Here is a 42,366-nt window from a genome sequence, read left to right as displayed (position 1 = left end):
CGGGCGCACACCCCGGCCTCCGCCCTGAACCCAAGCATGCCTTCCAAACCAGCACGCCAAGGCTTCGACAGGCTCAGCCCAAACGGTTGGGAGGCGTTGAACTGGTTTCGACCCACTCAGTCCGAACGGTGAGTGGAAATCAAAATGCTATAAAAATAATAGCTGCAAAGGCACAACCAGCAGGCGGTAGGGGCAAAAAAATAATCAATCCACCACCCGCCCCAACGCCCTCAGCACATTCTCCGCCGTCGCCGGAGCCGTCAACACCACCGGCGCCGCAGCGTCCACGCCACCCCGCCCCGCAGCCACCGCATTGCGCAGCGCCTCGTACACGCTGATCGCCAGCATGAACGGCGGCTCGCCCACGGCCTTGCTGCCGCCCACATTGTCCTCGCGGTTCGCCTCGGGCCAGAGGTGGACGTTAAAGTGCTCCGGGATGTCGCCCGTGGCCGGGATCTTGTATGTGCTGGGCGCGTGGGTGGCCAGGGTGCCCTTGTCGTTCCACACCAGCTGCTCGGTCGTGAGCCAGCCCATGCCTTGCACAAAACCGCCTTCGATCTGGCCGATGTCGATGGCCGGGTTGATGCTGTGGCCCACGTCGTGCAGGATGTCCACCTTCAGCACGCGGCTCTCGCCGGTGAGGGTGTCGATGGCCACCTCGGTGCAGGCCGCGCCGTAGGCGAAGTAGTAGAACGGCCGGCCCGTGAGCGTGGCCTTGTCGTAGTGGATCTTGGGCGTGCGATAAAAGCCGTCGCTCCACAGCTGGATGCGGTTGGCATAGGCGTCCTTGACCACGGCGTCGAAGCTGCGCACGGCCTTGGGCGAGATCACCTGGCCGCCCGCGAACCGGATCGCGCCTGCGCCGCAGCCGTCCAGCCCGCACACGAACGAGGCCAGGTTGTCGCGCACGTTGCGCGCGGCATATTGGGCGGCGCGGCCGTTCAGGTCGGTGCCGCTGCTGGCCGCCGTGGCGCTGGCGTTGGGCACCTTGCTGGTGTCGCTGGCCGTGACCAGCACGCGCGCGAGCGGCACGCCCAGCTCGTCGGCCACGATCTGCGCCACCTTGGTGTGCAGGCCCTGGCCCATTTCGGTGCCGCCGTGGTTCACCTGCACGCTGCCGTCGGTGTACACATGCACCAGCGCGCCGGCCTGGTTGAACAGCGTGGCCGTGAAGCTGATGCCGAACTTGACGGGCGTGATGGCGATGCCGCGCTTGATGATCGGGTTGTGCGCGTTCCAGGCCGCAATCTCGGCCTGGCGTTGGCGGTAGTGCGAGGTTTGCTCCAGCGTGGGCATCAACTCGTGCAGGATGTTGTCTTCCACGGCCATCTGGTAGTGGGTGACGTTGCGGCCGCTGCTCGCGTCCTTGCCATACAGGTTGGCCAGGCGCACGTCCTGCGCATCCAGGCCCAGCGCGCGCGCAATGTCGCCCAGGATGGCCTCGATCACGATCACGCCCTGCGGGCCGCCAAAGCCACGGAATGCCGTGTGGCTCTGGGTATTCGTCTTGCAGCGGTATGAGGCGATTTCGACATCGCTCAGGTAATAGGCGTTGTCGCTGTGGAACACGGCGCGGTCGGCCACGGGGCCCGACAGGTCGGCGCTGAAACCGCAGTTGGCCGCCATGTGCAGCTTCAGGCCCGTGATGCGGCCGGTGTCGTCAAAGCCCACGTCGTACTCGTACGCAAACGGGTGGCGCTTGCCGGTGACCATGAAGTCCTCGTCCCGGTCCAGCCGCAGCTTGATGGGGCGGCCGAACTTGTTGGCGGCCACGGCGGCCCACACGGCCAGGTGGCCGGCTTGCGTCTCCTTGCCGCCAAAGCCACCGCCCATGCGGCGGCACTCCACGCGCACCGCATGGTTGTCGATGCCCAGAGCGTGCGAGACCCAGTGCTGCACCTCGCCCGGGTGCTGGGTGCTGGAGTAGATCCACCACTGCTTTTGTTCCAGCGGCATGGCGTAGGCGATCTGGCCTTCGAGGTAGAAATGCTCCTGCCCGCCCACTTCAAACGCGCCGCTCAGGCGATGGGTGGATTGCGCCAGGCCCGCCGCCGCATCGCCCCGGCGCACAAACACGGGGGGCAGCACATAGCTTTGGGCCTTGAGTGCGTCCTGCACCGTGAGCACGGCAGGCAGGGGCTTGATGTCGAGCTGCACGGCGCGCACGGCGCGGCGCGCCTGCATCACCGAGTCGGCCACCACCAGGCCGATCACCTGGCCGACAAACTGCACGCTATCAATGGCAAACACCGGTTCGTCGTGCGCAAAGGCGGCCAGGATCTTGTCGCCGGGCACATCGGCCGTCAGCACCACGCCGCGCACGCCGGGCAGGGCCAGCGCGGCGCTGGCATCCACGCCGTTCAGGCGGCCGTGCGCCACCGTGGAGAGGATGGGCGCCGCATACAGCGTGCCCTTCACCTCGGGCAGGTCGTCGATGTAGTGCGCGGCACCGGCCACCTGGGCGCGGGCGCTTTCGTGGATGTGCGAGTGGCCCATGGCCGCCCGGGTGGGCGAGGGCAGGGCCTGGGTGGGGATGTGTTCGGGGGCGTTCATACCGTGGCCTCCAGGGGCAGGTTGTCCAGGCTGGCCGCCGGCTGGCCCTGGCTTTCGAGCCAGTAGCGTTGCAGCAGGTTGCCCAGCACTGCGCGGCGGTAGGCGCCGCTGGCGCGCATGTCCGAGATGGGGCTGAACTCGGCCTGCAATACCGTGGCGGCGCGCTGCGCGGTGGCCTCGGTCCAGGGCTGGCCCACCAGCGCAGCCTCGGTTTGGCGGGCTCGGGCCGGGGTGGCGGCCACACCGCCCGCGCCGATGCTGGCGCGCTGCACGGTGCCGTCCGCGATGTCGAGGTTGAGCACCAGGCAGACGGCGGAAATGTCGTCGTCAAAGCGCTTGGAGATCTTGTATGCCCGAAGTTGTTCTTGCGCCGAGGGGCGCGGTACGACGGTGCGCACCAGCAGTTCATCCGGCGCCATCACGTTCTGGCGGTAGCCGGTGTAGAGGTCTTCCAGCGGCAGCTGGCGCTCGCCCCGGGCCTGGCTCGCCAGCACCACCTGGGCGCGCAGCGCGATCAAGAGCGGCATGGAGTCGCCAATGGGCGAGCCGTTGGCCACGTTGCCGCCCAGCGTGCCCGCGTTGCGCACCGGCAGCCCCGCGAACCGCGTGGCAAAACGGTGCAGCTGCGGCCACTGTGCGGTGAGGGCTGCAAACGCGTCGGTCAGGCTGACGGCCGCGCCAATGTGGAGGGCATCGGCGTGCTGTGCCACCTGGCGCAGCTCGGCCGCGCGGGTCACGTCGATCACCTGCGTGTGTTGCTTGTGCAGCTTGGTCACCCACAGCCCCACGTCGGTACAGCCGGCCACGATCTGCGCGCCGGGGTGGGCGGCGCGTGCGGCCAGCAGGGTGGCCTGGCTGGTGGGGGCGATGTAAGATAAATTGGCTGTTTGCGCGCTCTGGTCTTGTGCTAGCAGCTTCAGTTTTTGTAGCACTTCGGTTTCATTGACCGCCATGCCGGGCAGCGATGCCATCTGCTGGGCGGCGTCGAGGATGGGGCGGTAGCCGGTGCAGCGGCACAGGTTGCCCGAGAGTTCTTCCTGCGCGAGTTCGCGGGTGATGGGCTCACCATGGCAGACATGGTTTTGGTACATGCCGAACAGGCTCATCACAAAGCCGGGGGTGCAGAAGCCGCACTGAGAGCCGTGGCACTGCACCATCGCCTCCTGCGCGGGGTGCAAGGTGATGGCTTGCCGCGCCGCAGCGGGCGCATCGCCCACCGGCTGGATCAGCGGGTCTTCCGCCAGGTCTTCCACTGTCCACAGCGCCATGCCATTCACCGAATGGGCCAGGCGGATGCAGCTGTTCACGGCGCTGTAGTGCAGCTGGCCGTCGCGTTCTTCGCCCAGCACCACGGTGCAGGCGCCGCAGTCGCCTTCGCCGCAGCCCTCCTTGGTGCCGGTGCAGCCCAGGTCTTCGCGCAGCACCTCCAGCAGGGTGCGGTCGGGTGGTACATTGCCCAGCGCCACGGGCTGGCCGCGGCGCAGGAATTGCAAGGGTTGGGTGGTCATGACGGATGCCGCTTCTTCGATTGCTATCAATTCTTCAATTCATCAGAGGGTAGGGCGCCCTGAGGCCTTCAGCATAAGTACAAGCTTATGACATCAATGCACGCACTGCTATGAGAGACCACGCCCTTTTCGACAAGATAGACCTCCATCTCATAAGGGTCTTGCACACCGTGCTCACTGAACGCAGCGTATCGAGGGCCGCCGTCCGCCTGGGCATGCACCAGCCGGCGGTGTCGGCTGCGCTCAAGCGGCTGCGCGACCTGTCGGGCGACCCGCTCTTGGTGCGTTCGGGCGCCAGCATGATGCCCACCGATGCCGCGCTGCGCATGGTGGAGCCCGCCGGTGCCATCCTGCGTTCGGCCGAGGCGCTGTTTTCGGATGCACGTGGGTTTGACCCACGCACCGCCACCCGCACTTTCCGCGTCGCCGCCAGCGACTACCTCGACCCGCTGTTCCTGCCGCAGCTCGTGTCCCGCATCAAGGTCGAAGCGCCCTTGTGCCCCATCGAGATCCTGCCCCTGTCGGCCGACGCGCACTACCACGCGCACCTGGCGCAGGGCGAGGTGGACGTGGTCATCGGCAACTGGCCCCAGCCGCCGGACGACCTGCACATGGGCCGCCTGTTTGGCGACGAGGTGGTCTGCCTGGTGGGCAAGGACCACCCCGCCGTGCGGCGCGGCTGGGACGTGGAGAGCTGGCTGGCGGCCGAGCACATTGCGCCCACCCCCACCCACCCCGGCGCACGCGGCGTGATCGATGTGCACCTGGACAGCCTGGGCATGCAGCGCCACATCACGGCGCGCTGCGCGCATTTCAGCCTGATCCCCAGCATCGTGGCATCCAGCTTGCTTGTGCTCACCACGGGCCGCCAGTACTGCGAACGCTATGTGGAGCAGCTGCCGCTGACCATCCTGCCCTGCCCGGTGCCGTTTCCACGGCTCATGTACTACCAGCTCTGGCATGCGCGCACCCACCATTCGGCGGCGGCGGCCTGGCTGCGCGAGTGTGTGAAGGGTGTGGCCTCTTCGCTACGAAAAGAATAGCTGCTTGGGCATGCTGAACAAGCGCAATCAGGTGTTTTCATTCCTATAACAAGTTGTAAAACTGAGAGACAATCCCCCGCATGAGCTCACCCCCTACCTCTACCGCCCCGGGCGCGTCGCCGCCGCCCCGGCTGCAGCTCGTGGGCATCACCAAGCGCTATCCGGCGGTGGTGGCCAACAGCGGCGTGTCGCTCACGGTGCAGCCTGGTGAAATCCATGCGGTGCTGGGCGAAAACGGCGCGGGCAAGTCCACGCTGATGAAGATCATCTATGGCTCGGTCAAGCCCGACGAAGGCAGCGTGTTCTTCAACGGCCAGGCCGTGCAGGTGCGCAACCCGCAAGAGGCACGCGCTTTGGGCATTGCCATGGTGTTCCAGCATTTCAGCCTGTTCGACACCCTCACGGTGGCCGAGAACGTGTGGCTGGGCCTGGACAAGAGCCTGACGCTGGCCGAGGTGACCCAGCGCATCAGCGCCAAGGCCGCCGAATACGGCCTCGACATCGACCCCCTGCGCCCCGTGCACACGCTCTCCGTGGGCGAGATGCAGCGCGTGGAAATCATCCGCGCCCTGCTCACCAACCCCAAGGTGCTGATCCTGGACGAGCCCACTTCGGTGCTCACGCCCCAGGCGGTTGAAAAGTTGTTTGTGGTGTTGCGCAAGCTGGCCAGCGAGGGCTGCAGCATCCTCTACATCAGCCACAAGCTGCACGAGATTCGCGCGCTGTGCACCGCCTGCACCGTGCTGCGCGGCGGCAAGGTCACGGGCGTGTGCAATCCGGCGGAAGAAACCAATGCATCGCTCTCGCGCCTGATGATCGGCGCTGAGCCGCCCGCGCTGGAACACCGCGCGGTGCAGACCGGGAGCACGGTGCTGCGCGTCAAGGGCCTGTCGCTGCCGCGTGCCGACCAGTTCGGCGTGGACTTGATCGACCTGCAGTTCGAAGTCAAGGCGGGCGAGGTGGTGGGCATTGCCGGTGTGTCGGGCAATGGGCAAAAAGAGCTGCTCTATGCGCTGTCGGGCGAAGACCAGCGCGCCGAGCCCGCCAGCATCCAGGTGGCCGGGCAGAACGCGGGCCGCATGGGCCCCGGCCAGCGCCGCGCTTTGGGCCTGCACTTTGTGCCCGAAGAGCGCCTGGGCCGGGGCGCCGTGCCCACCATGGGCCTGGCGCACAACCTGCTGCTCACGCGCAAGAACGCGGTGTCGGGCAGCGGCTGGATCAAGGTGGGCGCGCTCGAAGCGCATGCCCGGGACATCATCCAGCGCTTCAATGTGAAGGCCGGGGGGCCGCATTCGGCGGCCAAGTCGCTGTCGGGCGGCAACCTGCAGAAGTTCATCGTGGGCCGCGAGATCGACGCCAACCCCCAACTGCTCATCGTCTCGCAGCCCACCTGGGGTGTGGACGTGGGCGCGGCGGCGCAGATCCGTGGCTCCATCCTGGCGCTGCGCGACGCGGGCTGCGCGGTGCTGGTGGTGAGTGAGGAGCTGGACGAATTGTTTGAAATCTGCGACCGGCTGCATGTGGTGGCCAAGGGGCGCCTGTCGCCTTCCGTGCCCCGCGCCGAGGCCACGGTGGAGCGCATTGGCGAATGGATGAGCGGCCTGTGGCATGCCGACGTGCAGGCCCACCTGGCGCAGCAGCACCAGCAGCAACTCGAGCAGAACCTGGCCGGGGAGGTGCAGCATGCTTAAGCTGGAACCGCGCCCCCAGGCGTCGAAGCTCTGGACCTACGGCTCGCCCCTGCTGGCGCTGGCCTTCACGGTGTTGATTGGTGTGGCCCTGTTCATTGCGCTGGGCAAAGACCCGGTGCGTGGGCTGCAGGTGTTCTTCTGGGAGCCCGTCAAGACCCAGTACGCCATTGGCGAACTCATGGTCAAGGCCACGCCGCTGTTGCTGATTGCGCTTGGGCTGGCCGTGTGCTTCCGCTCCAACGTGTGGAACATCGGTGCGGAGGGGCAGTTTGTCATCGGCGCCGTGGTGGCGGGCGGCGTGGCGCTGCTGGCCGACAAGACCACGGGCCCCTGGATCGTGCCCGCCATCCTGCTCGCCGGGGTGCTGGGTGGCATGGCCTGGGCGGGGCTTACCGCATTGCTGCGCGACAAGTTCAATGCCAATGAAATCCTGGTGAGCCTGATGCTGGTCTATGTGGCCACGCTGGTGCTGGGCTACCTGGTCTATGGCCCGTGGAAGGACCCCATGGGCTACAACTTTCCGCAGACCAAGACCTTTGAAAAGGTCACGCAGATCCCGCGCCTGATGCAGGGTTCGCGCATGTCGATTGGCTTGCTGCTGGCCCTGGCCGGGGCGGCCGCGCTGTGGGTGTTCCTGTTCCGCACCCGCGCGGGCTTTGCCCAGCAGGTGGGCGGCCTGGCACCGGCGGCGGCACGCTATGCGGGCTTTTCGTCGCGCCGCGCGCTCTGGACGGCGCTGCTCATCTCGGGCGGCGCGGCGGGCCTGGCGGGCGCGCTGGAAGTGGCCGGGCCCATCGGCCAGCTCACGCCCTATGTGCCGGCGGGCTATGGTTTTGCGGCCATCATCGTGGCCTTTGTGGGGCGGCTGCACCCGGTGGGCATGATCCTCTCGGCCATCCTCATGAGCATGTTCTACATCGGTGGCGAGTTGGCGCAGTCGCGCCTGGGCCTGCCCAAGTCGCTCACGGGCGTGTTCCAGGGGTTGCTGCTGTTCACGCTGCTGGCGTGCGACACATTGATCGCCTACCGCGTGCGCTGGGTCGGCAGCAAGAAAGGAGGTGTCTGATGGAGTCTTACGCACTGCTCATCGGCGCCACGCTGAGCGCGGGCACCGTGCTGGCCATCGCGGCCCTGGGCCTGCTCATCAACGAGAAGGCCGGCATCGTCAACCTGGGCGCCGAGGGCATGATGCTCTGCGCCGCCATCGCGGGCTTTGCCACCGTGGTGCACACCGGCAACACCTGGCTGGGCTTTGCTGCAGGCATGGCCGCTGGTGCCGTCCTGGCCGCCATCTTTGGTGTGCTGGTGATCTGGCTCAACACCAACCAGTACGCCACGGGGCTGGCGCTCAGTCTGTTCGGCGTGGGCTTCTCCGCGTTTGCGGGCATCAGCTACGTGCAGGCCAAGCTGCCCGAGCTGCCCAAGTACGCCATCCCGGTGCTGGGCGATGTGCCGCTCCTTGGACCAGCGCTGTTCCAGCAGCACCCGCTGGTGTATCTCACCATGCTGTTGGTGGTGGGGTTGATCTGGTTCCTGTACCGCTCGCGCGCCGGCCTGGTGCTGCGCTCGGTGGGCGAGTCGCCCGAATCGGCCCACGCGCTGGGCTACCCGGTGCGCCGCATCCGGCTGGCGGCCGTGGTGGTGGGGGGCGCGCTGTGCGGGTTGGCGGGCGCCTACATCTCCACCGTCTACACGCCGCTGTGGGTGGAGGGCATGGTGGCCGGGCGCGGCTGGATCGCACTGGCACTCACCACCTTTGCCACCTGGCGCCCGGCACGGGTGTTGCTTGGTGCGTACCTGTTTGGTGGCGTGACCATGCTGCAGTTCCATTTGCAGGCCACGGGCGTGCAGGTGGCCAGCCAGTTGCTGAGCATGCTGCCCTACGTGGCCACCATCGTGGTGCTGGCGCTGATCTCGCGCAATCCGGCGTGGATCCGCATCAACATGCCGGCTTCGCTGGGCAAGCCGTTTTATCCGGGCTCCTGAAAGGGAGAGCCTGCGCGAAAATCTGGTTACCCCGCAGTAGATCACCCCATAATCACCGTTTTCGTCCCCCAACCTTTGCAAGTCTTACTTCTTCGATAAGGAAACCGACATGACTGATCTGCAGAAACGCTCCCTGCTCAAGGTGGCAGCGCTCTCCGCCGTGGCCGCTGCTGCCCTCGTGGGCTGTGGCAAGAAGGAAGAACCGGCACCGGCCCCCGCGCCTGCACCGGCCCCTGCCGCCGAGGCCCCCGCCCCCAAGCCCGAGCCTCTGAAGATCGCGTTTGCCTATGTCGGCCCGGTGGGCGACGGCGGCTGGTCGTTTGCCCACGACAACGGCCGCAAGGCCATCGAGAAGGAATTCGGCGACAAGGTCGTGACGAGCTTCGTGGAAAGCGTGCCCGAGTCCGCCGACGCCGAGCGCGTGCTGCGCGACCTGGCCGGCCAGGGCAATAAGCTGGTGTTCGGCACCACCTTTGGCTACATGGAATCCATGCTCAAGGTCGCGGAAGACAACAAGGGCATCAAGTTCGAGCATGCCACCGGCTACAAGACCGCCGAGAACATGCGCACCTACGACAGCCGCACCTACGAAGGCGCCTACATGGCCGGTGTGATCGCCGGCGCCATGACCAAGTCCAACACGCTGGGCGTGGTGGGCTCGGTGCCGATCCCTGAAGTGATCCGCAACATCAACAGCTTCACGCTGGGTGCCCAGTCGGTCAATCCCAAGATCAAGACCAAGGTGGTCTGGGTGAACGAATGGTTCAGCCCACCGAAGGAAACCGAAGCCGCCACCAGCCTGATCAACGGCGGCGCCGACGTGCTGTTCCAGAACACCGACTCGCCCGCCGTGCTCAAGACGGCACAAGAGAAGGGCAAGCGCGCCTTCGGCTGGGATTCGGACATGACCGCCTACGGCCCCAAGGCCCACCTGGCATCGGCCGTGATCAACTGGGGCCCGTACTACGTCAAGGCCACCAAGGATGCCCTGGAAGGCACCTGGAGCACCGGCCAAAGCTGGTGGGGCGTGAAGGAAGGCGCGATCGACATCGTCTCCATCGCTGAAGACGTGCCGGCCGACACCAAGGCCAAGGTCGAAGCCGTGAAGAAGGGCCTGGCCGACGGCAGCTTCGTGATCTGGAAGGGTCCGATCGTGGGCCAGGACGGCAAGCCCGTGCTGGAAAAGGACGCCGTGGCCGACGACAAGTTCCTCGGTGGCATCAACTTCTACGTCAAGGGCGTGGAAGGCAAGATCCCCGGCGGCGACAAGAAGTAAGCCTTCCTGACGTTCGCAGCAGGCGCCCTGTGGCGCCTGCCCCAGGGCCGCTTTCAGCGGCCCTTTTCGTTGCTGCCCTGCCAGGGCATGATGTGGGCCATCCCCACAGAAAAAGAGAGGCCCGGCCGCCATGTTCAAAGTCCCCCCCATCTCCACCGAGCGCCTGCCCGGGCTGCTGCGCGCCATGCCCAAGGCCGAGCTGCACATCCACATCGAAGGCTCGCTGGAGCCCGAACTGATCTTTGCCCTGGCGCAGCGCAACGGCCTGGCGCTGCCGTATGCCAGCGTGGAGGCCCTGCGCAGCGCCTATGCGTTCACCAACCTGCAGAGTTTTCTCGACATCTACTACGCGGGCGCCAGCGTGCTGCTGCACGAGCAGGACTTCTACGACATGGCGCGCGCCTACCTGGTGCGCGCTGCGGCCGACAACGTGCTGCATGCCGAACTCTTTTTTGACCCGCAGACCCACACCGCGCGCGGCGTGGCCATGGAGACCGTGATCAACGGCTTGCACCGCGCTTGCGAGGACGCGCGCGCCGAGCTGGGTATCAGCGCCACATTGATCCTGTGTTTCCTGCGCCATCTGAGCGAAGAGTCTGCGTTTGAAACCCTGGAGCAGGCAGAGCCGCTGCTTGGCAAGATCGTGGGCGTGGGGCTCGACTCCAGCGAGGTGGGCAACCCACCCGAGAAGTTCGCGCGCGTGTTTGCGCGCTGCCGCGAGCTGGGCCTGCACCTGGTGGCCCATGCGGGCGAGGAGGGTCCACCCGCCTACATCTGGAGCGCGCTCGACGTGCTCAAGGTCGAGCGCATCGACCATGGCGTACAGGCCGTGCACGATGCTGCACTGATGCAGCGCCTGGCGCAGGACCGCATTGCGCTCACCGTGTGCCCGCTGTCCAACCAGAAGCTGTGCGTGTTCCCCAACCTGGCGGACCACAACCTGGGCAAGCTGCTGGATGCAGGGCTCGCCGCCACGGTCAATTCCGACGACCCCGCCTACTTTGGCGGCTATATCAACGAGAACTTCACCCAGGTGTTTGCCGCCACCGGCATGACGGCCAAGCAGGCGTACCAACTGGCGTTCAATAGCTTCGAAGCGAGTTTTGCGGGCAATGCCGATAAGCGCTTGTGGGAGCACAAGCTCAAGGAAGTCTTCGAGCGTTGCGTGGAGCACGACTACTGAGCACGGTGCGCGGGGGCTGCTCCGCCCCGCCACGGTAAAATGCCACGAAAGGCTGCTGTCCCGGCAGCCTTTTGCTTTTTCTGTCATCGGGACCATGTAGAGGACCACCATGTACAAAAACCTCGCAGCCACGCTCGTGGCCGCCTGTTTTTTCTCCCCCGCTTTTTCGCAGACCGCGCAGCCCAAGGGCAGCGCGGCCGAGCCCGTCAAGGCCGGGTTTGTCTATGTCTCACCCATCACCGAGGCGGGCTGGACGCGCCAGCACGAAGAAGGCCGCAAGGCCGTCGAAGCGGCGCTGGGCCCGCAGGTGAAGACCACCTTTGTCGAGAACGTGGCCGAGGGCGCCGACGCCGAGCGCGTGATCCGCGACCTGGCCGCCACGGGCCACCAGATCATCTTCACGCCCAGTTTTGGCTACATGGAGCCCACGCTCAAGGTGGCGCAGGACTATCCGCATGTGAAGTTCGAGTCCATCACGGGCTACAAGGCCACTCCCAACGTGGCCACCGCCAATGCGCGCTACTACGAGGGCCGCTACCTCGCCGGCATTGCCGCGGGCCGCATGAGCAAGACGGGCGTGGCCGGGTTTGTGGCGGGTTTCCCCATCCCCGAGGTGCTGCAGGGCATCAATGCCTTCACCCTGGGCATGCGCTCGGTCAACCCCCAGGCCCGCGTGAAGGTGGTGTGGCTCAATGCGTGGTTTGACCCTCCCAAGGAGCGCGACGCCGCCATGGCGCTGTTCAACCAGGATGTGGATGTGATCGCGTTCCACACGGGCTCCACCGCCGTCATGGCGGCCGCGCAGGAGCGCGGCAAGATGGCCGTGGCCTACCACTCCGATATGCGCAAGACGGGGCCGGACGCCCAGATCGTGGCCGTGACGCACCAGTGGGGCAGCTACTACACCGAGCGCGTTCGGGCCGTGCAAAACGGCAGCTGGAAAAGCGCCAATGTGTGGGGCGGCGTGCGCGAGGGCATGATCCGCGTCGGCGATTTCGGCACCCGGGTGCCAGCGGCCGTGCAGCAGGAAGTGCTCAGGGCACAAAAGGCCGTGGGCGCGGGCCAGCTGCAGCCCTTCCGCGCGGGCCGGGCGGCCGTGCGCGACAACGAAGGGCAGGAGCGCATCGCCCCCGGCCAGGCGCTCAGCGATGCGCAGATCCTGCAGATGAACTGGCTGGTGGAGGGCGTGGTGGGCAAGCTGGCGCGCTGACTTGCCCTCCTCGCCGCCTGAAGCGGCCCCCGCCACCGGCCCCGGCGCACCGCCTTTCCTTGATCTCTTGGCCACCCCGTAGCGACTCCATAGTGACGCTGGGATGACCCCATAGCCACTATGGGGCCGGCCATATACAAGCGGCCCCCCCTGCCGCTAAGCTTGCGACCATGCCTGTATACCGTTCCGCCCTTTTGCGCTTTGCCGACGATGGCCGTGCCCTGTATGACGAAGATGGCCTGCTGGCCGTGGGCCCCGATGCCCGGGGCCGCCAGCGCGTGCTGGCCGCAGGGGCTTGGGGCACGCTGGCGCACCGGTTCATGGACCAGCCGGTCACGCACCTGCCGGGGCGCATCCTGGCGCCAGGGTTTGTGGACATGCACATCCACTTCCCCCAGACCGACGTGATTGGCTCGCCCGCCGACGGCCTGCTGCCCTGGCTCGAAAACTACACCTTTCCCCACGAAAAGCGCTTTGCGGCGCCCGATTACAGCCAGCAGGTGGCCCAGTTCTTCGTGGCCGAGCTGCTGCGCAACGGGGTGACCACGGCGCTGGCGTTCTCCACCTCGCACCCCGCGTCGGTGGATGCGCTGTTTACCGAGGCCCGGCGCCAGCACATGCGCCTCATCACCGGCAAGGTGCTGCAGGACCGCCACTCGCCCGACGGCGTGCGCGACGAGACGGAGCAAAGCCTGATCGACACCGAAGCGCTGATCCAGCGCTGGCACGGCGTGGACCGCCTGGGCTATGCCATCACGCCGCGCTTTGCGCCCACCAGCACGCCCGAGCAGCTGCGTGGCGCCGGCGAGCTGGCCGCGCGCTACCCCGACACCTGGGTCCAGTCGCATGTGGCCGAGAACCTGGACGAGATCCGCTGGGCGCGCGAGCTGTTCCCCGCCTCGCGCAGCTACCTGTCCGTGTACGACGACTTCGGCCTGATGCGCGAGCGGGCGGTGTATGCGCACTGCATCCATTTCGACGACGACGACCGTGCGCTGATGCGCGATACGGGCGCCACGGCGGCCGTCAGCCCCACCAGCAATCTGTTTTTGGGCAGCGGCTTCTTCGACTATGCCGGGGCCGACCGCGTGGGCTTTGGCTACGGCCTGGCCAGCGACGTGGGTGGGGGCACCAGCTTCAGCCCCTTCCACACCATGCTCGCGGCCTACTACGTGGGGCGGGAGGGGCAGAGCAAAAAGGGCCTGAGCCTGTCGCCCCAACAGCTGTGGTGGCAGCACACGGCGGGCGCGGCCAAGGCGCTGGGCCTCTCCGGCGTGGTGGGCAATCTGCAACCGGGCTGCGAGGCCGACTTTGTGGTGCTGAACCCCCGCGCCACCCCCCTGCTGGAGCGCAAGACCCAGCAGGCGCGCAGCCTGGACGAGCTGTTGTTTGCACTGATCGTGCTGGGGGACGACCGCCTGGTCGAGCGCACGATGGTCAGCCAAGCGCTGGGAGCCCGGGCCACGCCCTAGCTTGACCTGGCGCAACCTGGGGGGCTGGGGTTGGCGATTTCTCAAGCAAAATACGGCCCACGCGCTTGATCTTCAAGCGCAATCAGCTACGTTTTTAATAGCGCCTCGCGGCTCTTCGGCCGCCGGGGCCACAGCGCAGGGAGTTCTGCTATGAGCATCAAGAGCGACAAATGGATCCGCCGCATGGCCGCCGAGCACGGCATGATCGAGCCTTTCGAGCCCGGCCAGGTGCGCGAGGCCGAGGGCCGCAGGATCATCAGCTACGGCACCAGCAGCTACGGCTACGACATCCGCTGCGCGCCTGAATTCAAGGTGTTCACTAACATCCACAGCACCGTGGTGGACCCCAAGAACTTCGACGAGAAAAGCTTCGTCGACTTCGAGGGCGACAGCTGCATCATCCCGCCCAACAGCTTCGCGTTGGCCCGCACGGTGGAGTATTTCCGCATCCCGCGCAACGTGCTGACCGTCTGCCTGGGCAAGAGCACCTATGCGCGCTGCGGCATCATCGTCAACGTGACGCCCTTCGAGCCCGAGTGGGAAGGCTATGTGACGCTGGAGTTCTCCAACACCACGCCGCTGCCCGCGCGCATCTACGCCGGCGAAGGCTGCGCCCAGGTGCTGTTCTTCGAGAGCGACAAGGACGATGTCTGCGAGGTCAGCTACCGCGATCGGGGCGGCAAGTACCAGGGCCAGGTGGGTGTGACGCTGCCCAAGGCCTGAAACGCGGCCGCTTCTTTTCCCTGCCCAATCAATGAGCGCGGGCCGGCGTCCCGCGCTGGGGGTCAGCTCTCCACGCAGACCCGGTTGCGGCCCTGGCCCTTGGCCTCATACAGGGCCATGTCGCCACGGCGCAGCAGGGCGCTGCCGCTGTCTTGCGCACCCCGCATGCTGGCAACCCCGGCGCTCACGGTGATGGTGCCGACCACCGGGTCCTGCTGCTGGGCCGTGGCGGTGACCAGGGCCTGGGCAATGGCGCGCGCACCTTCCAGGTCGGTATCGGGCAGCAGGGCCACGAACTCCTCGCCGCCCAGCCGCGCGATCACGTCCGAGCCGCGCAGCCGCATTTCGAGCGTGCGCGCCAGGCGGCGCAGCACCTCGTCCCCGGCTTCGTGGCCGTAGGTGTCGTTCACGCGCTTGAAATGGTCCACGTCCACGGCGATCAGGCTCAGGGGGCGCGTGCTGCGCCGGGCCAGTGCCAGGGCAAACGCCATCTGCGTCTCGAAACCGCGCCGGTTGAGCAAGCCGGTGAGCGCGTCGGTGCGGGCCTGCAGGTCGAGGGCGCGGTTGGCGGCCTCCAGCTCCAGGGTGCGCAGGCGCACGGTTGCCTCCATGGCCTCGCGCGCGGCCAGCAGGCGGTGCGTCATGCGGCCCAGTGCCTGCGAGAGCTGGCGCACCTCGCGGTTGCTGTGCATGGCCGGGATGTCGCTGCCGGGCTGGCCCGCCTCCACGGCGCTGGCGGCATCGGCCAGCGCGTACAGGTCTTCGCTCAGGCGGCGTGCGGCCATCCAGGCCAGGGCCGAGGCCAGCAGGGCCGCCGTGAGCCCGATGAGCAGCGCCATGCGCACGGTGCGGTCGGCCTCGGCAAAGGCCAGCTCGACCGGCTGGCGTGCCACGATGCGCCAGCCCAGGTCGCTGGCCGCATTGCGCGGCTGCAACTGCGTGGCGGCCGTGAGGTAGCGCTTGCCGTCGAGCCAGGGCACCACGGCGGTCTGCAGGCGTCCGCCATCGCGGTTGTTGTTGATGATGGCGCCCAGGGGCAGGCGCTGGCCCGCTGCCTGCAAGGTGCTGCCATGCCGGCGCGGGGCCAGGATGAGCTGGCCCTGGCGGTCAAAAATGAACAGTTCCACCGCGCTCTCTTCCGAGGTGGGCGGCGTGAGGCCTTCCAGCACCTCGCGCGTCCATTCCCAGCTGCCATGGATGCCCAGCACGCCCACGGTGGTGGGGCCGATGCGGATGGGCGCCGCAAAATCCACAAACCGGTAGGGCTCGCCCGAGGCCGTGGGGGGCAGCAGGCTCTCCAGCAACTGGGCCGCATGGACGTCGCCCACATGCACCTCCTGCAGCCCGCGCTGGAACCAGGGCCGCTGGGCCACGCTCTGCCCCAGCAGCAGGCCGCCCGTGGCGTTGCGCACCACCCCCTGGGCATCGGCCGCCCCGATCCAGACGTTGGCAGGCTGCATCGCCTGGCTGCGGGCCAGCATGTGCTGGGCCTCGGGCGAGTCCAGCCCCTTGGACCAGACCATCTCGGCGCTGGCCAGCACCTCGGCCTCCAGGCTGCTCCTCTTCAACCCGGTAGCGAGGAGCGTGCCCGCGTTCTCGGCCACGGCCTGCAGCGAATCCCCCGCGTCGCGCTGGATGCGGTGCTTGAGCAGTTCGCCAAATGCCAGCGACAGCAGCACGGCCAGCGCGATGACCAGCGCACCGAACACCAGTGCGATCTGCATGCGCAGGCCGTGGTCCGAGAAGCGCGTGAACAGGGCCATGGGGTGCCTTGGCGGTGACCGGGGTTACCGGGGCCCTGCCGCGCCCTGGTGCAGGGCCAGCCGCGCGGCGGCCAGGTCCCAGCCGGCCCAGCCGCAACTCTTGAACAGCACCGGCCCGGCCGGTGTGTGGGGCGTCCACGGGCCGCACACCACGTCCCACAGCACGGGCAGGGCCGCCACGTCCAGGCCAGCCTGCAGCAGGTCGCCGGCCTCGTGGCCGGCGTCTTCGGTGTCCACCACGATGGTGCCGTGCTGTGCCGTGGCATCCAGTGTGCCGGCCGTGGGGGAAAAAGGTGCGAGAGACATGCCAGAACTGTACACAGCGACTGGCACCTTGGGGCCGTCCGGTGGATGCGGCCCCCTTCATTTCGGGGCGTTTCGGCCACCGGCCGGCGGGGCCGGGATCAGTGCGTGGCGCCGGCCTGCAGCGCGATGTCCTGCGGCGCCAGCATGGCCGCCCACAGGGCGGCATGCACGCCGCGCACCATGTCGCGCAGCGGCAGGTGGGGTGCCCCTTGCCCGGTCAGCCAGGGCACATGCACGAAGCCGCCACGCGCCCCGGCCGGGCCCGCGCCCTGGGCCAGCAGGTGCATCAGGCCATAGAGCACGTGGTTGCAGACGAAGGTGCCCGCCGTCTGCGAGACCTCGCCGGGCAGGCCCGCACGCTGCACGGCGCGCAACATGGCCTTGATGGGCAGGCTGGCGAAGTAGGCGGCAGGCCCGTCGGGCGCCACGGGGGTGTCGATGGGCTGGGCGCCAGTGTTGTCGGGGATGCGGGCGTCGTTGATGTTGATGCCGATGCGCTCCAGCGACAGCGCGCCGCGCCCGCCCGCCAGGCCCAGGCACACCGTCAGTGCAGGCTGGTGCATGTGCACCAGCGCCGCCAGCCGCTGCAGCGACTGCCCGAACACCGTGGGCAGCTGCGCGGCCACCACCCGGTGGCCGCCGATGCGCTGGCCGTGCAGCGCCTGGGCAATCAGCCAGCTCGGGTTGAGCGGATCGCCGCCGAAGGGGTCGAACCCCGTGAGCAGGATCACTTTGTCGGGCGGGGGCGTGAGGTGGCGGGTGTCGTTGATCATGGCAAGGCAGGCTCCTGGGGGCATGCTCCGGCAGGGGCATGGGCGCACATCGTAATTCGGCCGTGGTCCACTCTGCACGGCGCGTAATATCCAGCCTTGGCCTTCCACCTGCCGGAGGGCACTGGAGAACCGGAATGAAATGGGAAGGCAATCGCGAATCCGACAACGTGGAAGACCGCCGTGACGACGATGGCGGCGGCGGGGGCGGGTCGCCGGTGTTCGGGGGGCGCAGCATTGGCATTGGCACCATCGTGATCGCCCTGCTCGGGGGCTGGGTGCTGGGCATCAATCCGTTGACGATTCTGGGGCTGCTCAGCGGGGGCGGCCCGCCGGCCCAGGTGCAGCAGCAACAACAGCACCCGGGGCCCGCGCACCGCCCGCCGGCGGACGACACCATGGCCCGCTTTGTGGCCACGGTGCTGGCCGACACCGAGGACGTGTGGGGCCAGGTGTTCCGCGAAGGGGGCGGCCGCTACCAGGACCCGCGCCTGGTGCTGTTCCGGGGCGCGACGCCCACGGCCTGCGGCACCGGGCAGGCGGCCATGGGCCCGTTCTACTGCCCTGCCGACCAGAAGGTCTACATCGACCTGGGTTTTTATGAAACCCTCAAGAACCGCCTGGGGGCGCCCGGCGACTTTGCCCAGGCCTATGTGATCGCCCACGAGGTGGGCCACCATGTGCAGAACCAGCTGGGCATCAGCGCCAAGGTGGACCAGATGCGCGGCCGGGTGAGCAAGGCCGAATACAACGCGCTGTCGGTACGGCTGGAGCTGCAGGCCGATTGCTTTGCGGGCGTCTGGGCCCACCATGCGCAGAACGCGCGCCAGATCCTGGAGCAGGGTGATGTGGAAGAGGCCATGAACGCCGCCGCCAAGATTGGCGACGATGCCCTGCAGCGCGCCCAGGGCGGCGCCGTGGTGCCCGAGAGCTTCACCCACGGCACCAGCGCCCAGCGCCAACGCTGGTTCCACAACGGCCTGCAGAACGGCAGTGTGAAGGCCTGCGACACCTTCGCCGCACGCAGCCTGTAGGCCCCGGGGCCTGTGCCCGGGCCGTTGCCTCCCTCTTTTTGATTGGCCAGCGCGAAAAAGACACCCAAGAAGGCCCTGCCCATGCCCCCCGCTGCCCCCCTGGCGGCCGCGCCCCACCGTGCGGCCGATCCCGCACCCCCGCCCTCGGGCGCGGTGGCGGCGTGGTCGGCGGCGGCGGTCACCGTGCCCCATGCCGTGGGCCTGGGGCTGCTGGCCTTTGCGCCCCTGGCGGGCGACTATTCCCTGGCGGCGCTGGCCCTGTGGTCGGCCGCGCTGCCCGGCCTGCTGCTCACGCTGCTGGCGCCCCGTGCGGGCGTGGTGTATGCCCCCACCACGGTGGTGGCGCTGCTGTTTGCGGCAGTGCTGGCCACGGCCCACGGCGCGGCGCCCGCGTTGGGCCTGAGCGCGCGGCAGGTGCTGGCCGTGAGCGGGGCCACGGTGGCCCTGGCCTTTGTGTTCCAGTGGCTGCTGGGCGTGCTGCGGCTGGCGTCGGTGGCGCGGTTTTTGCCGATTTCGGTCACCCATGGTTTTGCAGCGGGCGTGGGCCTGTCCATGGTGCTGGGCCAGGTGCGCAACGGGTTGGGCGCCGGGGCCGCCGCGCCCTGGGATGCCCACCTGGGCTGGCATGCACTGGCGGCCGGGGCCGTGGTGGGCCTGGCCTGGTGGCTGCGTGGCCGCTGGCCGCGCGTGCCGGGGCTGCTGACGGCGGTGGCCGTGGTGGCGCTGGCCGTGGCCGTGGCGGGCTTGTGGGGCGTCGGGCTGGGGGCCGTGTTTGTGCCCGCCGTGCAGCCCAGCGCATTTGCCTGGCCGCCGCTGCCCGACTGGACCGGCATCCCCTGGATGGCCCTGGCCCGGCAGCAGGGCTCGGCCCTGGTGGTGCTGGCGCTCTTGATGGCGCTGGTCAACAGCCTGGAGATCCTGGTGTTCAACCAGGAGCTGGAGCTGGACCACGGCCTGCGCGGCAACCCGAACCTGGCCCTGCGCCGCGAGAGCCTGCTGGGCGCGCTGTGCGGCCTGGCGGGCATGATCCCGGCGTCGACCAGCGCATCGCGCTCGCGCATCGTGCTGGCGCAGGCGGGTGCTTCGCGCGATGCACCGCGCTGGCATGCGGCCATCATGCTGGGCGTGGCCGTCACGGGGGCGTGGTGGCTGCACTGGGTGCCCATGGCCTGCCTGGCGGGCGGGCTGGTGCTGGCAGGGTTGATGCAGGTGCCGGGGCTGATGTGGTCCCTGGGCTATGCCCGCCGCTCGCGCGTGACCTGGGCGCAAAGCTGGCTGGTAGCGCTGGTGTTTGCGGTGATGGGGGGCGTGGGCGCACTGGTGGCCGGCCTGGTGGTGGCCACCTTTGTGCTGCTGCACGACTCGGCGGCCACGGTGCTGCGCCATGTGCGGCTGGATGGCGAGCTGCGCTCGCGGCGCCTGCGCCGGGCGGGCTCGGACGGCTGGCTGTCGCCGCGCATGCACCAGGTGGCGGTGTTCGAGCTGCAGGGCGTGATGTCGTTTGGCGTGGCGGCCCACCTGGCCGAGCAGGTGCGCATGCTGCTGCAGCCGCGCCACCGCTGGGTGATCCTGGATGCGGGCCGCGTGCCCGCCTGGGACAGCACGGCGCTGGCCCAGCTGCGGGCCTTGGTGCGCGACCTGGGCCAGCAGGGCATTGCCGCCGCCGTGGCCGCGCTCGACCCGCTGGCCGCCGAACACGCGGGGGAGTCTGTGCGCGCCTTTGCCGACCTGGACCGCGCGCTGGAATGGGCCGAGGCCGGCATCCTGTCGCAGCGCCCGGTGGAGCAGCGCCCCGCACATCCCGAGCGGGATCTGCTGGGCGAGATCGGCGAAGGGGTGCCGCGCGGGGCCGCCGAGGCCCTGCTGGCGCTGCTGGAGCCGCTGGCCGTGCCTGCCCATGGCGAGGTCTTCCGTGCGGGCGACACCGACCGCGACCTGCTGGTGGTCAAGTCAGGCCACATCACCCTGGTGACGCAGTGGCCGCCCGACAAGGGGCTGCGCCTGGCCACCGTGGGGCCGGGCATGGCTTTTGGCGAGATGGCCTTCCTCAACGGGGCGGCCCGCAGCGCCTGCGCTGGGGCCGAACGGGGGCCTGCGCACCTGGTGCGGCTGTCGCGCGCGCACTTTGACGCCTGGGCCCGGCAGTACCCCGAGGCCGCACTCACGGTGATGAATAACCTCGCGCAGATCGGGGCGAGGCGGCTGGCCGCCACCACGCGGCAGCTGCGTGCGGTGTTGGAGTGAAGGTCTGCTGAAAATCGCGTTATCCGGTTGATGGATATGCGCTTGTTGCTATAAAAATAGAAGTAAATACCCGGCGGGCCGCAGGCCGCAGATGCACTCCGTGCTCCGGGCCATTACGCAAAAAATCGCTTTTTGGGCCACCGGTGCGACAATAGAGGGCTGCGAGCCTGTTCATGACCTCGCGCGGCCCCCGGGGCCGTGGGAGATCGTGAGCAGGTTCTAGCGCAACGCCCCATCAGTCCCCGGCGCACGGCACACTGCCCGCAGGGGGGCCATCGGCGGCGTTGCACATCCTCGCCGGGCCACCAGCCCGGCTGCGGTTTGCGCCTTGCAGCCCGCCCCTCCCAAGGGCGTGTCACATTGCTCAGACAGTTTCAGCGTCGCCTACAAACACGCTTTTAATGACTAGTTCCTTTTCCAATCTTTCGCTGGCCGAGCCGCTGGCGCGTGCCGTGGCCGAAATGGGCTACGAGTCCATGACGCCCATCCAGGAGCAGGCCATCCCCGTGGTGCTCACCGGGCAGGACGTGATGGGCGCTGCCCAGACCGGCACCGGCAAGACCGCAGCCTTCTCGCTGCCCCTGCTGCAGCGCCTGCTCAAGCACGAAAACAGCTCCACCTCGCCCGCGCGCCACCCCGTGCGCGCCCTGGTGCTGCTGCCTACGCGCGAGCTGGCCGACCAGGTGGCCCAGCAGATCGCGCTGTACGCCAAGCACACCAAGCTGCGCAGCACCGTGGTGTTCGGCGGCATGGACATGAAGCCCCAGACCCTGGAGCTGAAAAAAGGCGTCGAGGTGCTGGTGGCCACGCCAGGCCGGCTGCTGGACCACATCGAAGCCAAGAACGCGGTGCTCAACCAGGTTGAGTACGTGGTGCTCGACGAGGCCGACCGCATGCTGGACATCGGCTTTTTGCCCGACCTGCAGCGCATCCTGTCCTACCTGCCCAAGCAGCGCACCACGCTCCTGTTCAGCGCCACCTTCTCGCCCGAGATCAAGCGCCTGGCCGGCAGCTACCTGCAAAACCCCATCACCATCGAGGTGGCCCGCCCGAACGAGACGGCCTCCACGGTGGAGCAGCGCTTTTACAGCGCCAACGACGACGACAAGCGCCGCGCCATCCACCAGGTGCTCAAGACCCGGGGCATCAAGCAGGCCTTCATCTTCGTGAACAGCAAACTGGGTTGCGCCCGCCTGGCGCGCAGCCTGGAGCGCGAAGGCCTCAAGACGGCCGCCCTGCACGGCGACAAGAGCCAGGACGAGCGCCTGAAGGCCCTGGAAGCCTTCAAGAAGGGCGAAGTGGACCTGCTGGTGTGCACCGATGTGGCCGCGCGCGGCCTCGACATCAAGGACGTGCCCGCGGTGTTCAACTTCGACGTGCCGTTCAACGCCGAAGACTACGTGCACCGCATCGGCCGCACCGGCCGCGCGGGGGCCTCCGGCCTGGCGGTCACCCTGGTGTCGGGCAGCGATGCCCGTCTGGTGGCCGACATCGAGAAGCTCATCAAGAAGAAGATCGACCTCGAAGCCGTTGAGTACGACGAAGACCAGCCCCGCGGCCGCATCAACGACGGCCGCCGCGCCTGGCGCGAAGCGGGCGAGACGGGCGATGGCCGCGACGCCTTTGGTACCTCCGGCCCCCGCCGCGAGCGCGACCGTGACCACCGCAGCGGCCGCGAATCCCGCGAGCCGCGAGAGCCGCAGCACCGGGGTTTCCGGCCCGCCGCGATTTCGCGCGACCCGTTCTTCGAAAAACCCTATGAGGCCAGCGCTGCCTCCGATGCCGCTCCCGCCTGGGAAGCCGCCAAGGCCGTGCCGCGCAGCAGCATCTCTGCCAACATCAAGCCCAAGCGCAAGGTGGCCGCGCTGTTCAAGGCCGCAGCCCAGCCAGAGACTTCGGCGCAATAAGCGCCGATTTGCGGAAGCTTTTTAGGGCTCTACGGCGCGACCATCAAGCGCTGTTGGCTATTTATTTAATAGCAAATGCCTAGTCCGCCTGTGCATGCAGGCGGTGATCGGCGCGCAGGTTGGGGGCCAGCCCGCGCAGCAGGGGCGCGTTGATGGCGCTGAACGCGAGCACAGCGCCGCCCTGCGCCTGCACAAACCGCTGCGCCGCCGCAGCCCCTGCAAACGCAGGCAGGTTGCCCGCCCGCATGGGCCCCAGGGCCGACGAGCCCGCCACATACACCGCCTGCTGTGCATCCACCCAGGCCCCTGTGTCGGCATCGCTCACGTAGCGGGCCACGATGGCCTCGGGCGTGCGGCCCCGCGTGTAGTGCGCCACATTGCCCAGGTACAGCATCAGGCTCAGTGGCGAGTCGAAAAAGTACGCATCCCCCTGCGCAAAGATGACCTGTGCCGCCCAGGTGCGTGCACGCGCCGGATACATGCCACACACGGGGCAGCGCGCATCGGCAGGCACCTCGCGCGCAGCGGCCAGGGGCAGGCCGGAGGCCGGGTCGTACGGTGTGGGCGGGACCACGATGCACACGTCGTCCCCCACGCCGGGCGGGTTGGCGGAAGGGGCGGCCTGGTTTGCGCCCTGCGGTGCCCGGGCCTGCCATTGCCATGCCCCCACGCCGGCCGTGCCCAGCAGCAAGGCCGCGAGCGCGGCGCGCCGGGTGGGCTGGCGGGCGCCGCCGTGGGCGGGATGGGGGTGGGGCTGCAGGCGCATGGCGGCTTACATCCGCGTATCGTGCAGGGCCCCGCCGCTCAGGTCCACCATGGCGGGGGTGACCTCGGCAAAGCGCAGCACTTTGCCACCGTATTCGGCGGCGAACTTCTGTGCATCGGCCTCTTGCGCAAAGCTGCCGATGGTGGGGCCCATCGAGCCATGGCGCTTGCCACCCACTACATAGAGGGCGGCTTTGCCGTCGATCCAGTGGCCCTGTGGTGCATTCCAGTCGGCTTTGCCCATGTCCTGCACATACACGGCCTGCACGGCACGCACTTGTTCGCCGGCCAGCAGGGTGCTGAACAGCTCCACCGTGTCGCAAAAGAACGCGGGCTTGTCCTGCCCCGCAAAGCGCACCTGCGCCTTGGGGCCGGGGTAGTCGGCCAGCAGCATGCCGTCGAGTTCGCAGCTGGTGGTGCGGTCGATCTCCACGGGTTTCAGGGATTGCGTGCCGTTGTCGGCCTGGCTGCAGCCCGCAAGGCCGGTGAGCGTGCCCAGCGATGCGAGGGCCGCCCAGCCCAGCAGTTGGCGCCGGGTGGCGCAGGCGCATTGGTAGTGGTTGGTCATGGTTTGAATCTCCAGCCCGCCAGGCTGAGGGGCACCACGATCCAGCCCGCCATCACCGCACCCATCAGCCATGGCTTGGCCAAGGCAGGGGGCACGATGCTGGTCAGGCCGTACAGGGTGCGCACGTCGTCCAGCGAGAACACGTTGAGGATGCGGAACACGTCGGCCGGGTTGAGCAGCAGCAGGTAGGCCATGGCCTCGCCGCCCACACTGCCGCCCGTGGCCACCAGGGCGCCCAGCAGCAGCAGGTCAAACACCAGCACAAAAAAGAACCAGGCGGCAATCGCCAGGCCCGAGGCGCGTGTGCGCTCGTGCGTGAGCACCGAGAGCAGCACCGCCATGCTCAAAAAGGCCAGCCCCAGCAGCACCGAGCTGAGCATGAAGCCGCCGTAGTGGAACAGCCCCGCCCAGCTGAACTGCCGGTATAGCAGCACCGCCACCAGCCCGAACCCCGCCAGCGTCGAGAGCGTGAGCGCGGCCGCCAGCCCCAGGTATTTGCCCAGCAGCAGTTCCAGCCGCGTGATGGGCAGCGACAGCAGCAGGTCGAGCGAGCCGCGCTCGCGTTCGCCCACGATGGCGTCAAAGCCCAGCAGCAGCGCGATCAGCGGGATCAGGTAGATGACGAGGCTGACCAGGCTGGCGATGGTGAACTCGATGGAGCGAAAGCCCACCGTGCCCTGCTGTGCGCCACCAAAGTAGGCGATGGCCAGCGAGAACACGGTGAACACCAGCGCCACGGCCAGCACCCAGCGGTTGCGCATGCGGTCGCGGAACTCCTTGCCCGCGATGGTGAAGATTTGGGTGAATTCCATGCTCAGTCTCCGCGCAGCCCGAAGTACACGTCTTCGAGCGAAGGTTCGTGGATGTGCACATCCAGCAGCCGTGCGCCCAGCGGCGCCAGTGCGGCGAGCACGGCCATCTTGGCGCCGCGCGGGCAGTCCAGGTGCAGGCCGTCGGGTGTGGCGGTGGTGGTGATGCCGGGCACTGTAGCCAGCGCCTGCAGTGCGGCAGACCGGTCGGCCGCAGCCAGCGCGAGGTGGATGGTCAGCGGCATGTGCGCCTGCTCGCGCAGCGCCTGCACGCTGCCCAGGGCCTGCAGCTTGCCAGCGGCCAGGATGGCCAGGCGGTCCACACGCTCTTGCAGCTCGGCCAGGATGTGCGAGGTGATGACGATGGTCACGCCCCGGGCCTGCAGCTCGCGCAGCGTGGCGTAGAAGTCGCGGATGGCCTGGGGGTCCAGGCCGTTGGTGGGCTCGTCCAGCAGCAGCACCTGGGGTTCGCCCAGCAGCGCCTGCGCAAACCCGAGGCGCTGGCGCATGCCCTTGGAGTATTCGCGCACGGGGCGCTTGCCCGCGTGGGCCAGGCCCACCTGTTCGAGCAGTGCTGCGCATTGCGCCAGGGGCGCGCCCTTGAGGCGGGCAAAAAAGTGCAGCGTCTCCAGCCCGCTCAGGTTGTCGTACAGCACCACGTTCTCGGGCAGGTAGCCCAGGTGGCGTCGCGCGGTGCGAAAGTCGCGCCCCAGCACGCGGGTGCCGCCCACGCGGATCTCGCCCTCTGTGGCGGGCGTGAGGCCCAGGATCATCTTGAACAGCGTGCTTTTGCCCGCGCCGTTGTGGCCGATGAGGCCCAGGATTTCGCCGCGCTCCACGCGCAGGTCGATGCCGTCCACGGCGTGCAGTGCGCCGTAGTGCTTGTGCACGCCCCGCACCTCAATGGCGGGCTCGCGCAGGTTGGTCAGCTCAATGGGGGGTGGGTTGCGGGTCACGCCAGTGGCTCCGTTCGGGGTGGTTGGGTTGCATGCGGGGCGCGGGGTCAACCACCGTGGGCACGCGCAGCACCGGAAATTGCTGGCCCACCAGGCGCAGTGCCTGCACGGCAGGGCTGGCCAGCAGCAGCTTGATGGTGGGGTGGCGCCAGGTCAGGCGGTCCACCATGTCGTTGGCTTCGTAGGGCACATCGCCCACGCCGTTGCCGTCGCGGTCCCAGCCCAGGTAGTTGCTCCAGTGGTTGCCGCCGCCGGTGCCCCAGCGCTCGTCGCGGGCGCCCACGTAGCGCACCTGTTCGCGGTTGCCGATGAAGTCGTTGTTGTCGACCTTGTTGCGGGTAGAGCCGGCCGACAGGTGCACGCCCACCGTGTTGCGCGCCACCAGGTTGCCGCGCAGGGTGACGTACTCCACGTCGTAGATGAAAAACCCCCGGTTGTTCTCGGCCACCACGTTGTTCTCGATCACCGAGTCCTGCATGGTGCGCAGCATGATGCCGTGGTCGGTGTTGCCCCAGGCGCGGTTGTTGCGCACCACCTGGTCGCGCACTTCCATCAGCGCCAGGCCGCCCCGGTTGTAGTAGGTGTCGTTGTCCTCCCACAGGTTGTAGTAGGAGTTCATGTAGTGCGTGCCGTAGCGGCTGTGGTGCAGCTTGTTGCCCCGGAACACGGCGTGGTGCGATACGTCCACATACAGGGCGTCGCGCACAAAGCTGATCTGGTTGCCCTCGATGCGTGCACCCGTGGTGTTGTACAGCTGCACCCCGTTGCCGCGCTGGGACGAGCCCACATCGCGCAGGCCGGTGATGGTGTTGTGCAGCACCTGCACGTCGTTGGCCTTCTCGATCCACAGGCCGAACAGGTTGTAGGTGAGGTCGTTGTGGCGCACCACGGTGCGGTGGGCGCCGGGGTAGATGTAGATGCCCGCGTTCTGGTCCTTGAGGCTGGTGCCCGAGTCGCGCACGATCAGGCCCTCGATCACCACGTCGGGCGCGGTGACGCGGATGGTGTCGCCCTGCTGCCCGCCACTGAGGGTGGGGCGGTCGATGCCGCGCAGGGTGAGCTGCTTGTCGATGCGCAGGTTCACGCGGTAGGCGCCGCGCAGCACCTCCACCGTGTCGCCCGGTTTGGCGGCCGTGATGGCGGCCTGCAGGTCTTGCCCGGGGCGCACCTGCACGGTGGCAGCGTGGGCGGGCGTGGCCAGCAGGCACGCAGCCAGCGCCACGAGTGCGGTGAAGGCGGTGGCAGCAAGGGGGGGCTTCATCACGCCAGTCCCACCACGGCCTTGATGGCCAGGAACAGCGCCGCGCCGATCAGCAGGTTCTTGAAGCCCACGTAGCTCAGCATGTCCATCACGCCCGCCCGGCGGTACTGATCGCGCCACCACGGGCCGTCCTTCACATAGCGCTTGCCCGACAGGCGGATCAGCACCTCGTACACGCTCCAGCCAAACCACCAGCCGATGATGGCGCCCGACGACAGCGAGCCCATGGCGGTCATCACCCAGGCCACGCTGGCGGCGATGGCCAGCGAGAAGCCCGCGATTTGCAGGCCACGGCCGGATGCCCAGCCTTCGCGGCTCCAGGGCCACAGGTGGTCCACCAGCTCCTGTCCAATCCAGCGCAGGCCTTTCGCGCCGGCCTTGTGCGCGGGCAGCGCTGGCGTGGTGGGCAGGCGGGGGTCCGGCCCCTGGGCGGCCTTGGCCGCAATCTGGTCCTGCACGGTGGCGGGGTGGATCGGGATGAAGTAGCCGTTGGCGCCGATGGGCGTGATCGTGAGGCCGTCCTTTTCGCGGCGCTTGCGTTCTTTTGCCAGAGGCGGGCAGCCCTTGGTGTCGGTGTAGAGCACCATGCAATCGAGGCAGTGCAGGCATTCGCGGTGGTCGATGCGGCCATCGGCGTCAATCGCCTGGGCGCCGCAGCCCACGGCGCAGGCTTTGCAGCTGTTGCAGTCCTGCTTGCGCTTGAGGCCAAACCAGCGGAACGTGCTGGGCATGGCCAGCGACGCGCCCAGCGGGCAGATGTATTTGCAGTAGGGCCGCTCGATGAAGATCGACACGCCCAGGATGGCGGCCACAAACAGGCCATAGGGCCAGGCGCGGTTCAGTGCGCCCACCAGGAAGGTGGTCTTGAAGGGCTCCACCTCGGCCAGCTTCTCGGCCAGGCCCATGGAGAACATCGACACCGCGAGCAGCCCGAAGAACACCGCGTACTTGACCCACTTGAGGCGGTCGTGCCACTTCTGCGGCAGCTGGGTCTGAAAGCGCTTGAGGCCCAGGGCGCGTGCGATCTTGTAGATGCCCTCCTGCAGCGAGCCAAACGGGCACATCCAGCCGCAGAACAGACCGCGCCCGAACAGGAACACGGTGACGATGATGAAGATCCAGAACAGGAAGATGAACGGGTCGGACAGGAACAGCGACCAGGTCCACTGGAACAGCAGCGAATGGAACCAGGTCAGCACCTGCGTGATGGAGGGCTGCGCCATGGCGCCAAAGCCGATCCAGCCAATGCTGAGGGCCCAGAAGCTGTACTTGAAGGCGTTGACGGGCCACTTGTTCTTGTGGGTGGACAGGCGGGTGAGCTTTTCGCGCAGGGCATAGACCACACCCACGGCGACCAGCAGCACGGCGAACAGCGCAATCTCTAGCGCACGCGACTTCCACACGCGCACCCAGGGGGCGTCGGGCTCTTCGATGGTGGGGCGCCCGCCTTGCAGCGTGGCGGCGGGCAGCCAGTAGGGCGTGTCAAAGCTGGTGAAGCTGCGTGTGCCCGTGGCCCGGTCCACGCGGTTGCCCAGAAAGCTCAGCTTCCACGGATAGGCCGCCGAGAACGCGGATGAGCGGATGATGAAGATGACCGATTCGTTGTAGCTGGGCGCGCCTGCGGCCTCGATGCCGTACAGGTTGAGCGCATCCAGGTCGCGGAAGGTGAACGAATCCGCGCCTTGGCGCACCTGCACGCGGTCGTAGATGCCGCCGCGCACAAAGCCCGAGCCCTTGAACGATTCCTTGCCGCCGGTGCGGACGATGAAGAAGGCGTGCTCGCCCTCCTTGAGCTGCAGGCGCAGGTTGTTCCAGCCGTTATCGCCCAGCACGCTTTTGCCGATGTCGGGGTGGTTCAGGTCGCCAAACCACAGCTCGATGAACGGGTCGGGGCCTTTGTCCAGGCCCACCTGTTCGGGCAGCACCCGCAGGCGTTGCACGGTGCCTTGTTGCACCAGTTCGGCCCAAGTGAGGCGCTTGCCGGTTTCTGCATAGCGGGCCGGTTCACGCACCGTGGGCGCGAGGATGCCCACCTGCCGCGCCACGGCCGAGCCCGAGGCCATCATGACCTGGTTCTGTGCGATGACGGTGACCGTGGCGCCCGAGATGGCGTCCAGGCCCAGCACGTTCTCATCGGGGCGCGACTGGCCCACCTCGATCTTGTCGGCCACCGACTTGCCCAGGTACTGGGCGTTGAACTTGAGCAGCGCGGATTCAGGAATGCCCAGCAGCAGGATGGGCTCGGAATGCTTGAGCACCTTCACGCCCACAAAGCGGCCCTGCGTGTCCATGCCAATCAGCGTGACCACGGGCTTGCCCGAGTAGGCGGGGGTGTCGGTGATGTCGGTGGACAGCATGACGTAGCCCACCAGCTTGCGCGGCTCGCTGGCTTGGTCGTAGGCCTCCACATAGGGCGGCTGGCCCTTGCGTTCGGAAAAATGGTGGGCCCCCGGGAACACGTCCTTGCAGGGCACCAGGGCGCACAGGTCGCGCGCGCTGGCCAGCTCGGCGGGCAGCTCGGCCTCGTAGGCCCCTGCGGCAGCATGGGCGCGCGGCGCCAGCCAAAAGGCTGCCAGCAAGACCAGAAGAAGCGTGGCGAACTGCCGACGGAGGGAAATCATGGGACTATCTTTTTGATAGCTGCTAGCGCTTATTGATAAAGCGGTAGAGCAACATTTGGCATAAAAATGGGGCGCTATCGACGCAACTGGCGCGCCCCAGGCCAGGGATGCAGAGCAAGGGTCGCCCCGCAGCGAGTGCATCGTCCCCCTTCCCGGCGAAGCCGAGAGAAGGGGGAAGGCGCGCAGCGCCTCAGGGGGATCGCCCTGGTTAACCCTCAACAATCATCCGCGTGCGCATTTCCAGGTGGAGCGCATGGCAGAAGTGCGTGCAGTAGCACCAGAACACACCGGGCTTGTCGGCCACAAAGCTCACCGACTTGGTCTCCAGCGGGTTCACGATGAAGTTCACGTTGTAGTTCGGGATCGCAAAGCCGTGGGTCAAGTCTTCGATCTTGTCCAGGTTGGTCAGGATCAGCGTGACCTCGTCACCCTTCTTGAGCTTGAACTCGCGCAGGCTGAAGGCCGGGGCTTGCGAGGTCATCTTCACGGTGACCTTCTTGCCATTGCGGAACACGCCGGACTCCTTAGGGTCCTTGACGGCCAGCGGGAACTCGTCGAGCGTGTAGACCTGCTTGGGGCGCACCAGGTCGCGCTTGAAGATGATGAAGTCATGGGGCTCGCCGCGCACAGGGTGGTCGGCCAGCAGCACCATCTTCTCGCCCGAGATGTCGATGAGCTGTTCGTTCTCGGGGTGCAGCGGGCCCACGGGCAGGAAGCGGTCCTTGGAGAACTTGCAACCCACGGCCAGGATCTTGCCGTCGGCGGCCTTGGTTTCGGACTGCGAGGCGTTCAAGTGGCCAGGCTGGTACTGCACATCGAGGCGGTCCACCACGTACTTGGCGGTCTTGTCGCCTGCGTGGAACTTGATGGCGGCCTCCACGTTCCACTTCACGACCTGGCTGTCCAGGAACAGGGTGGTGTAGGCATTGCCACGGCCGTCAAACGCGGTGTGCAGTGGGCCCAGGCCCAGTTCCACTTCGGCCACGATGGCGGAGTCCAGCTTTTCGAGCTTGCCGTCAAAGTAGTCGAGCACCTTGGCCAGTTCGATCACGGTGCCGGTGGGCGAGAGCTTGCCGGCGCAGATGAAGTACTTGCCATCGGGGCTGGCGTTCACGCCGTGCGGGTTCTTGGGCACCGACACATAGGCCGTGAGGGCGGTCTTGGGGTCCTTGTTGGCTTCGTGCGTGCCGTCCACCACGGGCACCTTGCTGGTGCCGATGGTCTTGAACTTGCCAGCCTTCACGGCGGCTTCGATGCGGCCCACGTTGAAGAACAGGCAGGCGTCGCGCTCGGCGGACATCATGTCCTCGTACTTCGCGCCCATCTCGGTGTTGTACTGGTTGGTGGCGGCCAGCTTGCCGTCGTACGACGTGGCCACCAGGTCGCAGTTGCCGTCGATCAGCACTTGCCAGCGCACTTCCATCGTTTCTGCATCCACGCAGCTGAACATGGAGCGGTATTTGCTGGAGTCTTCGGTGCCCGTGTTGGGCATGGGAATGGCGAACTCACCGCCGCAGAACACGCGCGTGGTGTAGTTGATGGCGGGGTCCACCGGGTCGGCCTTGTCCGGGAAGATGCCGTGAAAGCCCTGCACATTGGGCAGCTTGGTGATCTTGTCGCAGACGAAGTAATCGAGGCGGATGCGCGCGATGCGGCTGTTGATCTTGTCGTTGATCCAGGCGTAGCGGCCGTCGTAGTTGCCGTCCTTGTACGAGGCGTGCGTGTGGTGGGTGTCGGCCACCGTGTATTCAAGGTGGCCATCGGCCTTGGTGCCCATCACGGCCTTGGACTCGTTGGTGATGCCCCAGCCCACGAGCGCGTCGGGCACGAAGCAGGGGATGCGGGTGATTTCGCGGCCCGAGGGCAGGCCCAGCACGCGCATGTCGCCGGTATGGCCGCCGCTCCACAGGCCGTAGTAGGTGTCCAGCTCGCCGGGCTTGAGGTGGGGGTTGGCACCGCCGGCCGCATGGCTGGCGGCGGGGGCCGCACCGGCAGGGGCTGCGGGTGTGGCGGCGCTGGGCTTTTCGGTGCAGGCGGCCACACCTGCGGTCAGGCCCACGAGGGCGGCGGTGTTGATGAAACTGCGTCGGCCCAGGCCGGCAGTGGGAAGGGGGGCGTCTTTTCTCTCGTTCATGGTTTTCCTCTTTGGGATGGCTCAGTTGAAAAGGGGTGGTGCGCGCGCAGGGGGGCTCCGAGCCGCCCCTGTGTGCGCGGAAAGCGATGCGTGAAAACGGGGCTGGAATGCGGGGGCTGCGGCCGTGGCTGCAGCGGCGGGTGGGGTGGAGGGGGGCGTGTCGGCCGCCAGGCACAAAGGGCAGTCCAGGCCGATGGCATCTGCCGCCACCAGGCCGTCAGCGGTCTTCACCACCAGCCGGGCGCCGCCGGTGCCGGCGCTGGTGCAGACCAGCTCCATGCCTTTGGGCGAGACCAGCGGGGAGGCCACCGCTGCACCCAGCGCCATGACAAACCACGCCAAGACCCACAGGCGCAGGGTTCGCAGGGTGTGATGGCTTTGCATGGCCCGGATAATAGATTCACATAATATGAATCAATTTGATCTGGATCATGTTTTGGCGGAGGCCGCACCTGCCCAAAAGTGCCGCGTGCGCCTACAGTCAATGCACCGGTCTGAAGAGGGCCTGGGCACGCCCCGCAGGGCGGCTTTCAGGCCGCGGGCTGCACCGTGGGCTTGCTCCGTTTCGTGCGCAGCCACGGCTCCTTCGGATGGTGGTTTCAATGACAAAGAACAGGATGTATGCGATGCAAAAGAAAACCGTGATGGTCGCCGTGGCGATCCTGGCTGCACTGCTGGCCGGTTGTGGCGACAAGAAGCCGGAGGCCGCTCCGGCCGCAGCCCCCGCGGCTGCCGTGACCGCCCCGGCCCCTGCGCCCGCAGCGGCCCCGGCCGCCGCAGAGAACGAACTGGGCAAGAGCGTGTTCGGCAAGACCTGCGCCATGTGCCACGCTGCCGGTGTGGCCGGCGCCCCCAAGCCCGGCGACAAGGCCGACTGGGGCCCGCGCATTGCCCAGGGCAAGGACACGCTGTACAAGCACGCGATCGAGGGCTTTACCGGTGCCAAGGGCATGATGCCCGCCAAGGGGGGCGCTGCCAACCTGACGGACGCCGAGGTCAAGGCCGCCGTGGACTTCATGGCCGACAAGTCGCTGTGAGCGATGGCGCCATGCAGCAGCAACGGACTACAGGGCGGCCCGCAGGGCTGTTGACCCGTCGTGTGGCGATGGCGCTGCCCTTGCTGGGGGGCGCGCTCTGGGGGGCGGGCGCCGCAGCGGGGGCGCGCGCGGCCTCCGAGCGCCGCACGCGGCCCTTGATGGGCACGCAGGTGGACATCGTGGCCGAGGGCCCCGACGGCCCGCTGCTGCGCCAGGCCGTGGACCGTGCCTACGCGGAAATGCACCGGCTGGAGGCGCTCATGAGCCGCTTCCAGCCGCAGAGCCTGGTCAGCCGCATCAGCCTGGCGGCGGGCATCACGCCCGTGGCGGTGCCGCCCGAAGTCATGGCGGTGCTGCAGGGCGCGCAGCGCGTGTCGGCCCTGAGCCGTGGCGCTTTTGACGTGACCGTGGGGGCCTTCCGGTCCTGGAACTTCGGTCCGGGCGAGAAGGTGGTGCCGGCGGCGCAGGAGCTTGCGCGGCAGCGGCCTCTGGTGGATGCGCGGGGTCTGGTGCTCGATGCCCAGGCGGGCACGGCCTTTCTGGCGCGCCAGGGCATGGCGCTGGACCTGGGCGGGATCGCCAAGCTCCCCATCCTGGAGGCCGGCCTGCGGGTGCTGCGCTCCGAGGGGGTGGAGAACGCGCTGGTCAACGGCGGTGGCGATGTGCTGACGCTGGGGCGGTGGCAAGGCCGGCCCTGGCGCGTGGGCCTGCGCGACCCGCGCGCGCCCGAGCGCCTGCTGGGCGTGGTGGCGGTGGACGGTGCGGGGGTGGTGGCCTCGTCGGGCGACTATGAACGCTGCTTTTTCTACGAAGGCCAACGCCAGCACCATGTGCTCAACCCGCGCACCGGCCGCCCGGCATCGGGCGTGCATGGCGTGAGCCTGGTGGCGCGGGACGTGGCGGCCGTCAACGGCCTGGGCGCCGCGCTGATGGTGCAGGGCCCCCACGCAGGCCGGGCGCTGGCCCAGCAGCGCATGCCGGGGCTGGCCGTGTTGATCGCGGGGCAGGATGGCGGTGTCTGGCAGTCGGCGGCCATGGCTGCCCTGCTGGAGCCCGTGGCGTCCTGATGTCCTGAGGTCCTGATGGTGGTTCTGCGGCTCAGCCGGGCGCCTGGGCCTGCTCGCAGTGCACCTGCAGCAGTTCGCGCTCGGCCAGCGTGGCGCCAAAGCGCACGGCGCTCAGGCAGCCACCCCATACGCAGCCGGTGTCCAGCCCCAGCAGGTCGTTGCGGTCCAGCCAGCCCAGCGTGGACCAGTGCCCGAAGGCCACCACGGTGCCCGCCGTGCGGCGGCCCGGCACGTCAAACCAGGGCATGAGCCCGGGCGGGGCCGCGCTGGCACTTTCGGTGCTCTCAAAATCCATCACCCCGTCGGCCGAACAAAAGCGCAGCCGGGTGAGCGCATTCACGATGACGCGCAGGCGCTCGGCGCCCTGGAGCCCGTCGCTCCAGCGGTCGGGGGCGTTGCCGTACATCATGTGCAGAAAACCGGGCAGGTCGGGGCTGCGCAGGACGGCATGCACCTCGTCGGCATGGGCCAGCGTGTCGGCCACCGACCAGGTGGGCAGCACGCCGGCATGCACCATCAGCAGGGTCTGCCCGGCATGTTCGTGCGCGCGGGCCAGGGCCTGCTGGCGCACCCAGGCGAGCAGGGCGTCGCGGTCGGGGGCGTCCAGCACCGTGCCCAGCGTGTCGCGCCGCGAGGGCTTGCGTGCGCCCTCGGCGGTGGCCAGCAGGTGCAGGTCGTGGTTGCCCAGCAGGCAGCGGATGGCGTCGCCGTGGCGCATGCAGCGGCGCAGCACGGCGGCCGAATCGGGGCCCCGGTTGACCAGGTCGCCCAGCAGATAAACGGTGTCGCGGCTCGCGGAAAAGCCGATGGTGTCCAGCAGGCGGCCCAGGGCGCCGTCGCAGCCCTGGATGTCGCCTATGCAGTAAAGAGCCATGGTGTGTGGTGGAGGGGGTAAAGCCTGGATTCTCTGCGGATACGGCGGTGGCCTGGCCCGATGGCCCGACGGGGGCTGAGCCCGTCCGAATGCCGGTGATTTGCTCCGGATTCCGCCCGCGGCGGGCGCCTGCCGGAATATGGGGGATTTACCCGGGTGGGGCCGGGATAACGCCCGCAGTACCTGCCATGGCCCTTGAAAAATGGACGAGATCCCCAATGCGGGGCGCTTTTCGGGCGGCGCTTAATCGCCCCGGGTGAATATCAACCCCGTTATCTGTGGTTTTCTGATGGAAAATCGACATGCCTGGGCCCCAGGCTTCTGGTTATTTATATAATCGTGCCGTCACCAACCTTACACCTCCGATTCAGACACCATGACCAGCTACAAAGAACTTTTGAAGCAGCGTGAAGCCCTTGAGCAACAAATCAGTGAAGCACGGCGCCGTGAATTGTCGGATGCGGTGTCCCAGGTTCGCGCACTGGTGGCCGAATATGGCCTGACCGCGCAGGATGTGTTCCCTGCCGGCAAGGCCGCAGGCAAAACCGGCCGCAGCTCTACGGCCGGCTCCAAGGTGGCCCCCAAGTACCGTGACCCTGCCACCGGCCAGACCTGGACCGGCCGCGGCAAGGCACCCAAGTGGATTCAAAACGAAAACCGCGAGAAGTTCGCCATTTGATGGCGCGCTTTCTCTGCTAACAAAAAGCCCGCTGATGCGGGCTTTTTTATTGCTTGCGGTGCAAGGCGTGGCCGGTATGCCCTGGGGCCTTGGGAGGTTCTTCACGCAGCGAGCAGAAAGTGTGCGCTGCGGACCGGGAGGGGCTTCAGGGCTTTGGGGTTTCCCTGTTTCCGTTGCCACCATTTTGTGACGCTGCAACCTGGCGCAGCACCTGCGCGGTGAATTCATCGGCCGGAAAAAAAGACTCCACCGCCAACTCCTGCAGTGTCACATCCACCGGGGTGCCGAATATCGTGGTGGTGCTGATAAGCGACAGCATGCCGTGCACGCTCTCGAAACAAAACGGCATGACCACGCCCAGCATTTCACCGGCCAAAACCAGGGGGCTGGATTCTTCTGGAGCGGGGTATTCGAGCAGTTCGGCCTGCAGTGCGATCAGGGTGGGGTCGGCTGTGGCCTGGATTTGCTGGCGCAGGCGCTCGAACAGGTGGTGGCGCCATTGCGCCAGGTTGGCAATGCGCGGTGCCAGCCCCTCGGGGTGCAGGCTCAGGCGGAACACGTTGACCGGCGGCGCGAGCAGCGCGGGGCTGACATGCGCGGCCAGCAGGGCCTGCGCGGCCCGGTTGGTGGCGACCACGTTCCAGCAGCGGTCAAGCGCGATGGCGGGGCAGGGCTCGTGGCCCTTGAGCACCAGTTCCACCGCCTGGCGGGCGGCCGCCAGCGCCGGGTCGTCCAGCGCGCGTTCGCGGTACATGGGCGCATAGCCTGCCGCCACCAGCAGGGCGTTGCGCTCGCGCAGCGGGATGGCCAGGCGTTCGCACAGGCGCAGCACCATGTCGCGGCTGGGGTTGGTGCGGCCGGTTTCCATGAAGCTCACATGGCGCGTGGAGATGTCGGCTTCGTCCGCCAGCTCCAGCTGGCTCAGGTGCCGCTGCTGGCGCCAGGTGCGCAGGTGGTCGCCAAACGAGGCGGGCCCCGCAGCCGCCGCGCGGTGCGGCAGGGGATGGCGCGGGGAGCGGTGCGGTGCAGGGGTGGCGGAGGTCATGGCCGCCATCCTAGGTGCAAACCGCGCACGGGCCATTACCTGCCAGGTCATCGACGGCATGCGCCGGGGCGGGAACGATGGAGCCCTCTTTCATTCGTTTTTCCATCCACCAAGGAGCTTTCCATGTCCAAGCTGATGTCCTCCCCCCGATTCCTGCGTGCCGTGGTCTGGTTCGATGCGTCCACGGGGGGGCTGCTCGGCGCCCTGCACCTGCTGCTGACCGCGCCCTTGGCCGAGTGGCTGGGCCTGCCGCCGGGCTTGCTGCTGGCGACGGGCGCGATGCTGCTGGGCTATGCCGCGCTGGCCGTGGCGATTGCGCGGTCCGAACCCATGCCCCGGGGCTGGCTGTGGGTGCTGATCGTGGGCAACTTTGCCTGGGCACTGGCCAGCCTGGCGCTGCTGCTGGGCTCCACGCTCACGCCCACCCTGCTCGGCCAGGCCTATCTGCTGGTGCATGTGGTGTCGGCGGCGCTGTTGGCCGAACTGCAGTGGATGGGTGTGCGCCGCCTGTCCGTGTGGGCCGCAGCGTGATGCGCATCTGCTGTATGCTATAAAAAATATAGCTGATTGCGCTTGTCCATCTTGCGCAATCAGCCATTTCGACCAAGGGTCGGGCGCGCGCGGCGGAGGCCAGCCTGCATGGCCCCACCATTGCACCGCCATGCAGGACTGCCAGAATAGGCCTTGTTGCCTTACACAGGAGTTCGCCATGGCCGCCTCGCGCAAGTTGCCGCCCCAGCCCGCCCGCCACGCGTTTGCCAACACTCTCAAAAGTTTCAAGACAGCGTCTGGCAAAGAAGGCCGGTTCTACTCCCTGCCCGCACTGGCCCGGCAGTTCCCGCAGATCCGGCGCCTGCCTGTGTCGATCCGCATCGTGCTCGAATCGGTGCTGCGCAACTGCGATGGCCGCAAGGTGACGGCCGAGCATGTGCAGCAGCTGGCCCATTGGGCGCCCCATGCCGAGCGCAAGGATGAGATCCCGTTTGTTGTCTCGCGCGTGGTGCTGCAAGACTTCACCGGCGTGCCGCTCTTGGCCGATCTGGCCGCCATGCGCAGCGTGGCCGTGAAGCTGGGCAAGAACCCCAAGAAGATCGAGCCCCTGGTGCCCGTGGACCTGGTGGTGGACCATTCCATCATGGTGGACCACTACGGCAAGAAGAACTCGCTCGACCTGAACATGAAGCTCGAATTCCAGCGCAACCGCGAGCGCTACGAGTTCATGAAATGGGGCATGCAGGCCTTTGATACCTTTGGCGTGGTGCCCCCGGGCTTCGGCATCGTGCACCAGGTCAACCTCGAATACCTGGCGCGCGGCGTGCACAAGCGCAAGGACGGCGTGTACTACCCCGACACCCTGGTGGGCACCGACAGCCACACCACCATGATCAACGGCATTGGCGTGGTGGGCTGGGGCGTGGGCGGCATCGAGGCCGAGGCCGCCATGCTGGGCCAGCCGGTGTATTTCCTCACGCCCGACGTGGTGGGTTTTGAGCTCACGGGCCGGCTGCGCGAGGGCGTCACAGCCACCGACCTGGTGCTCACCGTGACCGAGCTGCTGCGCCAGCACAAGGTGGTGGGCAAGTTTGTCGAGTTTTTTGGCGAAGGCACGCGCACCCTGGCGCTGCCCGACCGCGCCACCATCGGCAACATGGCGCCCGAATACGGCGCCACCATGGGTTTCTTCCCGGTCGATGAAAAGACCATCGACTACTTCAAGGGCACGGGCCGCACCAAGGGCGAGATCGAAGCCTTCGAGGCCTACTTCAAGGCCCAGGGGCTGTTCGGCGTGCCGCTGGCAGGCGAGGTGGATTACTCGCAGGTGGTGACGCTCGACCTCGGCAGCGTCACCCCCAGCCTGGCCGGCCCCAAGCGCCCGCAGGACCGTATCGAGCTGGGCCAGGTCAGCCGCCAGTTTGCCGACCTGTTCAGCCAACCCAATGCGCAAAACGGCTTCAACCAGGCCGCCGAACGCCTGTTGCGCCGCTACCGGGTGGGCTGTGGCGAAGGCGAAGCGGCCCAGGACGCCCCCGCGCCGCAGCCGGGCGCCGCGCGCTCGGTGGTGGAGATGGTGGGCAACCGCCCGACGCTGGCGACAGCGCAGGAGCACGGCGGCCAGGCCACCACCGTGTGCGCGCTGCCCGCCGACGCCAGCAAGGCACTGACGATCGGCAACGGCGATGTGCTGATTGCCGCCATCACCAGCTGCACCAACACCAGCAACCCCAGCGTGCTGCTGGCCGCGGGCCTCTTGGCCAAGAAGGCGGTGGAGGCCGGGCTCAAGGTGCGGCCGCACATCAAGACCTCGCTGGCGCCCGGCTCGCGCATCGTCACCGACTACCTCACCCAGACGGGCCTGCTGCCCTACCTGGAAAAGCTGGGCTTTGCGCTGGCGGGCTATGGCTGCACCACCTGCATCGGCAACGCGGGCGACCTCACGCCCGAGCTGAACGAGGCCATCACCAAGAACGACCTGGTGTGCGCGGCCGTGCTCTCGGGCAACCGCAACTTCGAGGCGCGCATCCACCCCAACCTCAAGGCCAACTTCCTGGCCAGCCCGCCGCTGGTGGTGGCCTACGCCATCGCGGGCACGGTGCTCAAGGACCTGATGACCGAGCCGGTGGGCAAGGGCAAGGGCGGGCGCGACGTGTACCTGGGCGACATCTGGCCCAGCAGCGACGAGGTCCATGCGCTGCTGAAGTTCGCCATGAACGGCAAGGCCTTCCGCGAGAACTACGCCAAGGTCGCCTCCGACCCCGGCAAGCTGTGGAAGAAGATCCAGGGCGTGAGCGGCACGGCCTACACCTGGCCGGCCAGCACCTACATTGCCGAGCCGCCTTTCTTTGCCAAGTTTGCTCTTGAAGCAGGAGCTGCTAGCGCAGACCCATCAAGCGCTGGGGGCCAAAATGATACAAAGCCCCCAGCGGTGCTCGGCGCGCGCATCATGGCGCTGTTTGGCGACTCCATCACCACCGACCACATCTCGCCCGCAGGCTCCATCAAGGAAAGCTCGCCCGCCGGCCAGTGGCTGCTGCAGCATGGCGTGACGAAGGCCGACTTCAACAGCTACGGCGCGCGCCGGGGCAACCACGACGTGATGGTGCGCGGCACCTTTGCCAATGTGCGCATCAAGAACCTCATGATCCCGCCCCAGGCCGGCGGCTCGCGCGAAGAGGGGGGGGTGACGGTGTTCCAGAGCGAGGGCCCGCTGTCGGGCGAGAAGATGTTCATCTTCGATGCCGCCATGCAGTACATGGCCCAGGGCACGCCCACCGTGGTCTTTGCTGGCGAGGAATATGGCACCGGCTCCAGCCGCGACTGGGCGGCCAAGGGCACGCAGCTCCTGGGCATCAAGGCTGTGGTGGCGCGTAGCTTCGAGCGCATCCACCGCTCTAACTTGGTGGGCATGGGCGTGCTGCCGCTGCAGTTCAAGGCCGGCGATTCGTGGGAGACGCTGGGCCTCGTGGGCAACGAAGTCATCGACGTGGTGCCCGATGCCGCGCTCACGCCGCAAAGCGATGCCCGGCTGGTCATCCGCCGCGCCGATGGCACGCAGCGGGAGGTGGTGGTCACGCTGCGCATCGACACCCCCATCGAGGTGGACTACTACCGGGCCGGGGGCATCCTGCCCTTTGTGCTGCGCCAGTTGCTGGGCACCTGACACGGGCGTCGCAACCACGGGGCTTCGGCCCCGTTTCTCATGGAAGGTGCGCCAGGGATGCGGCCGGCGAGCGGTCTGGTCATTTCCTTACGCCTCGATACACTTGTGCCGTCCTTTCGGAATCACGTACCGCCCTTGCGCCGCCCTGCCCATTTCCGTCGCCCATGGCCCCTTCCAACCGCCCTTTGACCGCGCGCTCCTCGCTGTCGGACGCGCCCGCCGTCACGGTGGTGCTGGTGGTGGCGGTGCTGTCCCTGGTGATCCTGCCGCTGGTGCAGGTGCTGGGCGATGGGGCGGGGGCCCAGCACGGGCTGGAGCCGCTGCTGGAGCTGGCGGCCGTGCTGCTCGGGCTGCTGGTGGTGTCGGTGTCGCTGCACGCCCTTGAAGCCCATGAACAGGCCCGGGCCAATGTGCTGGTGGCGGGGTTCGGGGTGGCGGCGGCCTGCAATTTCCTGCATGGGGTGCTGGTGCATTCGGGCCCGGTCCACATGCCGGCAGGCAGTGCCGACATCTCCTTGTGGCTGAGCACCTGGGCGCGGGTGGCCGAGGTCGCGGCCCTGGGGCTCACCGCCCTGCAGCTGTCGGCGCCGGGGGCTCCCCGGGCCTGGCTGGCCGTTTCGGGCGGGATCACGCTGGTGGTGGTCAGTGCGGCCATGGGGCCCTTGCCGGGGTGGTTTGCCCGGGCCGCAGGCGGTGGTTTGTGCCAGGGGGTGGCGGCGGGGCTGGCGCTGGCACTGGCGGCGATGGCCGTGGTGCTGTACCGCCGTGCCGGGCCTGGCGGCGAGCCCCAGCCGCGCGAGCGCCTGTTTGCCTGGGCGGCCGCGGCCTTTGTGTGCGGCGAACTCACCGTGGGTGCCCTGGGGGGGCATTCCCCCATCGGCGGCCCGCTGGCCCATGGGCTGCGGGTGATCGCCTACGCGCTGCTGTACCAGGCCGTGTTTGACGCCGGCATCCGTGGGCCCTTTGCCCGCATCCAGGAGGCCGAAAGCCGCCTGCGCGAGAGCGAGGGCCGGCTGTCGCTGCTGGGGCGCAACCTGCCGCACAGCGTGCTGTTCCAGGTGGTACGCGAGCTGGATGGCCGCGTGCATTTTGTGCACATGGGCGATGCGATCGAGCGGCTCAACGGGGTCCGTGCGCAAGAGGTGCTGGACGACCCGGGCGTGGTGTACCGGCAGATCCTGGAGGAAGACATCGGGCGCCTGCGCGAGGCCGAGCGGAAGTCCTTCCTGTCCATGACCAGCCTGGAGACGGTTTTCCGCCTGCGCCGCACCGACGGCGAGGTGCGCTGGATGCACCTGAACTCCTCGCCGCGCCGGCTCGACGACGGCCGCGTGCTCTGGGATGGTGTGCAGACCGACATCACCGCCCACCACCAGGCCGAAGAAGCCGCGCGTGCCCAGGAGGCGCTCATGGCCCGCATGCTGCGCCTGGTGCCCGGCGGGGTGGCGCGGCTCGACCGCGACCTGCGCGTGCTCTATGTGAACGAGCAGCAGGCGCGCTGGCTGCGCACCCAGCCGTCAGAGTTGGAAGGTCAGTTGCTCAAGGACGTGATTCCGCCCGGGTTGTTTGCACGCATGCTGCCCCATTTCGACAAGGCTTTCGCGGGCGCAACGGCGGTGTTTGAAAACCGCATCGAAGGGCCGGATGGCATGCAGTTCCGCCACACCACCATCGCGCCCGAGGCGGCTGCGGGCCAGGAAACGCAGGCCGTGGTGCTGTTTGCCTATGACCTCACGGCGCTCAAGCGCATCGAGCAGGAGCTGGCACAGCAGAAGGCGCAACTCGCCAGCGTGGTCAACGCCATGCCGGACATGGTGTTCCTCAAGGATGCCGAGGGCGTGTACCTGTCGGTCAACCCCGTGTTCGAGCGCTTTGCGGGCCGGCCCGAGCGCCAGATCGTGGGCTGCAACGACTACGACCTGACCCACCCCGCCCAGGCCGATCACTTTCGCAAATACGATCTGCGCGCCATGCAGGCCTGGCAGCCCCTGGTGTATGAAGAGACGCTCACCTTTGCCGAGGACGGCTACCAGGGCCAGTTCGAGACCATCAAGACGCCCATCCGCAACCTGCATGGCCGCGTGACGGGCGTGCTGGGTGTGTGCCGCGACATCACAGACCGCAAGCGGGCAGAGCAAGAAATCGAAAGGCTGGCGTTCTACGACGCGCTCACGGGCCTGCCCAACCGGCGGCTGCTGCTGGACCGCCTGCAACGCTCGCTGG

32 protein-coding genes and 1 pseudogene are annotated in these 42,366 nt (G+C 67.8%); 18 read left to right on the top strand and 15 right to left on the bottom strand.

Going from position 1 to position 42,366, the window contains the following annotated elements; genetic code table 11:
- Positions 1-204 precede the first annotated feature (204 nt).
- Entirely contained in the window at positions 205-2,553 is a 2,349-nt protein-coding gene (gene xdhB, locus DBV10_RS22400) for a xanthine dehydrogenase molybdopterin binding subunit (RefSeq protein WP_233590033.1), read from the bottom strand.
- Positions 2,550-4,061: a xanthine dehydrogenase small subunit gene (gene xdhA, locus DBV10_RS22395; protein WP_124515749.1), complete on the bottom strand. Its 1,512-nt coding sequence runs from the start codon at positions 4,059-4,061 to the stop codon at positions 2,550-2,552. Before xdhA ends, xdhB begins: the two co-directional genes overlap by 4 nt.
- A 110-nt stretch (positions 4,062-4,171) precedes the next feature.
- Between xdhA and DBV10_RS22390 the strand changes: the two genes are divergently transcribed.
- The 9 genes from DBV10_RS22390 to dcd all read left to right on the top strand — a co-directional run bounded on the left by DBV10_RS22390 (position 4,172) and on the right by dcd (position 14,645).
- Positions 4,172-5,104 (top strand): LysR family transcriptional regulator, encoded by a 933-nt coding sequence (locus DBV10_RS22390; protein ID WP_124515748.1) that lies wholly within the window; start codon positions 4,172-4,174, stop codon positions 5,102-5,104.
- 80 nt (positions 5,105-5,184) lie between these two features.
- Positions 5,185-6,795, top strand: a complete 1,611-nt coding sequence (locus DBV10_RS22385; RefSeq protein ID WP_124515747.1) for an ABC transporter ATP-binding protein — start codon at positions 5,185-5,187, stop codon at positions 6,793-6,795.
- Entirely contained in the window at positions 6,788-7,861 is a 1,074-nt protein-coding gene (locus DBV10_RS22380) for an ABC transporter permease (RefSeq protein WP_124515746.1), read from the top strand. Before DBV10_RS22385 ends, DBV10_RS22380 begins: the two co-directional genes overlap by 8 nt.
- Entirely contained in the window at positions 7,861-8,781 is a 921-nt protein-coding gene (locus DBV10_RS22375; RefSeq protein ID WP_124515745.1) for an ABC transporter permease, read from the top strand. The genes DBV10_RS22380 and DBV10_RS22375 overlap by 1 nt, the downstream gene beginning before the upstream one ends.
- Before the next feature lie 109 nt (positions 8,782-8,890).
- On the top strand, positions 8,891-10,057 hold the full coding sequence (locus DBV10_RS22370) for a BMP family ABC transporter substrate-binding protein (protein WP_124515744.1): 1,167 nt from the start codon (positions 8,891-8,893) through the stop codon (positions 10,055-10,057).
- A gap of 130 nt (positions 10,058-10,187) precedes the next feature.
- Positions 10,188-11,240, top strand: a complete 1,053-nt coding sequence (locus tag DBV10_RS22365; RefSeq protein WP_124515743.1) for an adenosine deaminase — start codon at positions 10,188-10,190, stop codon at positions 11,238-11,240.
- 109 nt (positions 11,241-11,349) lie between these two features.
- On the top strand, positions 11,350-12,450 hold the full coding sequence (locus DBV10_RS22360) for a BMP family ABC transporter substrate-binding protein (RefSeq protein ID WP_124515742.1): 1,101 nt from the start codon (positions 11,350-11,352) through the stop codon (positions 12,448-12,450).
- Positions 12,451-12,620: 170 nt separating this feature from the next.
- Entirely contained in the window at positions 12,621-13,922 is a 1,302-nt protein-coding gene (gene guaD, locus DBV10_RS22355) for a guanine deaminase (RefSeq protein ID WP_124515741.1), read from the top strand.
- A 150-nt stretch (positions 13,923-14,072) separates the two neighbouring features.
- A complete protein-coding gene (dcd, locus tag DBV10_RS22350) occupies positions 14,073-14,645 on the top strand; it encodes a dCTP deaminase (RefSeq protein ID WP_124515740.1) in 573 nt (190 codons plus the stop codon).
- Between the two features lie 62 nt (positions 14,646-14,707).
- Here dcd and DBV10_RS22345 read toward each other — a convergent pair whose 3' ends face one another.
- From DBV10_RS22345 to pcp, 3 genes and pseudogenes are all read right to left on the bottom strand, one after another.
- Entirely contained in the window at positions 14,708-16,408 is a 1,701-nt protein-coding gene (locus tag DBV10_RS22345) for a diguanylate cyclase (protein WP_124515739.1), read from the bottom strand.
- A 24-nt stretch (positions 16,409-16,432) separates the two neighbouring features.
- A pseudogene (locus tag DBV10_RS22340) lies at positions 16,433-16,666 on the bottom strand (delta(1)-pyrroline-2-carboxylate reductase family protein); the annotation flags it as partial.
- Positions 16,667-16,812: 146 nt separating this feature from the next.
- Positions 16,813-17,487 carry a pyroglutamyl-peptidase I gene (pcp, locus tag DBV10_RS22335; protein ID WP_124515738.1) on the bottom strand — a complete coding sequence of 225 codons (675 nt, stop codon included), beginning with the start codon at positions 17,485-17,487 and terminating at the stop codon, positions 16,813-16,815.
- Between the two features lie 134 nt (positions 17,488-17,621).
- On the opposite strand from pcp, the gene DBV10_RS22330 reads away from it, so the two are divergent.
- The 3 genes from DBV10_RS22330 to DBV10_RS22320 all read left to right on the top strand — a co-directional run bounded on the left by DBV10_RS22330 (position 17,622) and on the right by DBV10_RS22320 (position 22,669).
- A complete protein-coding gene (locus DBV10_RS22330) occupies positions 17,622-18,518 on the top strand; it encodes a neutral zinc metallopeptidase (RefSeq protein WP_124515737.1) in 897 nt (298 codons plus the stop codon).
- A gap of 81 nt (positions 18,519-18,599) precedes the next feature.
- Positions 18,600-20,762, top strand: a complete 2,163-nt coding sequence (locus tag DBV10_RS22325; protein ID WP_124515736.1) for a SulP family inorganic anion transporter — start codon at positions 18,600-18,602, stop codon at positions 20,760-20,762.
- A gap of 401 nt (positions 20,763-21,163) precedes the next feature.
- On the top strand, positions 21,164-22,669 hold the full coding sequence (locus tag DBV10_RS22320) for a DEAD/DEAH box helicase (protein ID WP_124515735.1): 1,506 nt from the start codon (positions 21,164-21,166) through the stop codon (positions 22,667-22,669).
- A gap of 79 nt (positions 22,670-22,748) precedes the next feature.
- Here the strand turns inward: DBV10_RS22320 and DBV10_RS22315 are convergent, their stop codons facing one another.
- The 8 genes from DBV10_RS22315 to DBV10_RS22280 all read right to left on the bottom strand — a co-directional run bounded on the left by DBV10_RS22315 (position 22,749) and on the right by DBV10_RS22280 (position 32,167).
- A complete protein-coding gene (locus tag DBV10_RS22315) occupies positions 22,749-23,435 on the bottom strand; it encodes a nitrous oxide reductase accessory protein NosL (protein WP_124515734.1) in 687 nt (228 codons plus the stop codon).
- A gap of 6 nt (positions 23,436-23,441) precedes the next feature.
- Entirely contained in the window at positions 23,442-24,002 is a 561-nt protein-coding gene (locus DBV10_RS22310; RefSeq protein ID WP_124515733.1) for a nitrous oxide reductase accessory protein NosL, read from the bottom strand.
- Entirely contained in the window at positions 23,999-24,814 is an 816-nt protein-coding gene (locus tag DBV10_RS22305; RefSeq protein WP_124515732.1) for an ABC transporter permease, read from the bottom strand. The genes DBV10_RS22310 and DBV10_RS22305 overlap by 4 nt, the downstream gene beginning before the upstream one ends.
- A 2-nt stretch (positions 24,815-24,816) precedes the next feature.
- Complete coding sequence (locus DBV10_RS22300; protein WP_199740231.1) at positions 24,817-25,767, bottom strand: ABC transporter ATP-binding protein; 951 nt, start codon at positions 25,765-25,767, stop codon at positions 24,817-24,819.
- Positions 25,742-27,028: a nitrous oxide reductase family maturation protein NosD gene (locus DBV10_RS22295; RefSeq protein WP_233590032.1), complete on the bottom strand. Its 1,287-nt coding sequence runs from the start codon at positions 27,026-27,028 to the stop codon at positions 25,742-25,744. The genes DBV10_RS22300 and DBV10_RS22295 overlap by 26 nt, the downstream gene beginning before the upstream one ends.
- The gene (locus DBV10_RS22290) at positions 27,028-29,649 is read right to left on the bottom strand and encodes a NosR/NirI family protein (protein ID WP_124515731.1); all 2,622 of its coding nucleotides are present in this window, start codon (positions 29,647-29,649) and stop codon (positions 27,028-27,030) included. Before DBV10_RS22290 ends, DBV10_RS22295 begins: the two co-directional genes overlap by 1 nt.
- Before the next feature lie 208 nt (positions 29,650-29,857).
- A complete protein-coding gene (nosZ, locus tag DBV10_RS22285) occupies positions 29,858-31,783 on the bottom strand; it encodes a TAT-dependent nitrous-oxide reductase (RefSeq protein ID WP_124515730.1) in 1,926 nt (641 codons plus the stop codon).
- A 21-nt stretch (positions 31,784-31,804) separates the two neighbouring features.
- Positions 31,805-32,167, bottom strand: a complete 363-nt coding sequence (locus DBV10_RS22280; protein WP_124515729.1) for a hypothetical protein — start codon at positions 32,165-32,167, stop codon at positions 31,805-31,807.
- Positions 32,168-32,409: 242 nt separating this feature from the next.
- Here DBV10_RS22280 and DBV10_RS22275 point away from each other — a divergent pair, with 242 nt between their 5' ends.
- Together DBV10_RS22275 and DBV10_RS22270 are read left to right on the top strand one after the other, a co-directional pair.
- Positions 32,410-32,820 (top strand): cytochrome c5 family protein, encoded by a 411-nt coding sequence (locus tag DBV10_RS22275; RefSeq protein WP_124515728.1) that lies wholly within the window; start codon positions 32,410-32,412, stop codon positions 32,818-32,820.
- Between the two features lie 68 nt (positions 32,821-32,888).
- Positions 32,889-33,887 carry an FAD:protein FMN transferase gene (locus DBV10_RS22270; RefSeq protein ID WP_199740233.1) on the top strand — a complete coding sequence of 333 codons (999 nt, stop codon included), beginning with the start codon at positions 32,889-32,891 and terminating at the stop codon, positions 33,885-33,887.
- A gap of 31 nt (positions 33,888-33,918) precedes the next feature.
- Here the strand turns inward: DBV10_RS22270 and DBV10_RS22265 are convergent, their stop codons facing one another.
- On the bottom strand, positions 33,919-34,761 hold the full coding sequence (locus tag DBV10_RS22265; RefSeq protein WP_124515727.1) for a symmetrical bis(5'-nucleosyl)-tetraphosphatase: 843 nt from the start codon (positions 34,759-34,761) through the stop codon (positions 33,919-33,921).
- 376 nt (positions 34,762-35,137) lie between these two features.
- Between DBV10_RS22265 and DBV10_RS22260 the strand changes: the two genes are divergently transcribed.
- Positions 35,138-35,440: an H-NS histone family protein gene (locus DBV10_RS22260; protein WP_063462523.1), complete on the top strand. Its 303-nt coding sequence runs from the start codon at positions 35,138-35,140 to the stop codon at positions 35,438-35,440.
- Between the two features lie 145 nt (positions 35,441-35,585).
- On the opposite strand, the gene DBV10_RS22255 is transcribed toward DBV10_RS22260, so the two are convergent.
- Complete coding sequence (locus DBV10_RS22255; RefSeq protein WP_124515726.1) at positions 35,586-36,485, bottom strand: helix-turn-helix domain-containing protein; 900 nt, start codon at positions 36,483-36,485, stop codon at positions 35,586-35,588.
- A 123-nt stretch (positions 36,486-36,608) separates the two neighbouring features.
- Between DBV10_RS22255 and DBV10_RS22250 the strand changes: the two genes are divergently transcribed.
- The 3 genes from DBV10_RS22250 to DBV10_RS22240 all read left to right on the top strand — a co-directional run.
- Positions 36,609-37,016 (top strand): hypothetical protein, encoded by a 408-nt coding sequence (locus tag DBV10_RS22250; protein ID WP_124515725.1) that lies wholly within the window; start codon positions 36,609-36,611, stop codon positions 37,014-37,016.
- A gap of 178 nt (positions 37,017-37,194) precedes the next feature.
- Positions 37,195-40,143, top strand: a complete 2,949-nt coding sequence (locus tag DBV10_RS22245) for an aconitate hydratase (protein WP_124515724.1) — start codon at positions 37,195-37,197, stop codon at positions 40,141-40,143.
- 164 nt (positions 40,144-40,307) lie between these two features.
- The coding region (locus tag DBV10_RS22240; protein WP_124515723.1) for a PAS domain-containing protein at positions 40,308-42,366 on the top strand (2,059 nt) is incomplete at its 3' end.

The organism is Acidovorax sp. FJL06 (assembly GCF_003852545.1).
GTDB lineage: Bacteria > Pseudomonadota > Gammaproteobacteria > Burkholderiales > Burkholderiaceae_C > Acidovorax.
The sequence above is the reverse complement of the archived record's forward strand: the minus strand, read 5'-3'. Positions and strand labels throughout refer to the sequence as shown.

Excerpts from the sequence above, each read along its gene's own strand:
- DBV10_RS22385 (WP_124515747.1), top strand. The coding sequence starts at position 5,185 with ATGAGCTCACCCCCTACCTCTACCGCCCCGGGCGCGTCGCCGCCGCCC.
- DBV10_RS22325 (WP_124515736.1), top strand. The coding sequence starts at position 18,600 with ATGCCCCCCGCTGCCCCCCTGGCGGCCGCGCCCCACCGTGCGGCCGAT.
- DBV10_RS22280 (WP_124515729.1), bottom strand. The coding sequence starts at position 32,167 with ATGCAAAGCCATCACACCCTGCGAACCCTGCGCCTGTGGGTCTTGGCG.
- xdhB (WP_233590033.1), bottom strand. The coding sequence starts at position 2,553 with ATGAACGCCCCCGAACACATCCCCACCCAGGCCCTGCCCTCGCCCACC.
- xdhA (WP_124515749.1), bottom strand. The coding sequence starts at position 4,061 with ATGACCACCCAACCCTTGCAATTCCTGCGCCGCGGCCAGCCCGTGGCG.
- DBV10_RS22310 (WP_124515733.1), bottom strand. The coding sequence starts at position 24,002 with ATGACCAACCACTACCAATGCGCCTGCGCCACCCGGCGCCAACTGCTG.
- DBV10_RS22255 (WP_124515726.1), bottom strand. The coding sequence starts at position 36,485 with ATGACCTCCGCCACCCCTGCACCGCACCGCTCCCCGCGCCATCCCCTG.
- guaD (WP_124515741.1), top strand. The coding sequence starts at position 12,621 with ATGCCTGTATACCGTTCCGCCCTTTTGCGCTTTGCCGACGATGGCCGT.
- DBV10_RS22390 (WP_124515748.1), top strand. The coding sequence starts at position 4,172 with ATGAGAGACCACGCCCTTTTCGACAAGATAGACCTCCATCTCATAAGG.
- DBV10_RS22380 (WP_124515746.1), top strand. The coding sequence starts at position 6,788 with ATGCTTAAGCTGGAACCGCGCCCCCAGGCGTCGAAGCTCTGGACCTAC.
- dcd (WP_124515740.1), top strand. The coding sequence starts at position 14,073 with ATGAGCATCAAGAGCGACAAATGGATCCGCCGCATGGCCGCCGAGCAC.
- DBV10_RS22360 (WP_124515742.1), top strand. The coding sequence starts at position 11,350 with ATGTACAAAAACCTCGCAGCCACGCTCGTGGCCGCCTGTTTTTTCTCC.
- DBV10_RS22295 (WP_233590032.1), bottom strand. The coding sequence starts at position 27,028 with ATGAAGCCCCCCCTTGCTGCCACCGCCTTCACCGCACTCGTGGCGCTG.
- DBV10_RS22275 (WP_124515728.1), top strand. The coding sequence starts at position 32,410 with ATGCAAAAGAAAACCGTGATGGTCGCCGTGGCGATCCTGGCTGCACTG.
- DBV10_RS22365 (WP_124515743.1), top strand. The coding sequence starts at position 10,188 with ATGTTCAAAGTCCCCCCCATCTCCACCGAGCGCCTGCCCGGGCTGCTG.
- DBV10_RS22330 (WP_124515737.1), top strand. The coding sequence starts at position 17,622 with ATGAAATGGGAAGGCAATCGCGAATCCGACAACGTGGAAGACCGCCGT.
- DBV10_RS22270 (WP_199740233.1), top strand. The coding sequence starts at position 32,889 with ATGGCGCTGCCCTTGCTGGGGGGCGCGCTCTGGGGGGCGGGCGCCGCA.
- DBV10_RS22260 (WP_063462523.1), top strand. The coding sequence starts at position 35,138 with ATGACCAGCTACAAAGAACTTTTGAAGCAGCGTGAAGCCCTTGAGCAA.
- DBV10_RS22375 (WP_124515745.1), top strand. The coding sequence starts at position 7,861 with ATGGAGTCTTACGCACTGCTCATCGGCGCCACGCTGAGCGCGGGCACC.
- DBV10_RS22345 (WP_124515739.1), bottom strand. The coding sequence starts at position 16,408 with ATGGCCCTGTTCACGCGCTTCTCGGACCACGGCCTGCGCATGCAGATC.
- nosZ (WP_124515730.1), bottom strand. The coding sequence starts at position 31,783 with ATGAACGAGAGAAAAGACGCCCCCCTTCCCACTGCCGGCCTGGGCCGA.
- pcp (WP_124515738.1), bottom strand. The coding sequence starts at position 17,487 with ATGATCAACGACACCCGCCACCTCACGCCCCCGCCCGACAAAGTGATC.
- DBV10_RS22250 (WP_124515725.1), top strand. The coding sequence starts at position 36,609 with ATGTCCAAGCTGATGTCCTCCCCCCGATTCCTGCGTGCCGTGGTCTGG.
- DBV10_RS22265 (WP_124515727.1), bottom strand. The coding sequence starts at position 34,761 with ATGGCTCTTTACTGCATAGGCGACATCCAGGGCTGCGACGGCGCCCTG.
- DBV10_RS22320 (WP_124515735.1), top strand. The coding sequence starts at position 21,164 with ATGACTAGTTCCTTTTCCAATCTTTCGCTGGCCGAGCCGCTGGCGCGT.
- DBV10_RS22290 (WP_124515731.1), bottom strand. The coding sequence starts at position 29,649 with ATGATTTCCCTCCGTCGGCAGTTCGCCACGCTTCTTCTGGTCTTGCTG.
- DBV10_RS22305 (WP_124515732.1), bottom strand. The coding sequence starts at position 24,814 with ATGGAATTCACCCAAATCTTCACCATCGCGGGCAAGGAGTTCCGCGAC.
- DBV10_RS22315 (WP_124515734.1), bottom strand. The coding sequence starts at position 23,435 with ATGCGCCTGCAGCCCCACCCCCATCCCGCCCACGGCGGCGCCCGCCAG.
- DBV10_RS22370 (WP_124515744.1), top strand. The coding sequence starts at position 8,891 with ATGACTGATCTGCAGAAACGCTCCCTGCTCAAGGTGGCAGCGCTCTCC.
- DBV10_RS22245 (WP_124515724.1), top strand. The coding sequence starts at position 37,195 with ATGGCCGCCTCGCGCAAGTTGCCGCCCCAGCCCGCCCGCCACGCGTTT.